General features: G+C 37.4%; 42 protein-coding genes and 2 pseudogenes. 30 read left to right on the top strand and 14 right to left on the bottom strand.

Annotated features, from left to right (window positions below):
* The 4 genes from C1642_RS15145 to C1642_RS15130 form a co-directional block, all read left to right on the top strand.
* Positions 1 to 286 (top strand): SDR family oxidoreductase (locus C1642_RS15145; RefSeq protein WP_146035339.1); only part of this gene is annotated, 286 nt, incomplete at its 5' end.
* A gap of 43 nt (positions 287 to 329) precedes the next feature.
* Positions 330 to 1,568 (top strand): styrene monooxygenase/indole monooxygenase family protein, encoded by a 1,239-nt coding sequence (locus C1642_RS15140; RefSeq protein ID WP_213064285.1) that lies wholly within the window; start codon positions 330 to 332, stop codon positions 1,566 to 1,568.
* Positions 1,569 to 1,596: 28 nt separating this feature from the next.
* The gene (locus tag C1642_RS15135) at positions 1,597 to 2,127 is read left to right on the top strand and encodes a flavin reductase family protein (protein WP_000379602.1); all 531 of its coding nucleotides are present in this window, start codon (positions 1,597 to 1,599) and stop codon (positions 2,125 to 2,127) included.
* A gap of 53 nt (positions 2,128 to 2,180) precedes the next feature.
* Entirely contained in the window at positions 2,181 to 3,128 is a 948-nt protein-coding gene (locus tag C1642_RS15130; RefSeq protein ID WP_021510765.1) for a SphA family protein, read from the top strand.
* A gap of 58 nt (positions 3,129 to 3,186) precedes the next feature.
* Here the strand turns inward: C1642_RS15130 and C1642_RS15125 are convergent, their stop codons facing one another.
* The 4 genes from C1642_RS15125 to antA form a co-directional block, all read right to left on the bottom strand.
* Positions 3,187 to 4,245 carry an AraC family transcriptional regulator gene (locus C1642_RS15125; RefSeq protein WP_103236536.1) on the bottom strand — a complete coding sequence of 353 codons (1,059 nt, stop codon included), beginning with the start codon at positions 4,243 to 4,245 and terminating at the stop codon, positions 3,187 to 3,189.
* Positions 4,246 to 4,693: 448 nt separating this feature from the next.
* Complete coding sequence (gene antC / locus C1642_RS15120; protein ID WP_099349715.1) at positions 4,694 to 5,728, bottom strand: anthranilate 1,2-dioxygenase electron transfer component AntC; 1,035 nt, start codon at positions 5,726 to 5,728, stop codon at positions 4,694 to 4,696.
* Between the two features lie 5 nt (positions 5,729 to 5,733).
* Positions 5,734 to 6,225 (bottom strand): anthranilate 1,2-dioxygenase small subunit, encoded by a 492-nt coding sequence (antB, locus tag C1642_RS15115; RefSeq protein WP_103236535.1) that lies wholly within the window; start codon positions 6,223 to 6,225, stop codon positions 5,734 to 5,736.
* 2 nt (positions 6,226 to 6,227) lie between these two features.
* On the bottom strand, positions 6,228 to 7,643 hold the full coding sequence (gene antA / locus C1642_RS15110; RefSeq protein WP_016686144.1) for an anthranilate 1,2-dioxygenase large subunit: 1,416 nt from the start codon (positions 7,641 to 7,643) through the stop codon (positions 6,228 to 6,230).
* Between the two features lie 222 nt (positions 7,644 to 7,865).
* Here antA and C1642_RS15105 point away from each other — a divergent pair, with 222 nt between their 5' ends.
* The 7 genes from C1642_RS15105 (at position 7,866) to C1642_RS15075 (ending at position 13,279) form a co-directional block, all read left to right on the top strand.
* On the top strand, positions 7,866 to 8,216 hold the full coding sequence (locus tag C1642_RS15105; RefSeq protein ID WP_031965311.1) for a winged helix-turn-helix domain-containing protein: 351 nt from the start codon (positions 7,866 to 7,868) through the stop codon (positions 8,214 to 8,216).
* Positions 8,217 to 8,406: 190 nt separating this feature from the next.
* Positions 8,407 to 9,192, top strand: a complete 786-nt coding sequence (gene modA / locus C1642_RS15100) for a molybdate ABC transporter substrate-binding protein (RefSeq protein ID WP_103236534.1) — start codon at positions 8,407 to 8,409, stop codon at positions 9,190 to 9,192.
* A complete protein-coding gene (gene modB, locus C1642_RS15095) occupies positions 9,189 to 9,881 on the top strand; it encodes a molybdate ABC transporter permease subunit (RefSeq protein WP_103236533.1) in 693 nt (230 codons plus the stop codon). The genes modA and modB overlap by 4 nt, the downstream gene beginning before the upstream one ends.
* 4 nt (positions 9,882 to 9,885) lie before the next feature.
* On the top strand, positions 9,886 to 10,506 hold the full coding sequence (locus C1642_RS15090; RefSeq protein ID WP_103236532.1) for an ATP-binding cassette domain-containing protein: 621 nt from the start codon (positions 9,886 to 9,888) through the stop codon (positions 10,504 to 10,506).
* 359 nt (positions 10,507 to 10,865) lie between these two features.
* The gene (locus C1642_RS15085) at positions 10,866 to 11,636 is read left to right on the top strand and encodes an SDR family oxidoreductase (RefSeq protein ID WP_001257949.1); all 771 of its coding nucleotides are present in this window, start codon (positions 10,866 to 10,868) and stop codon (positions 11,634 to 11,636) included.
* Between the two features lie 72 nt (positions 11,637 to 11,708).
* Positions 11,709 to 12,350, top strand: coding sequence for an isochorismatase family protein (locus tag C1642_RS15080; protein ID WP_103236531.1), 642 nt, complete (start codon positions 11,709 to 11,711; stop codon positions 12,348 to 12,350).
* 527 nt (positions 12,351 to 12,877) lie between these two features.
* A complete protein-coding gene (locus C1642_RS15075; RefSeq protein WP_000207886.1) occupies positions 12,878 to 13,279 on the top strand; it encodes a transcriptional repressor in 402 nt (133 codons plus the stop codon).
* A gap of 67 nt (positions 13,280 to 13,346) precedes the next feature.
* On the opposite strand, the gene C1642_RS15070 is transcribed toward C1642_RS15075, so the two are convergent.
* Entirely contained in the window at positions 13,347 to 15,137 is a 1,791-nt protein-coding gene (locus C1642_RS15070) for a bifunctional metallophosphatase/5'-nucleotidase (protein WP_171304711.1), read from the bottom strand.
* Positions 15,138 to 15,443: 306 nt separating this feature from the next.
* On the opposite strand from C1642_RS15070, the gene ppk1 reads away from it, so the two are divergent.
* The 9 genes from ppk1 (at position 15,444) to C1642_RS15020 (ending at position 24,075) form a co-directional block, all read left to right on the top strand.
* Positions 15,444 to 17,519 carry a polyphosphate kinase 1 gene (ppk1, locus tag C1642_RS15065; protein WP_032068504.1) on the top strand — a complete coding sequence of 692 codons (2,076 nt, stop codon included), beginning with the start codon at positions 15,444 to 15,446 and terminating at the stop codon, positions 17,517 to 17,519.
* Between the two features lie 224 nt (positions 17,520 to 17,743).
* Positions 17,744 to 17,818: a pyrroloquinoline quinone precursor peptide PqqA gene (gene pqqA, locus C1642_RS15060; protein WP_001982218.1), complete on the top strand. Its 75-nt coding sequence runs from the start codon at positions 17,744 to 17,746 to the stop codon at positions 17,816 to 17,818.
* 75 nt (positions 17,819 to 17,893) lie between these two features.
* Positions 17,894 to 18,805, top strand: coding sequence for a pyrroloquinoline quinone biosynthesis protein PqqB (pqqB, locus tag C1642_RS15055; protein WP_103236529.1), 912 nt, complete (start codon positions 17,894 to 17,896; stop codon positions 18,803 to 18,805).
* Positions 18,806 to 18,813: 8 nt separating this feature from the next.
* Positions 18,814 to 19,572 (top strand): pyrroloquinoline-quinone synthase PqqC, encoded by a 759-nt coding sequence (gene pqqC, locus C1642_RS15050; protein ID WP_000195110.1) that lies wholly within the window; start codon positions 18,814 to 18,816, stop codon positions 19,570 to 19,572.
* The gene (pqqD, locus tag C1642_RS15045) at positions 19,569 to 19,853 is read left to right on the top strand and encodes a pyrroloquinoline quinone biosynthesis peptide chaperone PqqD (RefSeq protein ID WP_001031361.1); all 285 of its coding nucleotides are present in this window, start codon (positions 19,569 to 19,571) and stop codon (positions 19,851 to 19,853) included. The genes pqqC and pqqD overlap by 4 nt, the downstream gene beginning before the upstream one ends.
* On the top strand, positions 19,850 to 21,004 hold the full coding sequence (gene pqqE, locus C1642_RS15040; RefSeq protein WP_103236528.1) for a pyrroloquinoline quinone biosynthesis protein PqqE: 1,155 nt from the start codon (positions 19,850 to 19,852) through the stop codon (positions 21,002 to 21,004). Before pqqD ends, pqqE begins: the two co-directional genes overlap by 4 nt.
* 16 nt (positions 21,005 to 21,020) lie before the next feature.
* Complete coding sequence (locus C1642_RS15035; RefSeq protein WP_103236527.1) at positions 21,021 to 22,073, top strand: dipeptidase; 1,053 nt, start codon at positions 21,021 to 21,023, stop codon at positions 22,071 to 22,073.
* Positions 22,074 to 23,083: 1,010 nt separating this feature from the next.
* Positions 23,084 to 23,320 (top strand): hypothetical protein, encoded by a 237-nt coding sequence (locus tag C1642_RS15025; RefSeq protein ID WP_000044010.1) that lies wholly within the window; start codon positions 23,084 to 23,086, stop codon positions 23,318 to 23,320.
* 167 nt (positions 23,321 to 23,487) lie between these two features.
* Positions 23,488 to 24,075 carry a uracil-DNA glycosylase family protein gene (locus C1642_RS15020; protein ID WP_000582742.1) on the top strand — a complete coding sequence of 196 codons (588 nt, stop codon included), beginning with the start codon at positions 23,488 to 23,490 and terminating at the stop codon, positions 24,073 to 24,075.
* An 8-nt stretch (positions 24,076 to 24,083) separates the two neighbouring features.
* Here the strand turns inward: C1642_RS15020 and C1642_RS15015 are convergent, their stop codons facing one another.
* Positions 24,084 to 25,643, bottom strand: a complete 1,560-nt coding sequence (locus C1642_RS15015) for a phospholipase D family protein (protein ID WP_103236526.1) — start codon at positions 25,641 to 25,643, stop codon at positions 24,084 to 24,086.
* 432 nt (positions 25,644 to 26,075) lie between these two features.
* Here C1642_RS15015 and C1642_RS15010 point away from each other — a divergent pair, with 432 nt between their 5' ends.
* Both C1642_RS15010 and C1642_RS15005 read left to right on the top strand, forming a co-directional pair.
* Positions 26,076 to 26,543 carry a hypothetical protein gene (locus tag C1642_RS15010; protein WP_103236525.1) on the top strand — a complete coding sequence of 156 codons (468 nt, stop codon included), beginning with the start codon at positions 26,076 to 26,078 and terminating at the stop codon, positions 26,541 to 26,543.
* Positions 26,544 to 27,355: 812 nt separating this feature from the next.
* Complete coding sequence (locus tag C1642_RS15005) at positions 27,356 to 27,721, top strand: hypothetical protein (RefSeq protein ID WP_001127350.1); 366 nt, start codon at positions 27,356 to 27,358, stop codon at positions 27,719 to 27,721.
* A gap of 77 nt (positions 27,722 to 27,798) precedes the next feature.
* On the opposite strand, the gene C1642_RS15000 is transcribed toward C1642_RS15005, so the two are convergent.
* Positions 27,799 to 28,962 carry a catalase family protein gene (locus C1642_RS15000; RefSeq protein ID WP_103236524.1) on the bottom strand — a complete coding sequence of 388 codons (1,164 nt, stop codon included), beginning with the start codon at positions 28,960 to 28,962 and terminating at the stop codon, positions 27,799 to 27,801.
* A 182-nt stretch (positions 28,963 to 29,144) separates the two neighbouring features.
* On the opposite strand from C1642_RS15000, the gene C1642_RS14995 reads away from it, so the two are divergent.
* Both C1642_RS14995 and C1642_RS14990 read left to right on the top strand, forming a co-directional pair.
* The gene (locus C1642_RS14995; RefSeq protein WP_213064284.1) at positions 29,145 to 31,016 is read left to right on the top strand and encodes a phage capsid protein; all 1,872 of its coding nucleotides are present in this window, start codon (positions 29,145 to 29,147) and stop codon (positions 31,014 to 31,016) included.
* A gap of 229 nt (positions 31,017 to 31,245) precedes the next feature.
* The gene (locus tag C1642_RS14990; RefSeq protein ID WP_103236523.1) at positions 31,246 to 32,355 is read left to right on the top strand and encodes an S-(hydroxymethyl)glutathione dehydrogenase/class III alcohol dehydrogenase; all 1,110 of its coding nucleotides are present in this window, start codon (positions 31,246 to 31,248) and stop codon (positions 32,353 to 32,355) included.
* A gap of 54 nt (positions 32,356 to 32,409) precedes the next feature.
* Here C1642_RS14990 and C1642_RS14985 read toward each other — a convergent pair.
* From C1642_RS14985 to C1642_RS14955, 7 genes and pseudogenes are all read right to left on the bottom strand, one after another.
* Positions 32,410 to 32,526 (bottom strand): annotated as a pseudogene (locus C1642_RS14985) (DUF4882 family protein); the annotation flags it as partial.
* Positions 32,527 to 32,540: 14 nt separating this feature from the next.
* Positions 32,541 to 32,678, bottom strand: a pseudogene (locus C1642_RS19665) (DUF4882 domain-containing protein); the annotation flags it as partial.
* 98 nt (positions 32,679 to 32,776) lie between these two features.
* Positions 32,777 to 33,793 carry a fimbrial protein gene (locus C1642_RS14975; RefSeq protein ID WP_000821740.1) on the bottom strand — a complete coding sequence of 339 codons (1,017 nt, stop codon included), beginning with the start codon at positions 33,791 to 33,793 and terminating at the stop codon, positions 32,777 to 32,779.
* A complete protein-coding gene (locus C1642_RS14970) occupies positions 33,790 to 36,348 on the bottom strand; it encodes a fimbria/pilus outer membrane usher protein (protein WP_103236522.1) in 2,559 nt (852 codons plus the stop codon). Before C1642_RS14970 ends, C1642_RS14975 begins: the two co-directional genes overlap by 4 nt.
* Positions 36,349 to 36,405: 57 nt before the next feature.
* Positions 36,406 to 37,140, bottom strand: a complete 735-nt coding sequence (locus tag C1642_RS14965; protein ID WP_000774088.1) for a molecular chaperone — start codon at positions 37,138 to 37,140, stop codon at positions 36,406 to 36,408.
* An 88-nt stretch (positions 37,141 to 37,228) separates the two neighbouring features.
* Positions 37,229 to 37,762 carry a fimbrial protein gene (locus C1642_RS14960; RefSeq protein ID WP_000731824.1) on the bottom strand — a complete coding sequence of 178 codons (534 nt, stop codon included), beginning with the start codon at positions 37,760 to 37,762 and terminating at the stop codon, positions 37,229 to 37,231.
* A gap of 477 nt (positions 37,763 to 38,239) precedes the next feature.
* A complete protein-coding gene (locus C1642_RS14955) occupies positions 38,240 to 38,530 on the bottom strand; it encodes a hypothetical protein (RefSeq protein WP_000794352.1) in 291 nt (96 codons plus the stop codon).
* A gap of 1,313 nt (positions 38,531 to 39,843) precedes the next feature.
* On the opposite strand from C1642_RS14955, the gene C1642_RS14950 reads away from it, so the two are divergent.
* From C1642_RS14950 to C1642_RS14925, 6 genes are all read left to right on the top strand, one after another.
* Positions 39,844 to 40,902, top strand: coding sequence for an ABC transporter substrate-binding protein (locus C1642_RS14950; RefSeq protein ID WP_000060709.1), 1,059 nt, complete (start codon positions 39,844 to 39,846; stop codon positions 40,900 to 40,902).
* Positions 40,903 to 40,915: 13 nt separating this feature from the next.
* Positions 40,916 to 41,626, top strand: a complete 711-nt coding sequence (locus C1642_RS14945) for a class II aldolase/adducin family protein (RefSeq protein WP_000209266.1) — start codon at positions 40,916 to 40,918, stop codon at positions 41,624 to 41,626.
* Positions 41,627 to 41,658: 32 nt separating this feature from the next.
* A complete protein-coding gene (locus C1642_RS14940; RefSeq protein WP_103236521.1) occupies positions 41,659 to 42,852 on the top strand; it encodes an LLM class flavin-dependent oxidoreductase in 1,194 nt (397 codons plus the stop codon).
* A gap of 10 nt (positions 42,853 to 42,862) precedes the next feature.
* Positions 42,863 to 44,437, top strand: coding sequence for an ABC transporter substrate-binding protein (locus C1642_RS14935; protein ID WP_103236520.1), 1,575 nt, complete (start codon positions 42,863 to 42,865; stop codon positions 44,435 to 44,437).
* Positions 44,438 to 44,442: 5 nt separating this feature from the next.
* Entirely contained in the window at positions 44,443 to 45,594 is a 1,152-nt protein-coding gene (locus C1642_RS14930) for an ABC transporter permease (RefSeq protein ID WP_103236519.1), read from the top strand.
* The coding region (locus tag C1642_RS14925; protein ID WP_103236518.1) for an ABC transporter permease at positions 45,591 to 46,424 on the top strand (834 nt) is incomplete at its 3' end. The genes C1642_RS14930 and C1642_RS14925, both read left to right, overlap by 4 nt.

Here is a 46,424-nt window from a genome sequence, read left to right as displayed (position 1 = left end):
TTTTGCTGCCGATGGTATTCGCGTCAATTCGGTTTCTCCGGGTTGGACATGGTCTCGTGTCATTGCAGAAGTCAGCGGTAATAACCGTGAAAAAGCCGATAGCGTGGCAGCCGATTATCACTTACTAGGCCGATTGGGTCATCCCGAAGAAGTCGCCAATGTTGTTTTGTTTTTATTGTCATCCGCTGCGAGTTTTGTCACCGGAGCAGATTATGCGGTCGACGGTGGCTATTCAGTAATGGGCCCTGAAGGATCACAGCCCGCTATTCCACGTTTAGCCGAATAGCACAGCGTTTTAAAAGCACATTTAGAAAATTATGGAGAAGATTATGCGCCGTATTGCAATTGTTGGAGCAGGACAGTCTGGTTTACAGCTTGGTTTGGGGTTATTAGATACAGGTTACGAGGTAACCATGATTACCAACCGAACTGCCGATGAAATCCGTCAAGGTAAAGTCATGTCAAGCCAGTGTATGTTTCATACCGCTTTACAAACTGAACGTGACTTGGGACTAAATTTCTGGGAAGAACAATGTCCAGCCGTAGAAGGCATTGGGCTAGCTTTAGTTAATCCTGAAAATGGTGGTAAAGCATTTGAATGGAGCGCTCGTCTTGAGCGCTACGCTCAATCGGTCGATCAACGCGTCAAAATGCCATATTGGATGGAAGAATTTGAACGCCGTGGCGGTCGATTGGTGATTCAAGATGTAGGAATAGAAGAGTTAGAACAACTCGCAAACGACTACGAGCTTGTATTGCTCGCGGCTGGTAAAGGTGAAGTTGTTAAACAGTTTGAACGTGATAATGTACGAAGTGTTTTTGATAAACCGCAGCGCGCTTTGGCTTTGACCTACGTCAAAAACATGAAGCCAATTTCACCTTATTCACGTGTGACTTTTAACATTATTCCTGAAGTCGGGGAATACTTTTCATTTCCGGCACTAACCATCAATGGGTCTTGCGACATTATGGTGTTTGAAGGTATTCCAAACGGGCCAATGGACTGTTGGCAAGATGTGAAAACACCAGAACAGCACCTGCATTGTAGTCTGGACTTACTCAAGAAATTTGTGCCTTGGGAATATGAACGCTGCGCAAATGTTGAATTAACTGATGCTGGCGGTTATTTGGCAGGGCGTTTCCCGCCGACGGTACGTAAGCCCGTTTTAACCTTACCGTCTGGCAAAAAGATTTTTGGCATGGCAGATGCCTTAGTGGTCAATGATCCAATTACCGGTCAAGGCTCAAACAATGCGGCTAAGTGTAGCAAGATCTATTTTGATGCCATTTTAGCCAATGATAATCAAAGCTTTAGCGAACAATGGATGGTTCAAACTTTTGAACGCTATTGGGCTTATGCAGAAAAAGTCGTGGCTTGGACCAATAGCTTGTTATTACCACCAGAGCCTCATGTCGTTGAACTCCTAGCAGCTGCAAGCCAGAACCAGAGCATTGCTTCAATTATGGCCAATAACTTTGATGACCCGCGCGCCTTTGCTCCGTGGTGGTTTGATGCAAATCAGGCTCAAGCATTCTTAGCTTCAAAAAACACAGCAAAAGTGGCCTAAGGTCAAAATATCAAAGGGAGATTTAAAAATGGACACAATTGACACTTTAGCTTTACAAGCGATTAATGCCGAAAACCCAAGAGAAATTCGTAATTTGCTTGGTCAGTTTGCAACTGGCGTTACCGTGATTACCACTCGTGGTAAAGATGGCCGGAAAATAGGCATGACAGCCAATTCATTTTCATCTCTGTCGTTAGATCCGCCATTAATTTTGTGGAGCCTTTCAAAAACGGCGCCAAGTTTGCCTGATTTTGTAGAAGCTGAATATTTTGCTATTCACATGTTGGCACAAGAGCATCATCAGCTTTCGGGACATTTTGCTCGAGGTGCCGAAGACAAATTTGCAGGCATTGCTCATCAACAATGCAATGCTGGCGTGCCAATTTTAACTGATGCACTCGCAACCTTGGTTTGCCGCAATGTAAATCAGTATGAAGGCGGAGATCACCTGATTTTTATTGGTCAAATTGAACAATACCAACAACGCCAAGGTGAACCATTGGTATTTCACGCAGGAAAGTATCGGATTGCCGCTGAGCATCCAGAATTAGCACATTAATTCACCACAATCACGATCAATCCGGTCGTGATTTTTTTATAGGAAATAAGAAGATGAAAAGCACTTTAATTAAACATGGCTTTTTAGCAGGGACATTATTAGGTTTGCCGTGGGTTACATATGCCTATGATTTACCGACCGTAAATTTAGGCATGACTAGCTTTCTCGATGGTGGATTACCTGCAGGGCCCGGCTGGTATGCTCAAACCTATTTTCAAAATTACGATAGCAATAAACTGGTCGATGCCAATGGGCAAAAACTAGGTTTACCTAAAACAGATTTAAATTATCAAGTACTGGTTGAACAGATTAGTTATTTATCAAATGTTCGAGTAAAAGATAAAGCCAGTTTAGGCATGAATTTTTTAATTCCTTTTGTCAGCAAAATGGACATGGATGATGGCTTGAATAATGCTGCTATTAAGGCCCAAAGTGGCTTTGGGGATATTATGATCGGACCTTTTATTCAGTTCGATCCAGTCATGGGTGCGCAAGGGCCGAAGTTTGTACATCGTTTTGAGTTTCAGGTGAATTTACCTACTGGCGAATACGACCAGCAAAAAGATATTAACCCAAGTAATAACGCTGTTTCATTTGACCCGTATTGGGCTGCCACATATTGGTTTAATCCCAAATGGACTGCGTCAACACGTATCCATTATCTCTATAACTTTAAAAATGATGACCCAAGCTATGCGTTTGCAGGTGCAAATGATATGCAAGCTGGGCAAGCAATTCATGCAAACTTCGCAACAGACTATGCCATTACTGAACAGTTCCGCTTGGGACTAAATGGCTATTGGCTAAAACAAATCACTGACACTGAAGTGGATGGTGAAAAAGTTAAAGGTAGACGTGAGCAAGTCTGGGCAATTGGTCCGGGGGCGATGTATAGTTTTTCTAAAAATGATCACTTGGTTGCAAATGCTTATTTTGAGCAAGACGCTGAAAACCGCCCAGAAGGTACGCGACTACAAGTTCGTTATGTTCATCATTTCTAAGTCATAAAAAAAGCCTTTTATATCAAAAAATATAAAAGGCTTTTATCTATTTTTTAGTTTAAGAAAAAATTGAAGTAATTAAGCCTGAGCCTTCATTTTGACCAGATCGGCGAGTAGACGAAGGTAACTCACCATAACGGCGTTTGTACTCTTGTGAAAAACGGCCTAAATGGGTAAATCCCCATTTAAATGCAACGTCAGTGACAGATAGATTTTCATTGTGCATGAGCTCTAAATGGGCTTGTTCAAAACGTAATTCTTTTAAATAAGACATTGGGGTTGTCCCCAAATAATTTTTAAAACCAGTAAATAGGGTTCTTACGCTCACGCCTGCATGCTCGGCCAGAATTTCGACATTAAGCGGCTCATGCAAATGTTCTTTAATATAGGCTTCTGTACGCTTCACGAAATAAGGAGATACCGTTTTTTCTTTATAATGATCAAGCTTATGTAATGCATTGTTGGGTTGACCATAAATCAGTGCATTAAATAGATTTGACTCAAATTGTTTAAAGGCTAATGGATGATGGAGCGGGTGCTGATCACATGCTAAAGCATCCATCAATGTTCTAACGAGCTGTAAAAAATAGGCTCCACCTTGGGTAGAAAAATCTAATTTAGGGTCAAAAATGAGTAAGTTATTCTCTGAATCCGCAATGTGTTGACGGCAATGGTAAGTAAAATCATCCTTTGACACTTTTAGAATGAGCTGTGGTGAGTTTGCATGCCAGCGCATACGTAAAGATTGCTGAGGAGAAATAAGAGAAGCAACTTGAGAATAAGAAATGAACTTTTGCGAACCAAACTCGATTTCTGCATAGCCCTGAGTTGGAATCTGAATTAAGTAAAAGTTATCCAGATGATCTGGTTCAATAATGACATCCGCGCCATATTCCAAGCGGCTAATAGACAATGCGCCTGTTTTAACATGGTGCATAGTTGCACTGAAATCTCGCTTCTGATGAGAGATTTTAAGATCATGCGGTTTAAAAATTTGGCCTACATTGCGGCAGGTTTCGCTTAAATCGTGGTGATCGAACACCAAATTATGATTGGTAAAGATCGGCTCATTTTGAAAATGACGTCCATTGAGTTCGTGGGAGTTGGCTTGGTTCATATTTATCCCTTTTGGCTCACTCCTGTATTTACCTATGTTGCAAAAGCTTTAAACTTTCACTGTGCAATAAGTAAATACGGCACTTAAAAATTAAGTTAAGCGTAAAATACAATGAGATATAAGCAAGATATAGACCAATCTAACCGCTAGTTATTGTGATTTTCTCAAATTTTTAAGTCGGATTTTGACTATCAATTTAATACATTCGAGAAATAGAATAGGGGGATATAAAAGGTGCTATAAGTTAATCTCATCATGATCTTATTCCTTAAGATCTATCAAAATTTATAGCAAATCCGAGTGAGCTGGTCAATTTATTTTGTCGGAATTCATTATTTTATATTATTGATATATAAAAACTTTTAATTTAAATGCGAAAATTCAATATACCCTTTATAAGAGTATATTGAATGATTTCAGGTTTAGTGGTTTTTAAATTATTTATACTTCAACGTGATGTATTGCTCTGTAAAAACTTCTCGCTATAAATACGATAGTTTTGCAAAGATTGTTCATCTAACCAATTTTTCACGGCTTCAATCATTGGCGGTGGACCACATAAATACATATCAAAAGCTTGCTCGGCCAGTTGATCTTTATTTAAGTGCTCATGGATATAACCGGCTTTACCTTGCCAAGTTTCCGTTGCCTTAGTCACAATCGGGTGATAGCTAAAGTTGGGTAGCTGTTCTGCATAGGCCTGTAAACGCTGTTGTTCACACAAGTCGGTTTCACTATTTACGCCGTAATACAACTGAATTGCAGGCGAGTTAGGCTGATCAACCAAGTTATCAAGCATTCCCAAGAAAGCTGATAAACCAGTTCCACCCGCCACAAAAACCAGCGGTCGCTCTACTTCACGTAAATAGAAACTACCAAGCGGTGCTTCAATAAGTAGGCTTTGTCCAACCTGACAACGGTCACGTAAGTAATTACTCATCACACCGTCTGGTAAGAGACGAATAAGAAATTGCAATTGATTGGTCGCATTTGGTCTATTTGCAAAAGAATAAGAACGCCAGTCTTCAGTATCCGGTATTTGCAAACGAGCATATTGACCCGGCAAAAACTGAAGTTGTTCAGCGTGACTGCTTGCATCAAGATGTAAGATTGCTGTCGTTTCAGAAACTAGCTCAACCGCAGTCACTTTGGTTTCAATTTTTAAGGTATCACCAGCGTTACAGATAGCAGAATCATGATCGAAATAAAAAGCTGCATCGGATTTTACACGGGTCTGGCAAGCTAACATTTTTCGCTCGGCCAAATCACGTTCACTTAATGCATCTTCATCAACATATTCTTGTTCATAAATGCCGGTTTCACACTGTCCCTGACAGGTGCCACAAACACCTTCGCGGCAGTCTAACGGCAGGTTAATTCCTTGGCGAACTGCCGCATCAAGCAACAATTCGTCGTTATTTACCGAAATGAAAAAGGTTTTGCCATCGGCAAAGTTAAGTGCAACTGAATGTCCCATTTTCATTCCCCTTAAACGTGATAGAAGTCTAAAACGGAATCAATTTTGTCATTCAGCAAAATGCTGTGCTGACGACGAATACGGAAACTATCTGCTGTTTGGCGTAAAAGATAAGTAGCGTGTCCGTAAAAACAGCCTTCTAAACCTTGACGGTTATAAAGCGTTTGCCATGCAACTTTTGCTTCGATAAGACCATCTTCCAGTGTTTTAACTCGAATGTTGTTTATGCTGTGCAAAGTACGTGGTAACGGCGTTGCAGAGGCTGCTTTTCCGGTACGAATACGGAATACACGGTCTTCAAGGCCTGTACGGTCCGCATAATAAATATAAGATAAGCCCTGATTTGGATCTTGAACATAGTTATGGTCATCAATCCACTGTGGAATATGATATTCACTATCTTCATCGTAAAGCCCTAGGTAGGCATCCCAGTCATAAGCATCACAAAGCTCTGCCTTTTTGTACAAAAACTGAGATACAGCAAAATGTAGTTCTTGTGACATGGTTACACCTCATCCATTACGGCATTGTTTTCAAAAGTAATATCCTGCATTTTCAGCGCTTTTTTATTTAAGCCGTCGAGCATGAGACGTTGCCAGTGTCCATGCTGGTTTACATAGAGTCCTTCATGGGTAAATTCACGGCCAGTAATAACGGGTTGAATGCCTAAATCTTGTGAGTTTTTGGTCGCGCCATATTCCCAAGACTGACAACCACGCGAAATATCGCTCCAACGTTCCAGCCGTGCCTGAAAACCTCTTTGTTGCTCACGGAATTCAACTAAATCGTCTGGTGTACCAAGGCCCGACACATTAAAGAAATCTTCAAACTGGCGAATACGGTTACGGCGTGCTTCAGCAGATTCACCTTTAACCCCAATACATTGACTGATGACTTCGGTTTTATTCCATGCCACAGGACGAACAATACGAAGTTGTGAGCTAATCTGGTCCATAAAAAATAGGCTAGGGTACAAGTTCAAATTTCTTAAACGATGCATTGCCCATTCAGCATATTTTTCGCCGTATTTTTCAACCATATATGGCATAACTGTGCTGTAGCCCGGACGAACTGTCGGATTTGGCATGTCACTAAATAAAACACTATGACCATTCTTAAAACTAAACCAGCCATCATCAGTTTCTGAGTCACCTGCACCTAATTTGCTGTAGTCGAGCGTGTCGAGTTCGGCACCTTTTGATGCATTGACTTGCTGACGGTGTTGAACTGTAGAGACATAGTTATAGTGAACGGTACTTACATGATAACCATCTAGACCATTTTCATTTTGTAGCTTCCAGTTACCTGCAAAGGTATAAGATGACTTACCTTGTAATACTTCGAGCTCACCTGTTGGCGACTGGTTAACCATTAAATCAAGGAACAGTTTTGCATCGCCCAAAAAGTCTTCTAGTGAATCTGTTGCTTGAGTATCAAGGCTTACAAATACAAATCCACGATAGCTGGCAATACGGCCTTGTTTTAAACCACGGCTTGATTTATCAAAATCTTCACAATATTCGCTAGGCGCTTTGACTTTAACCAAACGGCCATCTGATTTATAACACCAAGCATGAAACGGGCAGGTAAATGTAGATTGATTGCCTTTAGCAACGCGTGTTAAGGTCGCACCGCGGTGTTCACAAGCATTGACCATCGCGTGTAATTCGCCTTTACCATCACGGCTTACAATAATCGGTTGGCGGCCAATTTGAACGGTTAGGAAATCATGATTGTTTGGAATTTCACTTTCGTGACATGCGTAAATCCAAACCTTTTCAAAAATAAATTCCATTTCCAAGTCAAATAGTTCTGGCTCGGTAAACATGTCGCGTGCAATACGGAACACGCCATCGTTAGGACGGAAGTCGATACATCCATCTATAAAATCATTCCATTGTTTTAAATTAGATGAGGTCATTTACTCAATCCTCCAATCAATCAGCTTTTAACTGATTGAACCGCGATTAAGCATTGCTCTCTATCCGTTTTTTCCAGATCTTTATCCACTTTGTGCAGTTTTGATTTTTTAATTGAACTCTTTTGAAGAAAGAGTAGAGATTTAAATTTGTATGTGTTTTAAGCTATTAAAGTTTCCTATAATGTTAAGCAGCATAAAAATGAAACTTTGTGAACTAAGTCTATGAAAGAACAAAACTTAAAATTACAAATTAGAATTCTTTTAGAGCAAAATATTGCATTTGGTCCGGGTAAGGCGGATTTACTTGAAGCAATTGCGAGAACTGGTTCAATCTCACAAGCTGCAAAATCTATGAATATGAGCTATCGCCGTGCATGGCAGTTAGTCGACACCATGAATCAATGCTTTGAAACAGCTTTAGTGGAAACACAAACGGGGGGAACACATGGTGGTGGGGCAGCTGTTACAGCTTTAGGCCAGAAAGTCTTACAGCATTACCGTCAAATGGAAAACAATGCCCGACAAGCTTTAGAGCATGATTACCAAATCATGAGTAGTTATTTAAAAGGTTAAGATAAAAGATTGCATAACGATGAAATCTTTTAATTTGGTATAGCTTTTGCTTAATATCAAGTACACGCCGAAAAAGCACTGCTGCATTCCAGTCATCTATATTTAATGAATTATGCTTTTCATAATCTTCGTGTAGCGCTATATTCTTGGGTATATATCGCTGCAAAAAAACACAAAAAAGGTAAACATAATGGTAAGTGATACGAAGATAAAAAATTTGTCTTTCGCCTGTTCAGTCCTCAGCATCGGATTGGTCTTTAATGTTCCAACCAAGGCTGAATCAGTTACTGTTTATGCAGCAGCAAGCTTAACGAATGCAATTAACGATTTAGAAAAAATTTATAAAAAACAGAATAATATAGAAGTTAAAACTTCATATGCGGGTTCATCAACCTTAGCTAAACAAATTGAAGCAGGTGCGCCGGCAGATATTTTTATTTCAGCAGATACACAGTGGATGGATTATCTGCAAAATAAAAAATTAGTTGCAGCAAATGACCGTATAAATTTATTAGGCAACCGTCTGGTTCTAATTACCCCTAAAGGGCAATCATTAAACATAAAACTGGATAAAACGACCGATCCCAATAGAGTGTTTACAGGAAAGATTTGTACAGGAGATACCAAAAGTGTGCCTATAGGCAAATATGCTAAACAAGCTTTTACTAATTTAGGTTGGTGGAATCGTATTGAGCCAAAGTTAGTTGAAACAGAAGATGTTCGAGCTGCTTTAAACTTTGTTGCGCGTGGTGAATGTCAGGTCGGTATTGTCTATGCAACCGATGCTGCAATTAGCAAAGACGTGAAGGTAGTTGGCATATTTCCGGAAAATACACATTCACCAATTATTTATCCTGTAGGGATGATTAAAAAGAACTCAAACTCAGCAAAGTTCTATCAATTTTTACAAAGCAATCAAGCCAAAGCAGTCTTTAAAAAATATGGCTTTAGTATGTTGGCTCCAGTCAAACCATGATGTTTTCTTTAACCCCAGAAGAGCTCAGCGTTCTGCAACTTTCTTGTAAGGTAGCAGCGAGTTGTCTTGTGGTTAGTATTATTCCTGCAATTTGTGTGGGATGGTTTTTGGCACGTAAAGAGTTTTGGGGTAAGTCATTCATTGAAACATTGGTGTTTTTACCTTTAGTGCTACCGCCAGTGGTTCCTGGTTATTTACTTTTGCAAGTTTTTGGGAGCCGCGGCATTATTGGGCAATATTTGGCGCCACTCGGAATTGATTTTGCATTTAACTGGAAAGGCGCCGTTCTTGCTTCGGCAGTGATGGGTTTCCCGTTATTGGTGCAATCTATTCGTCTAGCGATTGAACTGGTCGATCAGCGTTTAGAAATGGCAGCAAAGACATTAGGAGCTTCATCTTTAGGGGCATTTTTTCATGTCACTTTGCCTCTTGCCAGCAGTGGCATTTTAATTGGTGCTATTTTATGTTTTTGCCGCAGTTTAGGGGAGTTTGGGGCCACCATTACCTTTGTGGGTAATATTTCAAATGAAACACGGACTTTGCCTCTAGCCATGTATAGCTTAATGCAACAACCCGATACAGAAGCTGCTATTCAAAGGCTTAATGTTTTATCGTTAAGTGTAGCTTTTCTGGCATTATGGTTTGCACAGTGGTTTCATCGTTATCAAAAGAAGCGGTTAGGACGGTAAAATTATGTTGATTGATTGCCGTTTTCAGCTACACATGGGCCAATTTCATATTGAGCCTAATTTCCAGTCAGATGCTTCTGTTATTGGGCTATTTGGTGCCTCAGGATCAGGTAAAACATCAATTTTACATGCCATTGCAGGGCTGAACACTCCGCGTAGTGGGCTCATTAAAATACAGGATCAAACGTGGTTTGATTCAAATCAAAAAATTAATGTCAGCACGCAAAAGCGGCATGTTGGATTGGTTTTTCAAGATGCTCAGCTTTTTCCGCATAAAACAGTCAAGCAAAATTTATTATTTGGTTTTAACAATCTTTCCCAACAAGAACGTCACTTCGAAGCAGATTACATTATTGAGTTATTAAAGTTAGGGCATTTATTACAGCGTATGCCTATCAAACTCTCAGGTGGGGAAAAGCAGCGGGTGGCACTAGGTCGAGCATTATTATATTCGCCTAAGCTGTTACTGCTTGATGAGCCATTATCAGCATTAGATGCGAACCATAAAGCTGAAATTATTCCTTTTTTTCAGAAAGTAAAAGAAGAAATAAAAATTCCGATGATTTATGTGAGTCATGATATTCAGGAAATTAAACAACTGACCGAAACAATGTGGGTTTTATAATTTTTCATTTTTTATACGCATTTCCAAACTTACGAGAGTCGGAGTTATAGAGAACTCATTCTGAGCCTGCGGGAAATTGAACCCTAAAAAGTTACTAGGTTTGACAAACCATAAATCTGATTTTAGTCGAATAAATCAAAACCTGTCTTATTGAAAATGATTATTAATAACAAAATATTCTTGACCTTTAAATTTTATAAACTACTTATAAAACAATGTTTTAGGTTGTAATTTTAAGCTGTAACTCATTTGTATCAGATCATAATTTGAACTTTTATATCCATTTGCTATTGATAATAATGATAATTATTTGCAATTATATTTATAGATTTCTTTATAATATAAATTGGAGTATTCACATGCGCTCTACCATCGTGGTCACAGGTGCTGCAAGAGGGATAGGAGCGGCTATCGCCAAGCAACTACTAGATCAGGGGTATCATGTTATTGGTATTGACTGTCAAAAAAATCCTGAACAATGGGATATCAGTAAAACAATGACGTCAGATCAATCTTCACAATGGCAAGGCATCTCACAAGACATTACCCATCAACAAGAAACACAAACTTTAATTTCAGAGCTGTTAGAAAAATACGAAATTACGGGGTTAGTAAATGCAGCAGGAGTATTAATTATGCGCTCCATGCTTGAAGCAAAAACGGAAGATTGGGAAACACTTTTTGCGGTCAATGTCATGGCGCCTATCGCGATCAGCCAACAAGTTGCTAAACATTTTTGTGCAAAAAGGCGGGGTAGCATTGTCACTATTAGTTCAAATAGTGCGCGTATGCCACGTATGCAACTTGGTATGTACGCCACCACTAAGGCTGCACTAAGTCATTTTTGTCGCAATCTGGCACTTGAAATCGCCCCTTATCAAGTCAGGCTGAATATCGTTTCACCTGGATCTACTCTCACTCAAATGCAGCAACAACTCTGGACAGATAATGCACCTCCACCTGCAGTAATTGATGGTGATTTAAGCCAGTACCGAACAGGTATTCCCTTACGGAAACTCGCGCAACCAGATGATATTGCCAATACCGTGAGCTTTTTACTTTCGGACCGAGCGGCCCAAATTACAATGCAAGAAATAGTGGTAGATGGAGGAGCTACACTTGGGGTTTAAAGCTTACTTCAGCACAACAATACACTGAAATTAAAGAACAAATATTTTTAAAGATAGAAAAGGAAAATACCAATGAGTATTCCAAAGATTGCAAGTTACAGCATGCCCCAAGCGCACGAATTTACTCCAAACAAAACAAATTGGCCATTGCATACCAATCGTGCTGTTTTATTGGTTCATGATATGCAGCAATATTTTTTAGATTTCTATGATCTAACCCAAGAACCTATTCCAGAACTAATTCAAAACACTAAGGCATTAATTGATGCTGCTCGCCAGTCTAATATTCCCGTTGTTTATACAGCACAACCTGGCAACCAGTCACCTGAATATCGGCAGTTATTAACCGACTTTTGGGGGTCTGGTTTAAAGGATGAGCCAAGCATCACACAGATTTTTCCGAAAATTTCACCTCAAAAAAATGATACGGTGCTTACTAAGTGGAGATATAGTGTTTTTAAATTTTCTCCGCTCGAACAACTCATGCGAGACTCTGGTCGCGATCAACTCATTATCTGTGGTGTATATGCACATATTGGTTGTCTAATGAGTGCTGCGGAAGCATTTATGCTAAACATACAGCCATTTTTATGTGGTGATGCGCTGGCTGACTTTAGCAGAGAAGAGCACGATATGGCATTAAAATATGCCAGTACACGATGTGCTCAAGTTATGACAACACAACAAGTAATCCAAGCATGGATACAAGAATAAGATGCACTACCTCTAGAATAAAAATCATTTAACTTTCTGTATTTAAGATATAAAGAGCAGGTCATTGATCTGCTTTTTATATGGGTCGAAATGAATACTTATAATAGAGGATGGATGCAATTCATCATTATTTAATCAATACAATATAATGGTTATCATTATGTATTTGATAATTACTTAATATTGAATATTAAAACTTATGTGTATATGATACACCGTTAAATACAAATGATAATAATTATCATATGTTAACCATTATATAAAATAATGTTGAAGAGTGACATTAATGAAGAGGGTCGCCATATGGTTCAGTTCAAGAATGCATCTATTCGCAAAGTGCGTACATGTAGAAAGCAAAGAGAGGGATAATATGAGAGTTATTTTAAAACGTAATAATTAGCTCGGAGCTTATTTATAGGGTAGTAAGTTCTAATTTATAGATCAAATCATTTCCATAATTTTCAGGTAAATATAGTCAAAATAATTTTAAAAAATTCCTATATTTCTAGACATTAAGGTTAAGTAAGATGACGACAATATCAAAATCATTATTAAATGGATTACCGATAAAAAAATCGAGGGTACAAGTTTTTGAGATTTTAAATCAGAACCCACAAGGCTTAAGCGCGGTAAGTATCTATGCGCAAATTAAAAATGAACATAAAATTACGTTAGGTACCATTTATCGAATTTTATCTGAGTTTGAAAACCGTAAAATCATCAAAAGGGTGTTTTTAGGAAAAAGTAAAAGTATTTATAAGCTTAGAAAAGACAAGATGAGCTGTAACCTCATTTCGCTCAAAACCTCTGAAGCCTTGAACTTTGAAAATGAGAAAGTTAAAGAATTACTTCATGAGGTTACGGATATTATTTTTGCAAACACCGGAGTCGACATTAGTAGTGTTGAACTCAATCTTTATACCGAATAAAAATCTTTTAAACTGTTATAAAAATAAAGGACAGCATCATACTGTCCTTTATGCATTCTTAAATGAGTTATTTAATGACTTTAATACGAGTCGTAGCCGGAATAATTAACGGTGAATCTTTAGAGTTTTGTGCAACATAGTTTTCAAGCGCATCAATATCTTGACCACCACCGACACGGTTTTGGCCTTCTTTTAATACCGTAAAGTTGTCACCACCATCTGCCAAGAAACTATTTACCGTCACACGGTATACTTTAGTGTCAACTAATGGTGAACCAGCAACCATGATGTTACTTGCTCGTGGTGAAACAGATGTATTTGCCGCATATTGATAACTCAACTCTTTAGACGGCTGTAAAATTCTAGGTGAATTTGCATTTGCACCAGACCATTGCTGTTCAAGCACATCTCTAATCTGTTTACCGGTTAAGCTCAAAGTCACAATCGAGTTACCGAAAGGTTGAACTGCAAAAATATCACCAAACGTAATCTGGTTATTGCTGTTAATTAGTAGATCAGCACGTACACCACCCGGGTTCATTAACGTAAAATCCGAGCCTTGATTACTTGCTTGAAGAGCAGCGGCTTGCTGTGCATCGGCAATCATATCACCTAGTGGGCTTTCACCACTTTCGACTTGTGTACGGCTCACAACGGCAGTAGAAGTTCCAACAACACGTCCAGAAATTGTGGTTACTGCTTGACGGTATTTATCTAAAATCGCTTCGATACTTGGTGTCTTACTAAATTTTTGATAGAGGTCTGTCAGACTTACAGTGGTTGTACCCGAAGTATAGGCCTCACTTTGAACCGGAATTTGTTTAGCATCTTTTTTAATGATATCGCCAGTTTTACCATCCAACTCCACCTTAATATCGGTAATAAGCGTGCCGTATTGGCCAGCTGAGGTTAGTAAAAACGGTTTAGTCGGATTCTTGGTTGCATAATCACAAATATAAGACTGATGTGTATGCCCCGAAACAACAATATCAACTGCCGGATTTAACCGATCTAAAATACCTAAAATTGGCCCACTTAAGCCATCACATGTTTTTTGATTGAGTTTCGTACTTGGCGCTGCACCTTCATGGACAACGACGACAATGGCTTCAATACCTTGTTTTTGGAGTTCAGGAATTAACGCATTTACCGTATCCGCTTCATCACGGAATTCAACATCCTTAATACCCGCCGCTGAAACAATACTTGGAGTCGCTTTAAGTGTTAAACCAATAAAAGCTACAGGAATCCCGCCATAAGTTTTGACTTTATAGGCAGGAAAAATCGTTTTACTTGTATCATTTTTCATTGCCACGTTAGCTGCAAGGAAATTGAATTTTGCGCCGCTAAAGTTTTTATTAATTTGGCATGGGGCAGTGCTGGTATATTGTTGACAACCGCCATTTTGTAAACGACGCAATTCATCTGTACCACGGTCAAACTCATGATTTCCAACCGCATTAAAGTCAATTTGAATATCATTCATGACTTCAATAGTAGGCTCATCTAGAAATAACGAAGAAGTGAGCGGGGAAGCACTAATTAAGTCACCTGCTGACACAACAGCATTATTGGGATTTTGAGCTTTAAGTTTCTTAATTGCATCTGCAAAGTAACTCACACCACCGACAGGAATACGTACAGTTTGAGATGCATCATTTGGATTCGCTGCTTCAACGTAACGTTTAGGTGGTTCTAAATTTCCATGAAAGTCATTGAAAGCTAAAATATTTACGGTTTGGTTACTTCGCGGTGCTGGTGTGCTTGAATCATTGTCATCGTTATCATTACAGCCTACCAATAAGGCCATTGCCAGACATAAAGATGTTGTCTTAAATAGTATGTTTAAAGTCGTCATTTTTTTATCAATTGATGAATTAAGATGCATAAAAAATACGCATAGAGTATGAATATTTGATGAAAATTGAAACTGAATCGAAATAGAATGATCTTTAAAAAATTAATGTTAAGATGATGGTAGATATGGATGACTAGAAGGAAGTAAATAAGGCAAAAATAAATATTAATTTTAAGGTTTTCATAAAAAATTCATGAATTTGCAATAAAGCAGTTACAAAATGTCCGGTGGATAAAATCGGTTATACATTCATAAATTAATCTTTTTTATTCATTTTAACTTTTTTACCCAGTATAAGAGTCAAGAATGACATCATTGCCCACTTTAGCTAGCTCAAACCAGCACAATTTAGAAACGTATATTAATAGAGAACTCTCTTTATTAGAGTTTCATAAACGGGTGCTTGCTCAAGCCAAAGATATTGAACACCCATTACTGGAACGTTTGAATTTTTTAATTATTTTTTCGCGTAATCTGGATGAGTTTTTTGAAATTCGTGTGGCAAGTTTGATCCAGAAAATTAGCTTGATGAGTCAGGCAACCGGACCAGAAGGTTTACCGTTAGTAGAAGTATTAAAGCAAATTTCAAAAAATGCTCATGAGGCGGTTGAAGAGCAATATAAAATCTTAAACTATACTTTGTTACCGCAACTCCAAGGCTATGGCGTTCATTTTATTCAGCACGGCGATATATTAGAAAAGCATAAAGAATGGATTAAAGAGTATTTTTTTAAAGAAGTACAACCTGTAGTTACGCCAATCAGTCTAGACCCAGCACATCCATTTCCAAGGCTGGTCAATAAAAGTCTAAACTTCATTGTAACTTTAGAAGGTAAAGACGCTTTTGGACGTCAAATTGATTTAGCTATTGTGCCGGCACCGCGTTCGTTACCAAGGCTTGTTAAAATTCCAGAACATATTTCTGGCGGCGCAGAGCATTACATTCTGCTCTCGGCCATTATCCATCAGCACATTTCAGATTTATTTCCGGGTATGAAAGCGACGGGCTGTCATCAATTTCGTGTAACTCGAAATGCCGATTTAACCGTTTCTGAAGATGTAGAAGACTTGGCTGCTGCTTTAAAAGGTGAGTTATCTTCACGCCGTTTTGGCCAAGCAGTTCGTTTGGAAGTAGCAAAAAAATGTCCTGAAGAAATTGCTAACTATTTATTAGAGCAATTCGATTTAGATGCAGAACATCTTTACTACGTCGATGGCCCCGTTAATTTGGCCCGTTTTATTTCAAACTTTGATTTACCAGAGTTGCGCTATAAACCATATCAACAAGTTTTGCCTCAGCTTTTGTACACGAAAAAACCGATTTTTGATGTGTTAAAAGCAGGAGATGTTCTACTTCATCATCCATTTGATTCTTTTGCACCTGTTATCAAGTTCCTTCGGGAAGCTGCACAAGATCCAAATGTCTTGGCAATTAAACAAACCTTATACCGTAGTGGTGCCAACTCGGAAATCGTACAGCTACTCGCAGAAGCTGCGCGTAATGGTAAAGAAGTGACCGCGGTTATTGAGTTGCGGGCACGTTTTGATGAAGAATCAAATATTGAAGTCGCTAACGTTTTGCAAGAAGCTGGCGCCGTCGTGGTGTATGGCATTGTTGGCTATAAAACTCACGCTAAAATGATTTTAGTGGTTCGCCGTGAACAAGACAAAATCAAAAGATATGTGCATTTAGGTACAGGTAACTATCATGCAGTGAATGCCAAAATCTATACCGATTTTGGTTTGCTGACCAATGATGCGGAAATTTGTGAAGACGTCCATAAAATTTTCCAAGAACTGACCGGTATGGGCAAAATGGCAAAGCTTAAAAAGCTTTTTCATGCGCCATTTACCTTACATTCTCAGCTGTTAGAACTTATTGAACAAGAAATTAAAAATAGCCTTGCTGGTAAAAAAGCACACATCATCATTAAAGTGAATGCGCTTACTGAACCACAGCTCATCAGCGCGCTTTATAAAGCATCACAAGCTGGTGTAAAAATTGATTTAATTATTCGTTCAATTTGCTGCCTGAGACCACAAGTTGCAGGACTTTCAGAGAATATTCGAGTACGTTCAATCGTTGGTCGTTATTTGGAGCATACGCGGGTTTACTATTTTTATAATGATGGCGATACAAAAGTTTATTGTGCAAGTGCAGACTGGATGGAACGTAATTTGTTCTCTCGTATTGAAACCTGCTTCCCAATTGAAAATAAAAAATTAAAGAAACAAGTCATTGAAGATGGCCTAAACAACTATTTGAAAGACAATCGTCAAGCATGGGAATTACGAGCTGATGGAACTTGGGTGCAATGTCATCCTAAGCCGGAAGAAGAACTTTATATTGCACAGCAACACTTGATGAACTTAGCTGGGTAAAAACATAAGTCATAACAGAATATTGACCTGTTATGAATTTTCAAATGCTTTTGAAAGATCAGGATTTATTAAAATTTGGACAAAAAACACAATTATCGAACAATATCTTGTTCCGAGCTTATCTACAAACGTGGCATTTTTAATTAGAATAAATTTTTAATTGCCTTATGTGATTTAATCAAGTGATTCATTTCACGAGATTAATACTGACTGGAGTAAAATTTATGCAATGGACAAAACCAGCTTTCACTGATTTACGTATTGGTTTTGAAGTAACAATGTACTTTGAAGCACGTTAATCATTTCTATTCAAATCTGTCATAAGCCCTAGTCTTGTTCTAGGGCTTATGTCTTTCTAATAAGATATTAATTTTATGCATATTTATATTTTAGGTTCAGCAGCTGGAGGCGGTTTCCCTCAGTGGAACTGTAATTGTCCTAATTGTCATGGTGTTCGTACAGGTACGATTAATGCCAAAGTGCGGACTCAATCTTCAATTGCAATTTCAGAAAACGGCGTAGACTGGATTTTATTAAACGCATCACCAGATATCCGTCAACAATTATTTGATTTTAAAGCGGCTCAACCAGCGCGAAAATTACGTGATACTGGTATTACCAATGTTATTTTAATGGATAGCCAACTTGACCATACCACTGGACTTTTAACTTTACGTGAAGGCTGTCCAATGAATGTGTGGTGTACTGAAATGGTCTATCAAGATCTCACCACGGGTTTTCCGGTATTCAATATGCTGAAACACTGGAATGGTGGTCTTCAATATCACCAAATTGATCCTAAACAAGCTTTTAAAATTGATGGTTTCGAAAATTTAGAATTTTTACCATTAATTATTCAAAGCGCGGCGCCGCCATATTCCCCACATCGCCATGACCCGCATGAGGGAGATAATATTGCCTTGATTATTAAAGATCATAAAACGCAAAAACAGTTGTTCTATGCGCCGGGTTTGGGAAAGATTGATGATCCAATCATGCAGATTATGCAACATTCTGACTGCGTCATGATTGATGGCACACTATGGACAGATGATGAAATGCAGCAAACCGGTGTAGGGAAAAAAACTGGCCGTGAAATGGGGCATTTATACATTAGTGGTGAAGGCGGTTCGTTATCTTACTTAAACCAACTCAGTACACCAAAGAAAGTGCTAATTCATATTAATAATACCAATCCGATTTTAAATGAAGACTCTGCTCAATTTGCCGAACTAAAGGCAAATGGTGTAGAGGTTGCCTTTGATGGCATGCAAATTGAACTCTAAGGTGCGCTATGACACAAACACCTGAAGCTTTAACGACCGAACAATTTAAACAGGCTATTATTGATAAAGGTCAGTATTATCATATCTATCATCCATTTCATGTGATGATGTATGAAGGAAAAGCCACTCAACAACAAATTCAGGCTTGGGTTGCAAACCGCTACTACTATCAAATCAATATTCCGCTCAAAGATGCCGCGATCATGGCAAATTGTCCTGATCAACGTGTGCGACAGGAATGGATTCAGCGCATGATTGACCAAGATGGTGAATATCCTGATGGCGGTGGACGAGAAGCATGGTTACGGTTAGCCGAAGCTGTAGGCTTGAGTCGTGAGCAAGTGATTTCCGAAGAATTGGTTTTGCCGGGTGTACGATTCGCCGTAGATGCCTATGTAAATTTTGCACGCCGTGCGTCATGGCGAGAGGCAGCAAGCAGCTCTTTAACTGAGCTATTTGCACCTCAAATTCATCAGTCTCGACTTGAATCATGGCCACAACATTACCCTTGGATTGATGACAAGGGCTATGAATATTTCCGCTCTCGTTTAAGTCAAGCACGCCGTGATGTTGAACATGGTTTAACAATCACACTTGATTCATTTACTACTCATGAACAACAACAAAGAATGCTGGAAATATTACAGTTTAAACTGGATATTTTATGGAGCATTTTGGATGCTTTAACACTGGCATATGTACACAATGAAGCACCGTATCATAGCGTGACTCAAGAACGGGTATGGCACAAAGGACTATTTAAATGAATAAAGAACAATTTGATGTAAATCTTGTGCCTACTTGGCGCCAAGGTTATCGCTTTCAATTTGAGCCTGCTCAAAATGGCTTTGTCATTTTATATCCTGAAGGCATGATCAAATTAAATGAAAGTGCAGGGGCCATTGGACAGTATATTGATGGGAAAAATAATGTTTCTGCAATTATTGCCCAGCTCAAGCAACAATTTGGTGATGTAGCCGAAATTGACAACGATGTTATTGATTACATGTTAGTTGCCCAGCAACAACACTGGATTGATTTAGTATGACAGAAGGTGTTGGCCTACCTTTATGGTTATTAGCGGAGTTAACTTATCGTTGCCCGCTACAATGTCCATATTGCTCAAACCCTTTAGACTACGCACAGCATAAAAATGAACTGACCACGCAAGAGTGGTTTGAGGTTTTTGATCAAGCGCGTCAAATGGGAGCTGTACAACTCGGTTTTTCCGGTGGTGAACCTTTGGTGCGTCAAGATCTGGAACAACTTGTGGCGCATGCACACCAACTAGGCTTCTACACCAACCTGATTACCTCAGGCATGGGACTTACCGAACAGCGTATTTCGCATTTAAAGCAAGCTGGCCTAGACCATATTCAAATTAGCTTTCAAGCGAGTGATCCGGTCGTTAATGATGCTTTAGCAGGGTCGAAACATGCTTTTGAACAAAAGTATGAAATGTGCCGACTTGTTAAGAAATATGATTATCCGATGGTCCTCAATTTTGTAATTCATCGGCATAACATTGACCAGATCGATAAAATTATTGAGCTTTGCCTAGAACTTGATGCAGATACAGTCGAACTAGCAATTTGTCAGTTTTATGGTTGGGCGTTTTTAAATCGTCAGGGTTTATTACCGACACAAGAACAACTCATACGTGCCGAACGTATTACCAATGAATATCGGGAAAAGTTAAAAGCGCAGAATCATCCTTGCAAACTTATTTTTGTAGTGCCTGATTATTACGAAGAAAGACCAAAAGCCTGTATGAATGGCTGGGGTAAAATTTTCTTTACAGTTGCTCCAGATGGTATGGCTCTGCCTTGTCACGCAGCAAGACAATTACCGATATCTTTCCCAAATGTTCGTGAACAAAGCCTATCAAAAATCTGGTATGAGTCTACTGGTTTTAACCACTTCCGTGGTGATGCATGGATGCCAGAAGGATGTCGTAGTTGCCCAGATAAAGACCGCGACTTTGGTGGCTGTCGTTGTCAAGCTTATATGTTAACAGGCGACGCAAGTAACGCAGACCCTGTTTGTGGTAAATCGCTGTATCATCAACTCATTGAACAGGCACGTGCCGAGAGCGAAATTGATTCCTCTCTGGGAAAATTGGTATTCCGTAATAGCCGAAATTCAAAGCAATTCACGGTTCAACAAAACATTCCGGTTCAAAATATTGTAGATGATTAGCTATGAGAAAACCGATATGAACCATGGCACATTTCCTGTTTTTGATGGCCATAATGATGTACTAACCCGATTGTGGTTAAGTGATTATAACAATCCTGCTCAAGCTTTTATTCAAGAAGGTTTAGCCGGACATCTCGATTTAAAACGTTGCCAACAAGCCGGTTTTGTTGGCGGTATGTTTGCTATTTTCTTGCCGCCTTTTCATTATGTTAAGCAGCATCATCCCAACAAACTATTTGACCAAGACGCATCTGACTTCACGCAACAGCAAATTGAACACATTTTTTTGGCACAGCTCGATTTAGCAAAACAACTTGCCGAGTACTCTAACGACATTCAAATTTGCACAACTGTTCAGGATATCCAGCACTGCCTAACACAGCAAAAGTTAGCCATTGTATTGCATATGGAAGGTGCTGAAGCATTACAACATAATCCAGATTTACTCGATGTATTTTATGATGCTGGGCTTCGTAGCATCGGTCCACTTTGGAATAGACCAAGTCGTTTTGGACATGGTTTAAATGCCAAGTTTCCGCATTCACCTGATACCGGAGCAGGGCTTACAAACGAAGGTAAAGCATTTATAAAGCGCTGTGCTGATAAAAAAATGGTGATTGATGTTTCCCATATGAATGAACGAGCTTTTTGGGATACAGCTAACATTCTTCAGCAGCCAATTGTCGCAACTCACTCAAATGTTCATGCTTTATGTCCACAAGCCAGAAACTTAACAGATAACCAACTTAAAGCAATTAAGGACTCTAAAGGCATAGTCGGGTTAAATTTTGATGTCGCATTTTTGCGTAAAGACGGGCAGCGTGATGCAAACACATCCATTGAGGTAATTTTAGAACATCTTGAATATTTAATAGATCAAATGGGAGAAAATCATGTCGGTTTTGGTTCTGACTTTGATGGAGCACTGATTAGTCATGAAATTGAAGATGTAAGGGGACTACACCTACTGATTGAAGCAATGCAAAAGCGACATTATTCGAATGAGATTATAGAAAAAATTTGTTTTTCTAACTGGCTAACCGTGCTCAATCGCATCCTAAGTAAATAATTTATTGCTAAATATATTAAAAATAGCGAATTATTTTACATTTTTTATTGGCCGAAATGACTAAAAAAAGTACAACTAGTTTAATTGTCAACCAATTGCTAAGTTAATTAGAATCAACATTACTAAATGTAAGAACATTTGGTATTTCAGGTCTTTAGTGGTTTTCACTTACGCTCATTTCTTTTTGAGAAGTAGAAATGGGCGTTTTCTTTTGCTTAATTACAAAATGAGAACCTCATCACAAGAATAGCCAATTAATTGCAAATCATCGCTTTCCTATCTTGACTAAAAGTTCAGCATTAAATACATTGGAATTGTATTTAAACATAAATAAGATTGCTTAAAGCAATTAATAATACTGCTTAATCCTGAAATACAGTAGAAAGCCTATTCTGTTTTGAGAATAGGCTTTTTGCTCGGTATCAAAATTTATTTTCTCAAAATATTATACTTTTTAATTAACATAAAAATTAAATACCTTACAAAAGCGGCTCAAATGAAAGCCCTTAAATAACAAAGAATATGCTATTAATTTAAGTTGATTTCTCAGAAGTTTCTCCGTCAATTGAAGAGGTGCAAAATGTTAAAGTCAATTTTAGTATTAGGAACAGGTATTGCTATTGGCATGTGTATGTACAAGAAAAAGCAAAAGAACAGTAAGAGCTTCTCTACTGATAGTGATACCGACTCATTGATTAGTAAGGATAATAATAAGAGTAAAGATGACAATTCACTCGATAATGCTGTCCAGGTTTAAAGTTAAATGCAAGGGTTCATACGTGGGCCCTTTAAATATTATTTTTTATAAAATTAATTTTACTTAAAATAAAGATAGCTTTAATAAGTTAATTTAATAATAAAACTTATTTTTAAAGATATTCCACTATTCATTTAATTATTAAATAAATATGTTTAAAACAAAAAAAACACTTCAAATGTTAAATTTTACACATTGTAGCAAAACACCCTTTACTATTTTTTATGTTAAGAATAAAAAAATGGAGATTAGAATGTCAAAGCGCCATATTTTAAAAGAAGTTAATGCGAAAAGTATGTGTGGGATGGAAATTGTGGTAGAGCAAATTTTTGAAAATACATTAGAGAAAAATTTAGCTTCGGCTGAAATCGAACAAAACTGGTTACCACTTTCCAAGATTGTGATTTCAGATAAAGTTATCAATTTAGATCAAGATAATACCTTTGCTCATCCCAGAACAGGGAAAGTCTTTAAAGTTTTAAATTCTTAAATATTTTTGGTTTTTAGCATGAATATAAAATTAGAAATGATTGAGGCGAAACAACAAAACGTTTCACCTCAATACATTTAATTAAGATAATTTGCACTTCTTGACTCGTGATTAACCTTAAAATACGTTAAGTTATTTATAAATTTTGAAGTAAATACTGATTTTTTATGATAATTGAGATAGAAACCCATCCACTGCAACCGTTTTTGCCAGAAAATGCCCGTTTATTAATGTTGGGAAGTTTTCCACCGCCACGTAATAAATGGAAGATGGACTTTTACTATCCGAACTTTCAAAACGATATGTGGAGAATTTTTGGTTTAATCTTTTTTCAAGATAAAACTTATTTTTTAAGTGAGAACCAAAAAAGCTTTAACGAAGAAGCTATCCGCAGCTTTCTGATTGAGACAGGCATTGCTATTTTTGATACGGCGTATCAAATTAAACGCCTAAAGGGCAATGCTTCAGATAAGTTTCTTGAAATTGTCACTCCGACAGACTTAGCGGTTTTATTGAAACAGATTCCTCAATGCCACACTATTATGACTACGGGCGATAAAGCCACAGATACCTTAATCTCAGTTTTACCTGAGAACACGGAAAAACCTTTAATTGGGACATCTACATCAACTTATTTTGCAGACCGCGATATTAATTTATATCGATTACCGTCATCTTCTAGAGCATATCCATTAGCTCTCGAGAAAAAAGCAGAAGCCTATCAGAAATTTTTTAAGGAAATCGGTTTCTTGTAATAAGAAAATTACATCATCCACTCAATTGGCAAATAAGAGACAGCTTTAATCATTGTTCTCTGAAAACGGCTGGTTCCCGGGTCTTTATCATATTCAATGACTTGTCCGTTAGCTTGGTAATCTAGCCAAGTAATTTGGCCTTGGCTATTTAGCTTAAGTTGATATGCTACTTGAGGTAAATGTTGATCTAACATGACAGAAATCTGAGTTTGTAATTGACTGGACTCAATCACCAAACCTACTTCGGTGTTTAAATAGGTAGAGCGGGGGTCAAAGTTAAATGATCCGATAAAGACTTTACCATCTACATCAAAAAACTTGGCATGCAAGCTCGACTTATTTTTTCCTTTTGCTGGTATAACGCTGCCTGTTACGATTTCGTACCACGTTCTACGTCGTCGTTCCAGAACAGGTTTAAACTCATACAGTTCAATACCATTCTTAAGCATTTCTACACGGTATTGGCTATAAAAGGCATGTACGATCGCAACATCGTTTGCAGCAAAAGAATTTGTTAAAGCGCGGACTTTTATGCCTTCAACTCGTAGTTGCTTTAAGTAATAAGTGCCTTGTTGGGTAGGTACAAAATAAGCTGAAGCTAATTCTAAGTGTTGCTTAGGTTTACCCATAATAGACAAGACTTGGCCATAAAGCATTTCATGTTCAGTTGCAGTGCCCAGTATTTTTTTAGGAGAATCAGCAACAAAATGGGCCTTAGACCATTGAATAGGGTTATGCTCTAAAAGCTCTTTTAAGTAACTCTGCGCATCGTAAAGCTTATCTTCAGTGAGGCTATGGTCTTCGTGGTGGAGTTGTTCATAGTGCTCTCTTAAAGCTTTTAAATGGTGCTCAGCACAAGTTCCGATAATCTCAGTTGCATTTACACTTAAGGTACTTTCCCAAAAATCAGCAAATACAGCTTGGGCATGGCGTACTGCATGCCCATAAAATAAGATATCCATATCCGTAAATTGAAACTTACTACTTGCTTCAAAATATTCACTACTAATATTTCTACCGCCTGTTACTGCAATCGATGCATCTGCAATAATAAGTTTATTGTGCATCCGATGATTTACTTTTTTAAATCGGAACAGATAATCAAAGATACGTAAGTATCGAAATTTATAAGGATTAAATAATCTAATTTCAAAGTTGGTATGCTGTAAAAGGCTTCTTAATATACCATCGAGCTTTATACCGTTTTGATCATCAATTAATAAGCGAACTTTGATGCCACGATCCGCTGCCTTGAGCAGCTCATGTAAAATAAGGTTCCCCACAAAATCATTGGTCCAAATGTAGTATTGTAGATCAATCGTTTCCTTGGCATTTCTAATTAAATAAATTCGTGATGCAATACTCATAAATGCGTCATCAAGAGCTACAAAGGCAGTAAGACCTTGCTGAGTTTTTTCCTCTGCTGCCTCATCATTCAACCAATTATTTGTCTTTATCACTATATCTTTCTCATTAGGATCATATTTATCTGTATAAGAAGGTAAATCAGTAAAGCCCCAAGCACTTAAGGCCATAGTATTATACTGTTCATATAGCTGATTGATCATGTAAGCATTTAATTTGCATCCAAGTTAGAGCTATAAGAGCATTCTTATATTCAATTTATATGTCAAAATTCACAATAACTGTATGATTTTGTTATAATCCAAAAAGATTAAAATTTAAAATATAATAAAAACACTGGCTTATAAAATATTTTTTAAATTTTCTATAGTTATATATGACTAATCAACCTAATTATGTGAACTGTATTTTATTGCAAACAATTATTTCGATAGTTTACGTTTTTTATAATTAAAACAGTGATGTAGTTCTCTTTATCGCTATAAGATGCGTTTTATTAGATACCCAGATTTCATAACTTTACATTACTTACAATTAAGTTACCAACAACTACATTACAACACATGATTTCTATCATACTTCCTTAAAAAGCTGAGTAAGCAACCAGCCAGAAAGAGGAAGGAAGGAGATAGGAAATGCCACAATATTTAATGATTGCTGAAAAGGTGTATAAAAAAATTAAAGAAGATGATCTTTTCTCTGATACTCCGACCGAGCATTTAAATAACTTAATAGGTGTGATTCGTAAGGAAATTAAAGGTACAAAGTTTAAGCTTAAATATAATTTTATTGACTTTGACGAATGTTTAACAAAGCCACTAGATGAATGTGCCGTCAAAATTGATATTAGCCTCATGCCTAGTCATAAAAATAAAGATGAATATATTTTATGGTTAGCTGGATTTATAGAACGAATGACGACAGGTGGGGAAACCCATCTTCCACCTATCTCAAAATTTATTCCGCCCGATTTTAAGTTTAATTGCGAATTTGATAACGCTAAGACACCAGCAAAATCTACACATCTAGATGATGAAGGTGAACTGATCATTAACTATTTTAAATCTGAAGCTTTTATGAAAATTATAGACGAAGAAAAATAATGTGATAAGAAATATAGAAGGGTTTCTGCCGTACTTCTATTCATAGCTGTTAAAATTCAGCAACCGCCTTTTGGGGCGGTTTTTTGTGGCTTAATCTCTTTTTTATCTCGTTCTCTTCACATAAGTTTTCATTCTAAACAGAAATCACTTGTTCCCTATAAAAACAGATACATAGATTAGTGCTACCTTTTACTTATCTTCATTGAGTAAGGAGATAAGATATTTTGAAATATTTTCTTTTTGCTTCAACTTAAGCTTTTTCACATACCTTTCAAAAAAGATATGGTGAAAAATTTCCCTTTTAGACAATTGAGTCTAGATGTATTCTGAATTTCTAAAAAACTTCCATAATTGTTGGTTTTTTAAGGAGGTGTCTATGCTCCATAATATTAGACAATTTTTCTGCATGCACATCTGGGAATATGATTTTGATATTTCACATGATGAAGTCAGAGAATGCAGAAAGTGCGGGAAAATTCATAAAATGAAGAGTTCCCATAAAATGACTTAAGTTTAAAGTGAAATACTTCAGTCATACTAAGCCAATTAAAGATAAGCTCAATAATTAAAAGTGTTGAGCTTATTTATTTTAAAGAAGAGCATAGTTTAATTCAGTAATCATATAAAACCTATTAATTTACTCAGAATATAATTCAAAGTAGTTCACACTTTAAAATAATAAAAAGTTGCAACTTACATAAAACTCTATTAATTTTAAAAAATAAATAACACTTCAATAAAAACTGAAAACTTAAATTTATAACTTTAATTTTATACTCATATTTTATAAAAAAATTGACAAGGAGATAGAAATGCCAAAATACTTACTATTAGCAGAAAAAATTTCTAAAAATATTAAACAAGATTCTTCAAGCAATTATCTAAAAAGCTTAAATAATTTAATTATAGAAATAAAAAAAGCCATTACAGGAACAGAATTAAAATTTTTATATAATTTTTTAGATTTCAGTGGTTCGCTGCTTAACCCTCAAGATGAAGTATTGCTCAAATTTGATAGCAGTCTGATTCCTAGCTATAAAAATGAAGAAGAATTTATTTTATGGTTAGCAGACTTCATTGATCGGATCACCATAGATACAAGTAAAGGAGATTATCCAATAAAAAAGAATTTAGCCAACCTAAGCTCTATTGCTGAGAAATTGATGTATAGAAATTAGAAAATCTATGGCCATCCTCATCAAATACTGAACTATAAAGAACTGCTTTGATTATTGGCAGTTCTTTTATACTTAAATTAGTTTTTGGGTTCTTGTCGGGGAGCTGAGTTGATATCGTGTCTAACTCTGCTTATATTTTCATAAATAATTTTACGCATTCTATTTATTGCGCCAAGCGGTTTATGCTCAGGTAAAGCATGCCACGGTGTAAAAGAGAGATTTTCACAAAATTGATTCTGTTCAGGTGTATCAAAGCTTTGCTTTGGAATATGAATGGTCGCAACTTGATAAAAAGGTGCTTCATTTTCTTTCCACTCGGTCATTGCATCTTCAACCAGCATTTTAGTCGAAGTTCTTGGCTGTATAAGAAATTCCATACACACGTCTTGCTTTTGCAATGTATCTTTTAAAGCATCTCGTAAAAAATTATGGCTAGGGTGATCAGGTAGAGTTGCAGACACTGTAGAGCAATTTCTTACGGAGTATTTAACCGCTTGACGGTCAACACCTAAACCTAATTGATAGGGCACCATAGACCAGTACCGTGCATATAATGGATTTGCAATTTTAGAATTACGCGCGCCTAAAGCATTCATAGTACCTTTAAAACCTAAAGCAAATGGAATATGAAGCTTTCTGATCATATTATGGCTATTTACATCATTCATAAAAGACAGGTATCTTTGCCCGTCATTTACAAAAAAGACGGGGTGATTAATCATAATAAAGTCTTGAGTTGTAGCCTCTTTTTCATTTTCTAAAATTTTCTGACCTGATACACCTAAGATTTTTATTGCCATTCCACGTGCGTCTTTTTCAATATCTGCTCTAGAAGCATCATTAGAAGCATTCGAAAAACGAATCCATGCTTCATAGTTTTTATCTGGAATAAAAATACCTTTTGCAAGTTGAGCTGGTATATTTTTAAATACATGAAATTCAGCACGAACACATCCATGCGCTTTAGGGTGTGCATCACGCAAAGCATTTCCCGCCGTATACTGTTCATGAATCGACTTCTCAATAACTTGAGTTATTTGATGAGCTATTACTTCCTCATTCGGTTGTAACTTTTCTCCTAGTGCCGTGTCGATCTCTGGATAATCGATATTTTCTGAAGAAGACTTTACTGATGGGATTGTTTGGGAATATAGTGTTTCACTATAACCTATTGATACAAACAGAAGAGGAGTAAATATAAACAAAGCCTTAAAACTGATAGGCTGTATTAATTTTGACATTTATAGTCTCCTCGGTAGAAAAAATATTTTAGAATAATATTAAGTTTTTTGTTTAAGTTTATTTTGAGCTTTTTAAAAATATTCACTGTAAATAATTTAAACGTCATTGTTACTTATCTGAACAGTAAAATAAGAATACTTATTTAATATAAAACTTCTTAATACATTAAGAGAATGACATCATGATAACTAATCGACAAAATGTGCAAAATAATACTAATACATCACCTCATCCAATTACCCAAAATACACTTATTGATCGGTTTAGTCCTATTTACTGGAGAATAGACGGCCCACAAACCATGTCTTTTGCCATTACAAATTATGGAAATGGATTTGAAGCATCTTTTAGATCACGTATGACAAATGACTTGGTAGGGATTAGCTGGGATTCTTATGATACGAAAGATCATAAACTTTTAGCATATGAAACCAAATATAGTTATGCAGGGGTAGTTTGGGATTTTGATATTGAATTATCGGCTTCTATGCCCGTACTTAATAATCCAAGTTTAACGCCAACTTTAACGGTGTACTATCATGACAATGGCGTAGATAAAATTGCATATATCGTCTTATTTAATTATGCAAATAATCCTTCGTCGCGAACGGCGCACATTCATATTAACTGGGATACAGTTAAAGCTGGTTTTTCTGCTACAGATAGCTTTCCGGTAACCAATATTCAACGTATCTCATTTTCAGGCTTTACTAGCCACTATAACGGCCAGTCAGCTACGCCGTTAAGCCAGCCGGAAGATGGTTATATTCGTATTACCAATTCAGTCGTGACTGGAACAAATGCAAAGTTAAATCTGAGTTGTGTTGTTGTACCCCAGCACAATTATGGGATCTGTACCAGCTATGATGACCATTATGACTTGAACCCGCAGCGCCTAGTCAACAATATGGTCGCTTTGGGATATCAGGGATTGGTAAACCACTATTGTGGAATGTCGCATTATCCTGAAATGACATGGAAAAGCGATATTAATAAATGGCAAATACCAGATACGTTAGTAACAGGTGAGGCAGTCGTCAACGCATGTACCCGAAAATGGCATGAGAAATATGCCCAAGCTCTACATAATGCAAACATGCAACCCATTTTTGGGGTAAGTTTTGAGATGTATTCACTTGGAGCAAATGAGTTTTGGGCACAGCGTGACTGGAATAGCAATTTAGGTAAAACAGGTTACCAACCACCGAGTTATTTTTTTAGCTTAAGTGATCAAAATGCTTTGGCTTATTTGCACAAAGTTTTTATTGAGTTCGCAGATACAATGGTTGCTGGCGGCTGTAATGTTAATATGCAAATTGGTGAACCTTGGTGGTGGTATAACACGGACACGAACCTACCTTGTGTGTATGACTATCCAACAAAATTAGCCTTTAATGCCGATACAGGACTATATGCGCCAGACCTAGGCACAATCTATGAGGCTATGAATAAAACAGGTACGCCGTATGATGAGTTTAAAACTTGGTTAAGAAATAAGTTAGGACAGACCTGTCAAAATATTCGAGCAGCCATTAAAGCTAAATATGCAAATGCTCAAGTGTGTCCTTTAATATTTTTCCCATCCATTCGTTCTCCAATACAAACCCTAGCAACCTATATCAACTATCCAAGCCAGCACTACTTCTATCCAAATTTTGATTACATCATGACTGAAGCCTATGACTGGCTTTTAGAAGCTAAATTAGATTTAGCTCATCAAGCTGTTTCTCAGATACCAACTCAAGATTTAGGTTATCCGGCAAATAAAGTTGCTTATTTATCTGGATTTGTACCAGATGCATCTATTGTTTATATCTATGGATTCGACAAAAACAAACCTTATCGGACTCCAATTTGGCAGAGGATTTTTGGCGATATGAAAAATAACGTATCTCTTGGCCTAATCAAGCAGTTTATCTGGGCCTATCCGCAAGTCATGTTTGATTCAATTACCATTGATACGACCCAAGCCCCAAATGGTTTCTTTGTTGAAAATACGCTTTACTCACCAATTAGTGATAACACACCGTATCCACCAGATATTTACCTCTAAGTAAACATAAGCTGTTTATAAGAGAAGTAATCTGATAGAAAACCTCTTCATCTAGGAGGTTTTCTTCTTTTTTTAGTACAGGCTTGCTTAGACGTTTCTGACTGGCTATGCTGTGATGGATTGTCATGAAAGCCAATTTTAATTTAAGCAAAATTAAGCTCTTGTATTACGGTTACATAATCTATTTTGCTCGACTATAAGTACCGAATGATATAAAGGAAACCCAAAGATGAAATCTCGTGCAGCTGTCGCCTTTGCCCCAGGAAAACCTTTAGAAATTGTTGAAGTTGATGTTGCACCACCCAAGGCTGGTGAGGTTTTAATAAAAATTACCCATACAGGGGTATGTCATACCGATGCTTTTACATTATCTGGTGATGACCCAGAAGGTGTTTTCCCATCGATTTTAGGTCATGAAGGTGCAGGTGTTGTAGTTGAAGTAGGCGAGGGCGTAACAAGTGTTCAACCTGGCGACCACGTGATTCCACTTTATACGGCTGAATGTAAAGAATGCTTATTCTGTAAATCCGGAAAAACTAACTTGTGTGTTGCGGTACGTGCGACGCAAGGTAAAGGTGTAATGCCGGATGGAACTACACGTTTTTCATATAACGGCGAACCGATTTACCATTACATGGGTTGTTCAACCTTTAGTGAATATACAGTAGTTGCGGAAGTCTCTTTAGCTAAAATCAATCCTGAAGCGAATCACGAACAAGTATGTTTACTTGGATGTGGTGTAACGACCGGTATTGGCGCCGTGCATAACACAGCAAAAGTACAAGAAGGTGATTCGGTTGCCGTATTTGGTTTAGGCGGTATTGGTTTAGCTGTTGTACAAGGTGCACGTCAAGCGAAAGCAGGACGCATTATTGTCGTAGATACAAACCCAGATAAATTTGAACTTGCTAAACAGTTTGGCGCTACAGATTTCTTAAATCCAAAAGATTATGACCAACCTATTCAGCAAGTGATTGTAGAAATGACAGGTTGGGGCGTAGATCATTCATTTGAATGTATTGGTAACGTCAATGTTATGCGCTCGGCTCTAGAGTGTGCACATCGTGGTTGGGGACAATCCGTTATTATTGGTGTTGCTGGTGCTGGTCAAGAAATTTCGACACGCCCATTCCAGCTAGTGACAGGCCGTAAATGGTTAGGCACTGCTTTTGGTGGAGTAAAAGGCCGTTCACAACTTCCTAAAATGGTCGAAGATGCCATGAAAGGTGATATTCAACTTGAGCCTTTTGTAACACATACCATGCCTCTACAAGATATTAATACCGCTTTTGATTTAATGCACGAAGGTAAATCAATTCGTACTGTCATTCATTTCTAAACGAAAGAAAAGGGCTGTGATTCAGCCCTTTTTTACACTTGATAGTTTTATATCTTAAATTGCATTACCACAGATATCAGTTGTACCCTGAGGGTAGTTAAACTGTAATGTATTACGGTCAGTAATCAGTTCGTTCGACAACTCTTGTCCAAATAATTGTTCGGCATCTATTGATATTGCACTTATGATGAAAAGTTTTTAGATGTGACTTTTTGGCTAGCCTCATTATGCGTTACTGTATTGGTATTATCAAAAGACATCTCATACATAGCCCAATATAATGTAATTGCACTAACAGCCACTATACCTATTTTTTCATAAATATTCCTATCGAGTTAAGTATGAAATTTTTAGAAAGTAAAAGTTATTATTAATATTTAATTATTTGAAAATTATTAATTTTATTAACTATTGAATATGATTAATCATATTCAATAGTTACAGTAGCCATTGCACGTACTTTACCCGCCGTCACATTTGCTGCTGTTTGATAGTAGCGGGCAGTCATTGGTACATTATATTGAAGTGTCTGGTTAGAAGACAAAGTACCTAAGGCTAATTTGTCACCTTTTTTGATAACCTGATTTTTATTTTGATAATTCCAGAGTAACTGTACACCTACACCATTTGCTTTTTCAGATGTCGGAGCAGTATTTGCTAGGACCTGATTATTTGTTCCGTCTTGGGTAAAGTCGTAAGTTAAGCTAATGAGGTTTTTCTCTTCATAACCTGTTGGGTTAATACCACCATTACATAGAATGTTCATATCAAAGGTTTGGTCGCCTTGAGTTGAGCCAACACCTTTAAAACCTGCCTTTGTAACTGTTGGCAGCTGTACAACTTTATTGATATTACCCTGAATTTCACATGAAGAAGAAGCAATGGTAATTGCATTACCATACACAGTACTTGTTAACCAAGGAACAGCTGAATAGCCAGAGGCATTATAAGTACTATAACGACCGGGTACTAAGGTACCTGAGCCAGTCTGTGTTTCAGTTTTAACAATCTCCACTACAAAATACCCTGTTGCTAGCGTATACCTTCTACTTCTTTGAGTGGCCGCTCTATAAGGATAATAACCAGAGAAATTTGTAGCATTTTCTGCTTCACGGTATAAACGAATACCAATCCCAGGAATATTTGTTGAATAGACATTATTTCCGATGGAGCTAATAGGATAATTTTGTGTAAGATTAGCTTCTAAATATCCTCCATATGAATCACACCAGTAAGTTGAGCCATTGGAAGAAATAGGGAAGGTAGCTTTCCTTAATACCTTTCCAACTTCATCAGTTGGGCGAACTACCACACGTCCAACTGCCATAGGAACGTCTAGAGTCTTAAATCCAGTTTCAGGAGTACAAGCAGCATTAGCTTCACCATATACACCAAGGCCTGCTGTAAATAAAAAACCCGTTAATAATATTCTTTTCATTTGCATACAGCCTCAGTCATAACTATGCTTTGTTGTTTATTTTGCAACTCATTACTGATGTTGTACTCAACCGAACAACGTTCATTACTTTCATCGCCCCATTTAACATAGAGACGATCTTGAGCGAGGGGTGTACGTAAGTAAATCATACTCCCTTGTGCAACAATACCTACAGCTTCATCTTTCTGGTTAAAAACTTGCGCTGCAAACGGTAAACTGTTGCCATCTGCAGTTTTACTATTAATATAAACTGCATAGCCTGTTTTAGTTGCAAAATCTACTTTAGCAATTGCACCAGCAAATGGGGCAATACGTTGACTTGTTTCTTCAAGTTCAACTTCGCTCGACATTTCTTGTGGGTCAAGAGTAATGTCATTAAGGCGGTATGGCGTAACGTAAGGAACTACTGCATAACCCGCTTTATTTACACTTAGACCAACCGTGTTATTCACTTTTGCCCCAGCGGCATCAGGCGCATGTACAAGTACCATGGTTTGGCCTTGTTCAGGTCCAAATAAGATACCTTGTGAGTGAGCAACAACACTACCGCTTAAACTTACCATTGCTTGTTGGTAAGAATCAGCAATACTATAAGAGCCGCCAACAGTTGCATAATTAGTACGATAACGACCATTAGCATTAAACGTTGGGTTTGCATAGTCTTGATGCGAAACAGAGGCACCATAACTAAAGCGATCGCCAACCATCCCACTTGCACCAACAGTACGGCTGTCTTCAGAAGCAGTAACGTTGACGTTGACTGAATTCTTCTTAAAGTTAATTGGGAATGAAAGCGTCATTAAATATTCAGTATCATGCGTCGCATTATTTGAACCGTACTCAACCTTACGGTTAATTGCAGATAAACCATAAGTTAAACCATGGTAGTTATTACTATAACCAATCTGATACTGTTTAGTACTCTCGCTACGATTCCAGTAATCTACCCACGAACCTACCACATAGAAGTTACCCCAACCCTCAGGTAGCCCTTGGTTTAAAGTAATCTGGAACTCACTACGTTGACCACCAGCAGCATAAGTGTTTACACCTTTTTCTTCCAAGTCACGTATAAGTAGGGCATCGCGCAATTTATAGAAGTTTTCGGTTGAATAACGGTAAGCTGCAAGTGTTAAGTTTGTGTTGGTCGGGGTAATTAACTTACTATAACTTAAACGGAAACTTTGACCTGATTGTGAAGCCTGTTTTTCAAACTCAGCTTCAGAGTGGGTCACGTCGAATGCAATTGCTCCAATTGGTGTAGCAACGGCTGCACCAAGCAATATTGCAGCGTAATTCTCAGATGCTTGAATTCCGGTATAGCCAGTTAAATAGTTATTAATACCTTGTTGGTATTTACCCTGAATAATCCAAGGGTCCAGATCAATGTCTTGATCACGGAACTGACCTACAGTTAATGAGTAACGGTTCATGCCTGGACGTAACATCTGTACAACAGAGGCATAAGGCACAGAAAATTTCTGTATTTCACCATTCGCTTCGATAACAGAAACTTCAATTTCACCACCAAAGCCGGTAGGGTAAAGGTCATTAATTTCGAAATTACCTGGTGCAACCGTTGTTTGGTAAATCAATTGACCCTGTTGACGTACTTCAACTTTTGCATTGGTTTTTGCATTACCACGGATACGTGGAGCATAACCAAGCATACTATTCGGTAGCATTCGATCATCACTTGAAAAATCGATACCACGATAACCATATGAGTCAAATACTTCACCGTTGGTAAAACTATCCCCGAGTGTTAAAACACCACGATATTTAGGGAAGGCTCTTTGTAAGTATGTACTTGTTTCTTGATAGTCTGATTTAGATTGATTTTCCGCAGGCGTATCTTGCCATTGCCACTGACCATTATGACGTAATTGCCAACCTGCTAAATTTAGTCCAGCCGTAACCCCCATAAAAGCATTGGTCGTTTCGCTTCGGTTACCAGACTGATTAAAAGTTTTATACGCACTACCACTATAAGACAAAAAGCTAGCATTAATCCCGCGATCCCATACGCTTGGGTCGACATAGCCTTGAGCATTTTTTTGTAATGCGACTTGAGGAATTGAAATATCTACACGTAAACGAGACGTATCGAATTCATAAAATGCGTTTTCTACCCATTCTTCAATTTTATAACAACTATTATTTTCTTTTTGAAGGGGAGCATGCTTGGTTAAAATTTCTTGTTTTACGCCGTATTCAAGAAGGTTCATTCCAGTAAAACAAGTTACGGCATTTTGATTTGGATCTAATGCCTTGAAAATCATGCGGCGTTTACCAAACCATTGACCATTTACATAAACGTCAACGTTATATTCACCTGGTAAAACAGGGTTGCCGTACTTAAATCGAGAAATATCGACTTTCTGAGCGTCACCAATTAAAAAAGCAGAATCAAATTCAGCTTCTACAGGCGCACTCGCAGCTGCTTCTTCAGCATGCACGAACACAGGCATTGTCATTGTAACAACGCCAGAAGCCAAGTAATAACAAATATGGCGTTTTAATAATTTATAAGATTCTTGCCTTTTTTTTGGCATAGCTAAGTCCGCCTACTCACATAATAGGTGCTTAAATTTATTAAAAAGATAATCTGATTACTGAAGTTTTATTTGGTGTTCGACTCGACCACCATAGTCGTTGACATTAATAAAACTCATATCCTGAAGGTTGCTATTCTTAAGCTGAACAGGCTCTTCAGAAAAAGGCTTAACCATTAGCCCTTGAGGCAATAAATCAACTTTTTTATCTCCAACCTTTTGATAAACAGAAGTCATCGTAATGTGGAAAGGAGTTGGATTTTTTACCGTTAAATTCTGACCAGATTTAACCCATTGAAGCTTATCTGCTGCTAAATTCGCATCTTCTTTAATTGAAGCCGGACGATAGAAGAATTTGATCCGGGAACGAATTGCAAGTTGTAAGAAGTTATCAGGTGTCGTATCTGCATTTTTTGAGGTAGGTCTTGGTGGAATATCCAAAACGTTTAACCACAAAACAGTTTCTTGCTTCTGGTTAAATTGAGAAGCATTTGGAAGGGCAGTAATACGAAGCGTCTGACTTTTTGTCGCTTCAACACGAGAAATTGGAGGAGCAATCATAAAAGGAACTTTTGATTGATCCGGAGTACTTTTTGGATCACCTTCATCAATCCAAGCTTGGACAAGTGCTGGCTTTGAACCGTTATTGCTAACTTGTAGCGTAACTTCTCTAGCATCCGACGGATAAATTACACGGGTACCATGAATTACAATTTCTGCTTGAGCGGCAGGAGCAGCAACAGATGAAGCAAATGCCAAACCTAACAAAAAATTATAACTGTTCAATTTCATTTTTCGAGTTCTCAACCAAGAAAGATTCAGGAAAGTGCTACACAAAACAGGGTTTCCATGCAGACACAGAAACCCCGCTATCAATTAATTATTGATAGATAATTGTGTATTGAACAGAAGTAGTTACTTTACCAGCAGTAGAAGCGCCAGTTGCATAGTATTCAGCATAGTAGTTAAGGTCAGCAGTACCAGTTGCACTTACATCAACCCATTGAGAATTAGCTTGAGCACCATTTGTACCCGCAGCAAGTACAGGGATGAAATTATTGTTACTACCTAAAAGTTGAACATTAACGTTTTTAGCACCAGTAGCATCTGTGTTAATTAAACGACCAGTATTGAAGTCAACAGTTGCACCTGGCTCAAAGTAAGTAGCTACTTTACCTTCAGAACATTTATCTAATTTAATTTGGAAAGGAGTACGACCAGCAACATTCCCAGCAGCAGCTAAAGTTTGTTTAGAAACAGTTGGAAGAGTCACTGTGAAATCTTTACCAGCTGGAGTAGCGATGTTACAGGTTTTGTCTGTAACTAAACCATTAATTGTAATTGTACCATCAGCAGCTTGAGCATTCGCAATCCCTACAACCGAAAGAGCAGCGATCAAAGCAAGTTTTTTCATAGTGTTTTCTCAAAAGTCTGGATAAAAGTTTAATTCCTTACTTTTCCAGTGTTTGACATCTTGAAAAGTAATGTAACAATGCTAACACTTTTTAAACAAAATGCAAACTATGTCACATTATTTTTTATAGTTTTAATTGTGTCGCACTTTTAGGATGGAGTTACAGCTAGTTAACACAGCTTATATAACTGTTTTATAGATAGTTTTTATTGTTTAGAAGAAAGGAATCATAGAGATAAGAAAATTACATAAGGCTACTATGTAATTAGAAAAGAATTAAACAATTTACGTGAAGAATAAGCTTAAATTCTTACAATACAATTATATAGAATAAATTATGCAGATGTATATAGAAAAAACATACAAATAGACATTTTTGCAGAAAAAGAGTGACTCAATACCCAATTCATAAAAAATTATGTTGAATTGTATGAAACACTCTTTTGCCAGCTTCTATAGTAATATGATGAAATGAGCTTAATGATAATTGATAAGTATAATCTTTCGATTAGAACCTAGACTTTCAATGCTAGTGTCCATCTTCTCTGTATGTTGAGTTAATTTATAGAGACTATCTTTATTTAAATATTCACTATCAAGTTTAATATTCAAATTGTTGACTTCGTTACATTCTATCTCATTACTTTTTGTTGAGCATGTGTCTTCAACAATATTTCCTTTAATCATTATTGTGTTATTTGCATAACAAAATAGTGGGGAAGTAGAAAATACCGCCAAAACCAAAATTTTAAATATATTATTTTTCATTTTATAAGTACCTATTTATTAAATAGTTAATATAAGTGATACAATATTTTTTATTTAAAAACAATATATAAATCAATTTCAATTAAAAAACATAAAATAATATGTGACCCGTATCTCACTAATTATTTAATTTGTATAAATAGGTTTTATTTCTACATCTATTTTATTAAAACGATAATTAAATCACACTTTACAAATATTAATGTATCTTAGTTATTGTAAAATTAAATTATTGATAATAAATGCTTTAATTAAAATTATAAAAATTTAAACTAAAATACCAAGCTAAAAACAATTTAATTAATTATAATATTTATTGAAATAATATATATTCACAAGTATTAAACGTGATGGTTTAGCTCAGATTTTTTATTTATACGAATTAAAATATGAAAAACAAAATCACTTTTGAATAGGTTGTAAATAATTCTCGTATTTATTTAATTTTACTTAAAAACTTAAGGTAATAATAAGGCGAACTAAATTAGAAGATTTAATCTTTAAAGTATTTAAAAGGAATACAGAAAGTTGAGTATCAGAATGATTATTTTAAAATTTCTGTAATGATAAAGTTGTTTGAATTTAATTGAGTAGTAAGGAGCATGGTTCATCTGAAATTTAATTTAAATTTTAATTCTTTAGCCAAAGACGATCATCTAAATTTAAGTGCAGCAAAGATTCTAAGAAAAGCTATACAGTGATCAATAAAATTACGTTAGCTATGTAAAGCTAAATAGAAAAGATGAATGTCATATTTATGCTCAGATAGTGATGTTTAGCCAAATAACTTTAAAGCTACGTAAAGAGAGCTTTAGATCTGAAACGTATGTTTAACTCAACTTGTTCCTTTTTGGTCTTATAAAATTCAATAACTTAAGTAATAAGGTAACAAGTTGAGTTAATTTTTTTTTAACTGAACTTGTTACCTTAATGAGCAGTAATATAAGGATATTTTTTAATGAAGCCTATGTAGAATTGATTTCAGTCCATAGTATTAGTGAGATGAGATAACTGATGTTTTTTTATATATAAACATTGAATCCTTAGCTTTCTGATACTTATATCTAGAAGATAGTGTTCTGGCATCCTAAAAAAATCATTGAATTAAAAAGTGGTCATAACAAATATATAGAAAGTTATATTTGTCTAAAATAATTGTTGATAAAACAACACTAGCCTTGAAAAATGATGAAATATAAACATTTCCAATCCTACTATATTTGCATAAACATTTGAAAATAAATAATAAATTAAATTGGCATAAAAGCTGCTCAATGTAAGTGATGAAAGTGGAATTATCCTAAGGAATCCGTATGTCACTTGTAGTAGATAAAAAAGAAAATTCTAAAGAATTTGTAAAAAACATCCTGTCTGAAATTTGGGTCACTCGATGTCCAGTACCCACAGCAACAGGTATTTCATTAAAACGCGGTACTTTAGTTAAAAAGTTTGAAAAACACGGCATTGATGTTGCTGTCTTGCAAGATGCGCGTAAAGGTTTATCGGTCCATCATTTTGATCATCAATTGCCAGCTCTGTTCCGAGAGGGTGGAAATGTACCTGCGTTAGCCGCACGCTCTGAAGGCGCGCCAAGCCGACTCATTGGATTGACTTGGATTGATGAGTGGCAAGTCATTATTGTGCGACCTGATTCAGATATTAGCCAGCCAGAGCATTTAAAAAATGCGAAAGTAGCTTTACCAGAATATGCTGACAAACGTGCTGGCAGTATTTTTAGAGCCATGTCATTGCAAGGTATTCGTGGTGCTTTACAACTTGCCAATCTCACTTTTCGTGATGTGAATTTTATTGAAGTACCTGAACGTGCTGGATCTAAAGAGAATCGTGATGCGAGTACGTATTGGTCAGGTCTTGATGCATTAATTACAGGTGAAGTTGATGCCGTGTATGTAAAAGGAGCTTCTGCTGTTGAAGCTGCAACTAAACGTGGCCTAAAAGTTGGGATTGATTTAGATAAATTTGAAGATGTGACTTCTCGTGTTAATAACGGTACACCTCGTCCCATTACGGTCCATGAAGACCTATTAGAAGATCATTTTGATGTGGTCGTCGATTTTCTTGAAGAGTTGTTTGATACCGCAGATTGGGCACAAGATCATTTAGATGAGGTCTTGGTCATTTTAGAAGATGAAACGATTGCAGGAGCAGAAAGTGTTGCAACAGCCTATCGAAATAATTTTCATAAGTCTTTACATCCGTCATTAAGTGAAGACCGTTTAGAGCTATTAAAACAACAAAAAGATTTTCTTTGGTTGCATGGCTTCTTAGAGCGCGATGTCGATATTGAAACATGGGTTGATCATCGTCCTTTACTCGAAGTTTTAAAACGCCGTCAAAATAAAAATTTTTAAAGAGGATTTGACCATGACAACACTTATTCAAACGCCATTATCTCGTGAACTCAATGACTTTATCGAATTGAACCGTGAAAAAGCTGAATTTGCTTTTGAAGTATTCCGTGAAACAAGAACAATTACTGCAAATGGAACAGTTAATTTTGTTGAACGTGGACCTGAAAATACCTTAGTCACTTTTAACTATGCAGGACCGTGGTCTAAAGATAAAAAAAGCAAAGTATTGGTGGAGACAATTGATGGTGAAGTTTTATTGGGAAGAAAAAGTGCAGGTGGGCGCTATAACAAGCTTTTTAAAGAGCATGCAGATGTCACCACAATATCTCATGTACACGCGCCGAATTTAGGCGCATGGGCTCAAACCCATCGTACTTTACCGATCCGCTATGTGCCTGTTCAGCGCTTCCATTTATTTAAAGAGTTGCCGATTTACATTGATCGCCGTCAAGCTGAAGTGGATTTTATTTTAGATCAACTCAAAGTTGATATTGAACATCGGGCCATTTTGGAAGCCAATGGTGGAGCAACTGTATGGGGACGCCAAGGACTACAGGAAACTGCTGAATTTATTTTATTGCTTGAAGAAGGTGCTCAAATTCAGCTGCTGGCTGAATTAGTCGGTGGCAGCCGAGAATACGGGCAAGGGGTTTTACATCAGCAATGGAAAATGAGCGGATTGACTGAAAAAGCAAAATCGCTGGGTTTACTTCCCCTGAATTAGATAAAGATTAAAAAATAAAGATCGAGAATACTATGGCTGTAAAACTTTTATGGTATCTCACTTCTCCAGATGGACCATATCCTTGGTTGGAATCTGGGCGGTGGGATACCGATTATGAACACTTGCAACAGATTGCGATTACCGCAGATCGACTTGGTTTTTACGGTTCACTCATGGGTACAAGTGAGTATGAAACACTTGCTGTTGCTGCAAGTTTAATTCCATTTACTGAACGTTTAAAGTTTCTGATTGCCCAACATCCTGGAGAAGTCCAACCAGCAGTTTTGGCAAAATATGCGCAAACTTTTGATGCATTTTCTAAAGGGCGTTTGTTATTTAATGTCGTCAATGGAAATGATAAGGGTTTGGCAGCTTTAGGCATTCACTATACTCATGATGAGCGTTATGACTTTAGTAAAGAATACTGGAATGCATTTCAACAAAACTACTTAGGTGATACCTCGGGATTTGAGGGCGAGTTTATTCAAATTGCTCCACGCTTAGAGGGTGGATCTCCAATGTCCAAATGGCGTGGTCCAACTCAAAAGCAGGGTGTTCCTTTGTGGGGAGCAGGAACTTCTGCCAAAGGCGTTCAGCATTCTGTTGAATTATTAGATGTGTATTTAAGTTTTGCGAATACACCACCATTACTTGGAAAAAAGTTTAGCAAGGTTGCGGCTGAGGCAGCAAAAATTGGCCGAACTTTAGAATTTGGGACTCGATTACAAATTATTGTTCGGGAAACAGAAGAAGAGGCTTGGCAATATGCTCAGTCGTTACTTGACAAGATTGATGTAAATTATGCAATCGAAGCTGTTAAACGACAGCTTCCTCCAAATGAAAGTTTTGAGAGTTATCAAAGCAACAACCCATCTATTCAAAAGAACTTAGAACAATTACGTCGAGGTGATTTGCCTCAAGCTAAAGATTTTGAAATTTATCCTAATGTTTGGACTGGCCCATCTTTATTTGGTTTCGATATTTTAAACCCAGCCGCAGGAACTGCCTTAGTTGGTAGTGCTGAAAATATTGCCAAACGGATTAAAGAATACGAAAGCTATGGTGTATCAACCTTTATCTTGTCTGGTTTCCCTTTAATTGGAGAAGCCTATCGGGTAGCAGATTTATTGTTTCCATTATTAGAGCTAGATCATGGTTTTGAGTTACCTAAGCTAAATAAAAATTCATCCATTGATTCCCTCTTGAATCAAGAAGTCGTGGTTTAAGGGAGAAGGCATGAATAAAATTACACGTAGAGAACTCATTAAACAGACGGGATTAGGTGTTGGCGCTTTTGCTGCAATTAGCCTTATAGGATGTTCAAAACCCGACTCTTCATCGTCTGAAAGCGCTACTGCCGCTACCTCCCAAAATGATACGCCGAAAAAAGGTGGTGTTATCAAAATTGGAGTGATTAATGGTAACCAAGCAGGCAATTTAGATGCACATAAACCTATTGGTATGTCCAGTGCGTTTAGAGGCTGGCCTTTATATGCAAAGTTATGGGAATGGGGCAGAGATATTCAGCCAAAACTTGCCCTTGCTGAATTTGCTGAGCCCAATAATGACGGAACCAAATGGACTATTCGCTTAAAAAAAGGACTCGAATTTCACCACGGTAAAACCATTACAGCCGATGATGTTATTTTCTCTTTACGGCGCTTAACTGACCCCAAACTTGCCTCACCATTTGCAGCTTATCTTTATTCTTTGCAAAGAGATGCAATTAAAAAGCGCGATGAATACACCGTTGAAATTCCTTTTTCTCAAGGAAAGGGATTGGTTGCTTTACCAGAAGCATGGATGAGCTGGGGTGGTATTGTTCCTACAGATTACGACCCAGTTAAAAATGTAGTCGGGGCTGGCCCCTTTAAGCTTGAAAGTTTTACACCCGGCCAGCGTTCACGTTTTGTACGTTTTGAAAATTACTGGAAAGAAAATCAACCTTATGCCGATGCAATAGAAATTATTGATTTTAAGGATCAAACAGGGCGTCTTGCTGCTTTGCAATCAGGCCAAATTGATATTGCATCTGGAGTAAGTGCTGAGCATATTGCTTTAATTCAATCTAATAAACGGCTAAATCTAGTTTCATCGGAAACCGATGCTTGGCAATCATTTGATATGAATACGTCTAAAGCGCCGTTCAATGATCCTCGGGTACGACAAGCTTTTAGATTGATTGCCAATAGAGACGATTTGGTCAAACGTGCTTTAGCGGGGCAAGGACGAGTTGCAAATGACCTTTATTCGTTTAGTGATCCTGTATATGACCACAGTATTGCGCAGCGCAAGCAAGATTTAAATAAAGCAAAAGCGCTACTCAAAGAAGCTGGTTTTAATAACAGTCTAACGGTCGATTTATATACAGGCCCAGATAGCAATGCTGCATTAGTTTTTGCTCAACATGCTGCTCAAGCAGGTGTCATTGTTAATGTTAAACAGGTTGAAGCTGCTACTTTTGCGGATGCAGTAAAACAAGATTGGGCATTTAGCACAGGCTCGAACGTTTCACGTCCTTTCTTATTAACAGTTTTGCAAATTGATGGGCCGGGTGCGGCAAATAATAAAACTCGTTTTAAGAATGAGCGCTTTACGGAACTAGTACATGCAGCATTGCAACAACCCGATTTGGAAAAAAGAAAAGTTCTTGTTCATGAGGCACAGCATATTCAGCATGAGCAAGGTGGTTTACTCATTTGGGGCTTTAATAATGTCCTTGATGCACATTCGAACCAAATTGGTGGTGTAACGCCTGATCGCACAGGCTTTGCTGCGTGGCGTACAGATGAATTCTGGCGTAGAGGGTAACCGATATGACAATTCAATCCAGCAAAATAGAAGCATCTATTCAACAACCAACAATTGCCAAGTCATTTGAATTTCCTGCATGGTTACCTTGGTTTTTGACACGTTTGGTGTCAGGGGTATTGGTTGTATTTGTTATTAGTCTCATTGTTTTTATTGCGACACAAGCACTTCCATCTGACCCAGCTCGTGTCATTTTAGGACCAGAAGCACCTGAAGCAACGGTACAAATACTTCGTGAACAATTGGGATTAAATGATCCGATATTGCTTCAATACTGGCATTGGTTGAGTCAATTGTTACAAGGTAATTTTGGACGCTCGATTGATTCCAATGTGCCTGTTTTAGAAATTATTCAGAATTATTTTGGTAATACAGTTGCACTCACGAGCCTCGTGATTGTCGTTACTGTACCGATTTCAGTCGTGTTAGGTGTGTGGCTCTCGCTTCATCGCGATAGCAAACTCGATCGTATTATTGTCTCTAGCTCTATTGTGTTTAAAGCGGTGCCGGGGTTTGTTATTGCGATTTGGTTAATGATGTTTTTTTCAACATCGGTTTTACATATATTACCAGCGGCCTCGTTACTGATTCCTAATGAGTCTCCTTATAGCCAACTAGAGTTTTTAATTTTACCAATTTTAACTTTAGCTTTATCACTCATTCCATATCTGATGCGTTTAGTACGTGGTTCAATGATTGATGCGCTAGAGTCGGAATATGTGACCTCTGCACGACTGCGTGGTATTCCTGAGCGCCGGATTATTTGGAAACATGTTTTACCAAATGCATTGGTTCCTGTGGTGCAGGGTACAGCATTGACCATACGAGTTTTGCTAAGTGGTGCTCTCATTATTGAGGTGGTTTTCAGTTACCCCGGTATTGGTAATGCACTTAATGCAGCAATCGAAATGAGGGATATCCCGACCATTCAAGCAATCGTTTTATTGCTCACCATTTGTGTGGTCGTTGTTAATTTAATTGCAGATTTAATCACGACTTTACTCACACCAAAAATACGAACTGCAAAAAGACATAAAGCACGTTCACCAGGGCGACGTCAGGCATTACGTTTATGGAAGTCTGGCCGACCAATTACGGTAAAACCTGTCGATCGTCGCAATGCGTTAAAGAATATTCAGCAAGGAGGTGGGAAATGAGCTCACTTCATTGGTACCAAAGAAACTTTTTTCAAACATTAATCCGTGAAAGACAAGTACGTTTTGGATTTGTAGTCACAGCCCTAGTTTTGATTTTCGCATTGGTTGGGCCGTTATTTGTTGCATTTGAACCTACGGCATTGGTCGGCATGACTTATGGACCACCCGAAGGAAAATCATTTTTAGGTTATGACTATATTGGTCATGATGTTTGGTCACGTGTTCTTGCTGGCGGTGCTTCAATTATCTGGATGACGCTAGCTGCCAGTTTGGTCGCATTAGTTATTGGTTCTAGTTTAGGCATATTAGCTGCTTTTGCCCGAAATAAGATTGATCAGTTCGTAACTTGGCTGACTGATGTTTTTATGGCCTTTCCTGATCTTATTTTGGTCTTACTTATCGTTTCGATGTTAGGTCGACAGCCTTGGCTCATCGTTTTAACGGTTTCAATTGCTTTTATTCCAGGAGTCGTGCGTCTTGCACGAAGCGTTGCACTTAATTTAGTGGAACAGGAATATATCGAAGCTGCCCGAATTCTTGGTTATTCAAAAACTTATATTTTATTCCGTGAAATTTTACCCAATATGTTGACGCCATTACTCATTCATCTTGGTGTGATGCTGACATGGGCAGTGGGTATGTTATCTGGTTTGGCTTTTCTAGGTTATGGCGTGGCACCTCCAGCAGCAGATTGGGGGCTCATGATTAATGAAAATCGCGCTGGTTTATTAGTTCAACCATGGGCCGTGTTTGCTCCTGTCATCTTAATTGCCTTGTTTGCGCTCGGAACGAATGTATTGGCTGAGGGCGTTGGACGTGCAGCAGCTCGG

The organism is Acinetobacter sp. AKBS16 (assembly GCF_002899995.1).
Lineage (GTDB): Bacteria > Pseudomonadota > Gammaproteobacteria > Pseudomonadales > Moraxellaceae > Acinetobacter > Acinetobacter baumannii.
The sequence above is the reverse complement of the archived record's forward strand: the minus strand, read 5'-3'. Positions and strand labels throughout refer to the sequence as shown.

Excerpts from the sequence above, each read along its gene's own strand:
- C1642_RS14945 (WP_000209266.1), top strand. The coding sequence starts at position 40,916 with ATGACAACACTTATTCAAACGCCATTATCTCGTGAACTCAATGACTTT.
- antA (WP_016686144.1), bottom strand. The coding sequence starts at position 7,643 with ATGACCTCATCTAATTTAAAACAATGGAATGATTTTATAGATGGATGT.
- C1642_RS14940 (WP_103236521.1), top strand. The coding sequence starts at position 41,659 with ATGGCTGTAAAACTTTTATGGTATCTCACTTCTCCAGATGGACCATAT.
- modA (WP_103236534.1), top strand. The coding sequence starts at position 8,407 with ATGGTAAGTGATACGAAGATAAAAAATTTGTCTTTCGCCTGTTCAGTC.
- C1642_RS15090 (WP_103236532.1), top strand. The coding sequence starts at position 9,886 with ATGTTGATTGATTGCCGTTTTCAGCTACACATGGGCCAATTTCATATT.
- C1642_RS15070 (WP_171304711.1), bottom strand. The coding sequence starts at position 15,137 with ATGACGACTTTAAACATACTATTTAAGACAACATCTTTATGTCTGGCA.
- C1642_RS15005 (WP_001127350.1), top strand. The coding sequence starts at position 27,356 with ATGCCAAAATACTTACTATTAGCAGAAAAAATTTCTAAAAATATTAAA.
- C1642_RS14960 (WP_000731824.1), bottom strand. The coding sequence starts at position 37,762 with ATGAAAAAACTTGCTTTGATCGCTGCTCTTTCGGTTGTAGGGATTGCG.
- C1642_RS15080 (WP_103236531.1), top strand. The coding sequence starts at position 11,709 with ATGAGTATTCCAAAGATTGCAAGTTACAGCATGCCCCAAGCGCACGAA.
- C1642_RS15020 (WP_000582742.1), top strand. The coding sequence starts at position 23,488 with ATGATAATTGAGATAGAAACCCATCCACTGCAACCGTTTTTGCCAGAA.
- pqqE (WP_103236528.1), top strand. The coding sequence starts at position 19,850 with ATGACAGAAGGTGTTGGCCTACCTTTATGGTTATTAGCGGAGTTAACT.
- C1642_RS14950 (WP_000060709.1), top strand. The coding sequence starts at position 39,844 with ATGTCACTTGTAGTAGATAAAAAAGAAAATTCTAAAGAATTTGTAAAA.
- C1642_RS14975 (WP_000821740.1), bottom strand. The coding sequence starts at position 33,793 with ATGAAAAGAATATTATTAACGGGTTTTTTATTTACAGCAGGCCTTGGT.
- C1642_RS15105 (WP_031965311.1), top strand. The coding sequence starts at position 7,866 with ATGAAAGAACAAAACTTAAAATTACAAATTAGAATTCTTTTAGAGCAA.
- C1642_RS14955 (WP_000794352.1), bottom strand. The coding sequence starts at position 38,530 with ATGAAAAATAATATATTTAAAATTTTGGTTTTGGCGGTATTTTCTACT.
- antB (WP_103236535.1), bottom strand. The coding sequence starts at position 6,225 with ATGTCACAAGAACTACATTTTGCTGTATCTCAGTTTTTGTACAAAAAG.
- C1642_RS15140 (WP_213064285.1), top strand. The coding sequence starts at position 330 with ATGCGCCGTATTGCAATTGTTGGAGCAGGACAGTCTGGTTTACAGCTT.
- C1642_RS15085 (WP_001257949.1), top strand. The coding sequence starts at position 10,866 with ATGCGCTCTACCATCGTGGTCACAGGTGCTGCAAGAGGGATAGGAGCG.
- C1642_RS15015 (WP_103236526.1), bottom strand. The coding sequence starts at position 25,643 with ATGATCAATCAGCTATATGAACAGTATAATACTATGGCCTTAAGTGCT.
- antC (WP_099349715.1), bottom strand. The coding sequence starts at position 5,728 with ATGAAAATGGGACATTCAGTTGCACTTAACTTTGCCGATGGCAAAACC.
- C1642_RS14930 (WP_103236519.1), top strand. The coding sequence starts at position 44,443 with ATGACAATTCAATCCAGCAAAATAGAAGCATCTATTCAACAACCAACA.
- pqqD (WP_001031361.1), top strand. The coding sequence starts at position 19,569 with ATGAATAAAGAACAATTTGATGTAAATCTTGTGCCTACTTGGCGCCAA.
- C1642_RS14995 (WP_213064284.1), top strand. The coding sequence starts at position 29,145 with ATGATAACTAATCGACAAAATGTGCAAAATAATACTAATACATCACCT.
- ppk1 (WP_032068504.1), top strand. The coding sequence starts at position 15,444 with ATGACATCATTGCCCACTTTAGCTAGCTCAAACCAGCACAATTTAGAA.
- C1642_RS15035 (WP_103236527.1), top strand. The coding sequence starts at position 21,021 with ATGAACCATGGCACATTTCCTGTTTTTGATGGCCATAATGATGTACTA.
- pqqB (WP_103236529.1), top strand. The coding sequence starts at position 17,894 with ATGCATATTTATATTTTAGGTTCAGCAGCTGGAGGCGGTTTCCCTCAG.
- C1642_RS15075 (WP_000207886.1), top strand. The coding sequence starts at position 12,878 with ATGACGACAATATCAAAATCATTATTAAATGGATTACCGATAAAAAAA.
- C1642_RS15000 (WP_103236524.1), bottom strand. The coding sequence starts at position 28,962 with ATGTCAAAATTAATACAGCCTATCAGTTTTAAGGCTTTGTTTATATTT.
- C1642_RS14990 (WP_103236523.1), top strand. The coding sequence starts at position 31,246 with ATGAAATCTCGTGCAGCTGTCGCCTTTGCCCCAGGAAAACCTTTAGAA.
- C1642_RS15025 (WP_000044010.1), top strand. The coding sequence starts at position 23,084 with ATGTCAAAGCGCCATATTTTAAAAGAAGTTAATGCGAAAAGTATGTGT.
- C1642_RS14965 (WP_000774088.1), bottom strand. The coding sequence starts at position 37,140 with ATGAAATTGAACAGTTATAATTTTTTGTTAGGTTTGGCATTTGCTTCA.
- C1642_RS15135 (WP_000379602.1), top strand. The coding sequence starts at position 1,597 with ATGGACACAATTGACACTTTAGCTTTACAAGCGATTAATGCCGAAAAC.
- C1642_RS15125 (WP_103236536.1), bottom strand. The coding sequence starts at position 4,245 with ATGAACCAAGCCAACTCCCACGAACTCAATGGACGTCATTTTCAAAAT.
- pqqC (WP_000195110.1), top strand. The coding sequence starts at position 18,814 with ATGACACAAACACCTGAAGCTTTAACGACCGAACAATTTAAACAGGCT.
- C1642_RS15130 (WP_021510765.1), top strand. The coding sequence starts at position 2,181 with ATGAAAAGCACTTTAATTAAACATGGCTTTTTAGCAGGGACATTATTA.
- C1642_RS14970 (WP_103236522.1), bottom strand. The coding sequence starts at position 36,348 with ATGCCAAAAAAAAGGCAAGAATCTTATAAATTATTAAAACGCCATATT.
- C1642_RS14935 (WP_103236520.1), top strand. The coding sequence starts at position 42,863 with ATGAATAAAATTACACGTAGAGAACTCATTAAACAGACGGGATTAGGT.
- C1642_RS15010 (WP_103236525.1), top strand. The coding sequence starts at position 26,076 with ATGCCACAATATTTAATGATTGCTGAAAAGGTGTATAAAAAAATTAAA.
- modB (WP_103236533.1), top strand. The coding sequence starts at position 9,189 with ATGATGTTTTCTTTAACCCCAGAAGAGCTCAGCGTTCTGCAACTTTCT.